At 66.1% G+C, this 55,286-nt stretch carries 53 protein-coding genes, 6 tRNA genes, 1 other RNA gene and 1 pseudogene (2 of these 61 only partly in view); 34 read left to right on the forward strand and 27 right to left on the reverse strand.

Going from position 1 to position 55,286, the window contains the following annotated elements; genetic code table 11:
* Window positions 1-554, forward strand: partial view of a Sir2 family NAD-dependent protein deacetylase gene (locus tag CUREI_RS00280; RefSeq protein ID WP_038609045.1) — the 3' portion only. Its footprint begins 379 nt before the window's first position; only the last 554 of its 933 coding nucleotides appear in the window; its start codon lies off the left edge, out of view; its stop codon occupies window positions 552-554.
* 15 nt (window positions 555-569) lie between these two features.
* On the opposite strand, the gene CUREI_RS00285 is transcribed toward CUREI_RS00280, so the two are convergent.
* On the reverse strand, window positions 570-1,280 hold the full coding sequence (locus CUREI_RS00285; protein ID WP_038609048.1) for a hypothetical protein: 711 nt from the start codon (window positions 1,278-1,280) through the stop codon (window positions 570-572).
* Complete coding sequence (locus tag CUREI_RS00290; RefSeq protein ID WP_038609051.1) at window positions 1,281-2,336, reverse strand: ROK family protein; 1,056 nt, start codon at window positions 2,334-2,336, stop codon at window positions 1,281-1,283.
* 67 nt (window positions 2,337-2,403) lie between these two features.
* On the opposite strand from CUREI_RS00290, the gene CUREI_RS00295 reads away from it, so the two are divergent.
* The gene (locus tag CUREI_RS00295) at window positions 2,404-4,047 is read left to right on the forward strand and encodes a DUF885 domain-containing protein (protein WP_038609054.1); all 1,644 of its coding nucleotides are present in this window, start codon (window positions 2,404-2,406) and stop codon (window positions 4,045-4,047) included.
* On the opposite strand, the gene CUREI_RS12395 is transcribed toward CUREI_RS00295, so the two are convergent.
* Complete coding sequence (locus CUREI_RS12395; protein ID WP_158407434.1) at window positions 4,044-4,181, reverse strand: hypothetical protein; 138 nt, start codon at window positions 4,179-4,181, stop codon at window positions 4,044-4,046. The genes CUREI_RS00295 and CUREI_RS12395 overlap by 4 nt on opposite strands.
* Before the next feature lie 18 nt (window positions 4,182-4,199).
* Here CUREI_RS12395 and CUREI_RS00300 point away from each other — a divergent pair, with 18 nt between their 5' ends.
* The gene (locus CUREI_RS00300) at window positions 4,200-4,949 is read left to right on the forward strand and encodes a TSUP family transporter (RefSeq protein WP_038609057.1); all 750 of its coding nucleotides are present in this window, start codon (window positions 4,200-4,202) and stop codon (window positions 4,947-4,949) included.
* On the opposite strand, the gene CUREI_RS00305 is transcribed toward CUREI_RS00300, so the two are convergent.
* Entirely contained in the window at window positions 4,932-6,383 is a 1,452-nt protein-coding gene (locus CUREI_RS00305; protein ID WP_038609059.1) for an amino acid permease, read from the reverse strand. The genes CUREI_RS00300 and CUREI_RS00305 overlap by 18 nt on opposite strands.
* An 11-nt stretch (window positions 6,384-6,394) precedes the next feature.
* Complete coding sequence (locus CUREI_RS00310) at window positions 6,395-8,491, reverse strand: ATP-dependent RNA helicase (protein ID WP_038613567.1); 2,097 nt, start codon at window positions 8,489-8,491, stop codon at window positions 6,395-6,397.
* A gap of 25 nt (window positions 8,492-8,516) precedes the next feature.
* Here CUREI_RS00310 and thpR point away from each other — a divergent pair, with 25 nt between their 5' ends.
* Window positions 8,517-9,059, forward strand: coding sequence for an RNA 2',3'-cyclic phosphodiesterase (gene thpR, locus CUREI_RS00315; protein ID WP_038613569.1), 543 nt, complete (start codon window positions 8,517-8,519; stop codon window positions 9,057-9,059).
* On the opposite strand, the gene CUREI_RS00320 is transcribed toward thpR, so the two are convergent.
* The gene (locus tag CUREI_RS00320; protein ID WP_158407435.1) at window positions 9,056-10,492 is read right to left on the reverse strand and encodes an HNH endonuclease; all 1,437 of its coding nucleotides are present in this window, start codon (window positions 10,490-10,492) and stop codon (window positions 9,056-9,058) included. The two genes, thpR and CUREI_RS00320, sit on opposite strands and share 4 nt — an antisense overlap.
* Before the next feature lie 172 nt (window positions 10,493-10,664).
* On the opposite strand from CUREI_RS00320, the gene CUREI_RS00325 reads away from it, so the two are divergent.
* Genes CUREI_RS00325 through CUREI_RS00350 form a run of 6 tightly spaced genes read left to right on the forward strand, consistent with a single transcriptional unit; the run spans window position 10,665 to window position 14,300 of the window.
* Window positions 10,665-11,297: an alpha-ketoglutarate-dependent dioxygenase AlkB gene (locus CUREI_RS00325; RefSeq protein ID WP_038609064.1), complete on the forward strand. Its 633-nt coding sequence runs from the start codon at window positions 10,665-10,667 to the stop codon at window positions 11,295-11,297.
* Entirely contained in the window at window positions 11,294-11,866 is a 573-nt protein-coding gene (locus CUREI_RS00330) for a LysE family translocator (RefSeq protein WP_038609067.1), read from the forward strand. Before CUREI_RS00325 ends, CUREI_RS00330 begins: the two co-directional genes overlap by 4 nt.
* The gene (locus tag CUREI_RS00335) at window positions 11,863-12,573 is read left to right on the forward strand and encodes an SDR family oxidoreductase (protein WP_038609069.1); all 711 of its coding nucleotides are present in this window, start codon (window positions 11,863-11,865) and stop codon (window positions 12,571-12,573) included. The genes CUREI_RS00330 and CUREI_RS00335 overlap by 4 nt, the downstream gene beginning before the upstream one ends.
* Before the next feature lie 10 nt (window positions 12,574-12,583).
* Window positions 12,584-12,874, forward strand: coding sequence for an RNA-binding S4 domain-containing protein (locus tag CUREI_RS00340; protein WP_038609072.1), 291 nt, complete (start codon window positions 12,584-12,586; stop codon window positions 12,872-12,874).
* Entirely contained in the window at window positions 12,874-13,554 is a 681-nt protein-coding gene (locus CUREI_RS00345) for a VOC family protein (RefSeq protein WP_038609074.1), read from the forward strand. Before CUREI_RS00340 ends, CUREI_RS00345 begins: the two co-directional genes overlap by 1 nt.
* Complete coding sequence (locus CUREI_RS00350; RefSeq protein ID WP_144242376.1) at window positions 13,551-14,300, forward strand: hypothetical protein; 750 nt, start codon at window positions 13,551-13,553, stop codon at window positions 14,298-14,300. Before CUREI_RS00345 ends, CUREI_RS00350 begins: the two co-directional genes overlap by 4 nt.
* Here the strand turns inward: CUREI_RS00350 and CUREI_RS00355 are convergent.
* The 6 genes and pseudogenes from CUREI_RS00355 to CUREI_RS00380 form a co-directional block, all read right to left on the reverse strand.
* Complete coding sequence (locus CUREI_RS00355; RefSeq protein WP_051952096.1) at window positions 14,221-14,919, reverse strand: hypothetical protein; 699 nt, start codon at window positions 14,917-14,919, stop codon at window positions 14,221-14,223. The two genes, CUREI_RS00350 and CUREI_RS00355, sit on opposite strands and share 80 nt — an antisense overlap.
* Window positions 14,883-16,778, reverse strand: a complete 1,896-nt coding sequence (locus CUREI_RS00360; RefSeq protein WP_038609077.1) for a M13 family metallopeptidase — start codon at window positions 16,776-16,778, stop codon at window positions 14,883-14,885. Before CUREI_RS00360 ends, CUREI_RS00355 begins: the two co-directional genes overlap by 37 nt.
* 24 nt (window positions 16,779-16,802) lie before the next feature.
* Window positions 16,803-19,997, reverse strand: a complete 3,195-nt coding sequence (locus CUREI_RS00365; protein WP_236627226.1) for an arabinosyltransferase domain-containing protein — start codon at window positions 19,995-19,997, stop codon at window positions 16,803-16,805.
* A 10-nt stretch (window positions 19,998-20,007) separates the two neighbouring features.
* On the reverse strand, window positions 20,008-21,837 hold the full coding sequence (locus CUREI_RS00370) for a galactan 5-O-arabinofuranosyltransferase (RefSeq protein WP_051952097.1): 1,830 nt from the start codon (window positions 21,835-21,837) through the stop codon (window positions 20,008-20,010).
* A 20-nt stretch (window positions 21,838-21,857) separates the two neighbouring features.
* Window positions 21,858-22,502, reverse strand: a pseudogene (locus CUREI_RS00375) (response regulator transcription factor).
* Window positions 22,499-23,176, reverse strand: a complete 678-nt coding sequence (locus CUREI_RS00380; protein WP_038609083.1) for a sensor histidine kinase — start codon at window positions 23,174-23,176, stop codon at window positions 22,499-22,501. The pseudogene CUREI_RS00375 and the gene CUREI_RS00380 overlap by 4 nt, the downstream one beginning before the upstream one ends.
* Window positions 23,177-23,268: 92 nt before the next feature.
* Between CUREI_RS00380 and CUREI_RS00385 the strand changes: the two genes are divergently transcribed.
* Together CUREI_RS00385 and CUREI_RS00390 are read left to right on the forward strand one after the other, a co-directional pair.
* Window positions 23,269-23,934: an ABC transporter ATP-binding protein gene (locus tag CUREI_RS00385; RefSeq protein ID WP_038609086.1), complete on the forward strand. Its 666-nt coding sequence runs from the start codon at window positions 23,269-23,271 to the stop codon at window positions 23,932-23,934.
* On the forward strand, window positions 23,931-25,307 hold the full coding sequence (locus CUREI_RS00390) for an FtsX-like permease family protein (protein WP_038609089.1): 1,377 nt from the start codon (window positions 23,931-23,933) through the stop codon (window positions 25,305-25,307). Before CUREI_RS00385 ends, CUREI_RS00390 begins: the two co-directional genes overlap by 4 nt.
* Window positions 25,308-25,318: 11 nt before the next feature.
* Here CUREI_RS00390 and CUREI_RS00395 read toward each other — a convergent pair whose 3' ends face one another.
* Genes CUREI_RS00395 through CUREI_RS00405 form a run of 3 tightly spaced genes read right to left on the reverse strand, consistent with a single transcriptional unit; the run spans window position 25,319 to window position 27,752 of the window.
* Window positions 25,319-26,083, reverse strand: a complete 765-nt coding sequence (locus tag CUREI_RS00395; RefSeq protein ID WP_038609092.1) for a decaprenylphospho-beta-D-erythro-pentofuranosid-2-ulose 2-reductase — start codon at window positions 26,081-26,083, stop codon at window positions 25,319-25,321.
* Window positions 26,084-26,096: 13 nt separating this feature from the next.
* Complete coding sequence (locus CUREI_RS00400; protein WP_038609095.1) at window positions 26,097-27,494, reverse strand: FAD-binding oxidoreductase; 1,398 nt, start codon at window positions 27,492-27,494, stop codon at window positions 26,097-26,099.
* Between the two features lie 21 nt (window positions 27,495-27,515).
* Window positions 27,516-27,752, reverse strand: coding sequence for a hypothetical protein (locus CUREI_RS00405; protein WP_038613577.1), 237 nt, complete (start codon window positions 27,750-27,752; stop codon window positions 27,516-27,518).
* Between the two features lie 25 nt (window positions 27,753-27,777).
* Between CUREI_RS00405 and CUREI_RS11495 the strand changes: the two genes are divergently transcribed.
* Window positions 27,778-28,560 carry a hypothetical protein gene (locus CUREI_RS11495; RefSeq protein WP_051952098.1) on the forward strand — a complete coding sequence of 261 codons (783 nt, stop codon included), beginning with the start codon at window positions 27,778-27,780 and terminating at the stop codon, window positions 28,558-28,560.
* Window positions 28,561-28,571: 11 nt separating this feature from the next.
* Window positions 28,572-29,015, forward strand: coding sequence for a GtrA family protein (locus tag CUREI_RS00415; protein WP_236627228.1), 444 nt, complete (start codon window positions 28,572-28,574; stop codon window positions 29,013-29,015).
* Here CUREI_RS00415 and glfT1 read toward each other — a convergent pair.
* The gene (gene glfT1 / locus CUREI_RS00420; RefSeq protein WP_169740481.1) at window positions 28,978-29,880 is read right to left on the reverse strand and encodes a galactofuranosyltransferase GlfT1; all 903 of its coding nucleotides are present in this window, start codon (window positions 29,878-29,880) and stop codon (window positions 28,978-28,980) included. The two genes, CUREI_RS00415 and glfT1, sit on opposite strands and share 38 nt — an antisense overlap.
* 54 nt (window positions 29,881-29,934) lie before the next feature.
* Here glfT1 and CUREI_RS00425 point away from each other — a divergent pair, with 54 nt between their 5' ends.
* Entirely contained in the window at window positions 29,935-30,906 is a 972-nt protein-coding gene (locus CUREI_RS00425; RefSeq protein ID WP_038609098.1) for a hypothetical protein, read from the forward strand.
* An 84-nt stretch (window positions 30,907-30,990) separates the two neighbouring features.
* On the opposite strand, the gene CUREI_RS11500 is transcribed toward CUREI_RS00425, so the two are convergent.
* The 4 genes from CUREI_RS11500 to wzm all read right to left on the reverse strand — a co-directional run bounded on the left by CUREI_RS11500 (window position 30,991) and on the right by wzm (window position 34,482).
* A complete protein-coding gene (locus CUREI_RS11500) occupies window positions 30,991-31,881 on the reverse strand; it encodes a DDE-type integrase/transposase/recombinase (RefSeq protein ID WP_051952091.1) in 891 nt (296 codons plus the stop codon).
* Window positions 31,882-31,982: 101 nt separating this feature from the next.
* A complete protein-coding gene (locus tag CUREI_RS12145; RefSeq protein WP_144242372.1) occupies window positions 31,983-32,669 on the reverse strand; it encodes a hypothetical protein in 687 nt (228 codons plus the stop codon).
* Between the two features lie 76 nt (window positions 32,670-32,745).
* Window positions 32,746-33,558, reverse strand: a complete 813-nt coding sequence (gene wzt / locus CUREI_RS00440; protein ID WP_038609105.1) for a galactan export ABC transporter ATP-binding subunit Wzt/RfbE — start codon at window positions 33,556-33,558, stop codon at window positions 32,746-32,748.
* Between the two features lie 12 nt (window positions 33,559-33,570).
* Window positions 33,571-34,482, reverse strand: coding sequence for a galactan export ABC transporter permease subunit Wzm/RfbD (gene wzm, locus CUREI_RS00445; protein WP_038613584.1), 912 nt, complete (start codon window positions 34,480-34,482; stop codon window positions 33,571-33,573).
* 83 nt (window positions 34,483-34,565) lie between these two features.
* On the opposite strand from wzm, the gene CUREI_RS00450 reads away from it, so the two are divergent.
* Window positions 34,566-35,777 carry an aminotransferase class V-fold PLP-dependent enzyme gene (locus tag CUREI_RS00450; protein WP_038609108.1) on the forward strand — a complete coding sequence of 404 codons (1,212 nt, stop codon included), beginning with the start codon at window positions 34,566-34,568 and terminating at the stop codon, window positions 35,775-35,777.
* 16 nt (window positions 35,778-35,793) lie between these two features.
* Here the strand turns inward: CUREI_RS00450 and CUREI_RS00455 are convergent, their stop codons facing one another.
* Window positions 35,794-36,732 (reverse strand): NAD(P)H-quinone oxidoreductase, encoded by a 939-nt coding sequence (locus CUREI_RS00455; protein ID WP_038609111.1) that lies wholly within the window; start codon window positions 36,730-36,732, stop codon window positions 35,794-35,796.
* A 52-nt stretch (window positions 36,733-36,784) separates the two neighbouring features.
* Between CUREI_RS00455 and CUREI_RS00460 the strand changes: the two genes are divergently transcribed.
* A tRNA-Ser gene (locus CUREI_RS00460) sits at window positions 36,785-36,869 on the forward strand.
* 6 nt (window positions 36,870-36,875) lie between these two features.
* Here CUREI_RS00460 and CUREI_RS00465 read toward each other — a convergent pair.
* The gene (locus CUREI_RS00465) at window positions 36,876-37,373 is read right to left on the reverse strand and encodes a hypothetical protein (protein ID WP_038609114.1); all 498 of its coding nucleotides are present in this window, start codon (window positions 37,371-37,373) and stop codon (window positions 36,876-36,878) included.
* Window positions 37,374-37,446: 73 nt separating this feature from the next.
* On the opposite strand from CUREI_RS00465, the gene CUREI_RS00470 reads away from it, so the two are divergent.
* From CUREI_RS00470 to CUREI_RS00485, 4 genes are all read left to right on the forward strand, one after another.
* Window positions 37,447-37,537: transfer RNA gene (locus CUREI_RS00470), tRNA-Ser, on the forward strand.
* Window positions 37,538-37,539: 2 nt separating this feature from the next.
* Window positions 37,540-37,612, forward strand: a tRNA-Arg gene (locus tag CUREI_RS00475).
* A gap of 120 nt (window positions 37,613-37,732) precedes the next feature.
* Entirely contained in the window at window positions 37,733-39,034 is a 1,302-nt protein-coding gene (mgtE, locus tag CUREI_RS00480; RefSeq protein ID WP_236627292.1) for a magnesium transporter, read from the forward strand.
* Window positions 39,035-39,120: 86 nt separating this feature from the next.
* A tRNA-Arg gene (locus tag CUREI_RS00485) sits at window positions 39,121-39,196 on the forward strand.
* Between the two features lie 42 nt (window positions 39,197-39,238).
* Here CUREI_RS00485 and CUREI_RS00490 read toward each other — a convergent pair.
* Window positions 39,239-40,243 (reverse strand): prephenate dehydrogenase, encoded by a 1,005-nt coding sequence (locus tag CUREI_RS00490; RefSeq protein ID WP_038609130.1) that lies wholly within the window; start codon window positions 40,241-40,243, stop codon window positions 39,239-39,241.
* A gap of 50 nt (window positions 40,244-40,293) precedes the next feature.
* Between CUREI_RS00490 and CUREI_RS00495 the strand changes: the two genes are divergently transcribed.
* The 6 genes from CUREI_RS00495 (at window position 40,294) to tgt (ending at window position 45,366) form a co-directional block, all read left to right on the forward strand.
* Complete coding sequence (locus CUREI_RS00495) at window positions 40,294-40,773, forward strand: tRNA adenosine deaminase-associated protein (RefSeq protein ID WP_038609133.1); 480 nt, start codon at window positions 40,294-40,296, stop codon at window positions 40,771-40,773.
* A 19-nt stretch (window positions 40,774-40,792) separates the two neighbouring features.
* A complete protein-coding gene (locus CUREI_RS00500) occupies window positions 40,793-41,227 on the forward strand; it encodes a nucleoside deaminase (protein WP_038609136.1) in 435 nt (144 codons plus the stop codon).
* Between the two features lie 75 nt (window positions 41,228-41,302).
* A complete protein-coding gene (locus CUREI_RS00505) occupies window positions 41,303-41,518 on the forward strand; it encodes a CsbD family protein (protein ID WP_038609139.1) in 216 nt (71 codons plus the stop codon).
* Between the two features lie 38 nt (window positions 41,519-41,556).
* Window positions 41,557-41,641: transfer RNA gene (locus tag CUREI_RS00510), tRNA-Ser, on the forward strand.
* A 102-nt stretch (window positions 41,642-41,743) separates the two neighbouring features.
* The gene (locus tag CUREI_RS00515; RefSeq protein ID WP_038609142.1) at window positions 41,744-44,116 is read left to right on the forward strand and encodes an MMPL family transporter; all 2,373 of its coding nucleotides are present in this window, start codon (window positions 41,744-41,746) and stop codon (window positions 44,114-44,116) included.
* Window positions 44,113-45,366 (forward strand): tRNA guanosine(34) transglycosylase Tgt, encoded by a 1,254-nt coding sequence (gene tgt / locus CUREI_RS00520; protein WP_038609145.1) that lies wholly within the window; start codon window positions 44,113-44,115, stop codon window positions 45,364-45,366. Before CUREI_RS00515 ends, tgt begins: the two co-directional genes overlap by 4 nt.
* Here tgt and CUREI_RS00525 read toward each other — a convergent pair.
* Window positions 45,345-46,001, reverse strand: coding sequence for a queuosine precursor transporter (locus CUREI_RS00525; protein WP_051952099.1), 657 nt, complete (start codon window positions 45,999-46,001; stop codon window positions 45,345-45,347). The two genes, tgt and CUREI_RS00525, sit on opposite strands and share 22 nt — an antisense overlap.
* A 19-nt stretch (window positions 46,002-46,020) precedes the next feature.
* Here CUREI_RS00525 and gluQRS point away from each other — a divergent pair, with 19 nt between their 5' ends.
* Window positions 46,021-46,932, forward strand: a complete 912-nt coding sequence (gene gluQRS, locus CUREI_RS00530) for a tRNA glutamyl-Q(34) synthetase GluQRS (RefSeq protein ID WP_038609162.1) — start codon at window positions 46,021-46,023, stop codon at window positions 46,930-46,932.
* 86 nt (window positions 46,933-47,018) lie between these two features.
* The gene (locus CUREI_RS00535; RefSeq protein ID WP_084768397.1) at window positions 47,019-48,275 is read left to right on the forward strand and encodes an acid phosphatase; all 1,257 of its coding nucleotides are present in this window, start codon (window positions 47,019-47,021) and stop codon (window positions 48,273-48,275) included.
* Here the strand turns inward: CUREI_RS00535 and CUREI_RS00540 are convergent.
* From CUREI_RS00540 to CUREI_RS00550, 3 genes are all read right to left on the reverse strand, one after another.
* Entirely contained in the window at window positions 48,262-50,001 is a 1,740-nt protein-coding gene (locus tag CUREI_RS00540) for an alkaline phosphatase D family protein (RefSeq protein WP_051952100.1), read from the reverse strand. The two genes, CUREI_RS00535 and CUREI_RS00540, sit on opposite strands and share 14 nt — an antisense overlap.
* 82 nt (window positions 50,002-50,083) lie before the next feature.
* Window positions 50,084-50,581: a ferritin gene (locus CUREI_RS00545; RefSeq protein WP_201773346.1), complete on the reverse strand. Its 498-nt coding sequence runs from the start codon at window positions 50,579-50,581 to the stop codon at window positions 50,084-50,086.
* Window positions 50,582-50,638: 57 nt separating this feature from the next.
* Window positions 50,639-50,727, reverse strand: a tRNA-Ser gene (locus CUREI_RS00550).
* A gap of 134 nt (window positions 50,728-50,861) precedes the next feature.
* Between CUREI_RS00550 and ffs the strand changes: the two genes are divergently transcribed.
* The 5 genes from ffs to recR form a co-directional block, all read left to right on the forward strand.
* Window positions 50,862-50,957: signal recognition particle sRNA small type (ffs, locus tag CUREI_RS11765), an RNA gene on the forward strand.
* A gap of 21 nt (window positions 50,958-50,978) precedes the next feature.
* Entirely contained in the window at window positions 50,979-52,259 is a 1,281-nt protein-coding gene (locus CUREI_RS00555; RefSeq protein WP_038609173.1) for an aminotransferase class I/II-fold pyridoxal phosphate-dependent enzyme, read from the forward strand.
* 33 nt (window positions 52,260-52,292) lie between these two features.
* On the forward strand, window positions 52,293-54,260 hold the full coding sequence (locus CUREI_RS00560) for a DNA polymerase III subunit gamma and tau (protein WP_038609175.1): 1,968 nt from the start codon (window positions 52,293-52,295) through the stop codon (window positions 54,258-54,260).
* Window positions 54,261-54,309: 49 nt separating this feature from the next.
* Window positions 54,310-54,663, forward strand: coding sequence for a YbaB/EbfC family nucleoid-associated protein (locus CUREI_RS00565; protein WP_038609178.1), 354 nt, complete (start codon window positions 54,310-54,312; stop codon window positions 54,661-54,663).
* Between the two features lie 63 nt (window positions 54,664-54,726).
* On the forward strand, window positions 54,727-55,286 hold the 5' portion of the coding sequence (gene recR, locus CUREI_RS00570; RefSeq protein ID WP_038609181.1) for a recombination mediator RecR. Its footprint extends 67 nt past the window's final position; only the first 560 of its 627 coding nucleotides appear in the window; the start codon lies at window positions 54,727-54,729; its stop codon lies beyond the right edge, outside the window.

Genomic DNA, 55,286 nt, shown 5'->3' on the forward strand with positions numbered 1-55,286 from the left:
GCATTGTCACCCAAAACGTCGACGGGCTGCACACCCAAGCTGGCTCCGACAACGTCATCGCGCTGCACGGGGACATGGAGCACGTCGTCTGCCTCGACTGCGGCGCGCTGCACGAGCGCCCGCTTATCGACGCCCTCCTCACGGCCGCGAACCCCACATACTTCGATTCCGTGGAGGTGGAAGGGTCCATGCTGAACCCGGACGGCGACGTGGAACTGAAGGACGCCGACGTGGCTCGCTTCCGCATGATCGCCTGCCCGACCTGCCAGGGCCAACGACTCAAGCCGCATGTGGTGTACTTCGGCGAGAATGTGCCGAAGGAGCGTCGCCAAGCTGCCGCGCAGTGGCTGGAGGAATCCACCGGCGTCATCGCGATCGGGACCTCGCTGGCCGTGATGAGCGGCTACAAGTTCATCCTTGACGCACGCAAGCAGGGCAAACCCACCGCCGTGATCAACGGAGGCCCGGGGCGCGCCGATGGCAAGGTGGACACCTTGTGGCGCACTCGCGTCGCCGACGCGCTCGACGAGATACTGGACGGCCTCGACCTGTGATCGGCGACCAATATCCTATGCTCTGGTATGCGCTACGCCCTTCGCCTTCGAGGCCCTAGCCTGCACAAGCTCGGCCACTTGGTCGAGCGCCTCCATGGTGTCGTCGTAGCTACCCTCGGCTGAGCGCGCCCCGATGGACACCCCGAAGCCGTTGAGCCAGCCGAGCTGACGGGTGTGCCAGGAGCCGTCCGTTTCATCGTCGGACCAGCCGCCCTTAAAGGGGACGCTATTGAGCTGGCCCAACCCGTAGGACTGGTCTTTCGCGATGTGGTGCATGTCCGCGATCACCGGGTTGTCCTGGTCCTGCTGGCTTAAGTAGAAGGCGTAGCGGGCCTGCCCGGCGAACGGCCACCGGGTGGTGCCGAATGCCCCGGCCACCCGCACCTGCGAGCCGGACTTGGCAATCTCTTCGCCCACCTTCGCGGACGCCTCGTCGTACTCGCAATGCTCGGCGGCGGCGCGGGCGATGGGGATTTTTATGGTGGACCAGGCGGGGAGCCATTGCAGGGACCCGGCCTGAGTCATCTCGGAGCCGTCGTAGAGCGCGACGCCGACTTCGGTGCCGGTATTCTCCTCAGTCTTTCGCACTGCCGCCTCGAGCCCCGCGAACGGGTCGGGAAGCGTAGTAGAGGTGACGGTGGTGACAGGGGTCTGCACAGGCTCGGTCTCCTCGGCGGCGCACCCGAGGAGCAGCAACGGCGCGAGCAGCCACGCGACGCGCTTCATCTATCTGCCCGCCACTTTCAGTGGTTCGCGCAGGACGCGGTCGAGTGCGACGGCGCGGGCGATGTCGCGCACCACCTCTCGGTGGGTGGGGATGAGGCGCAGCTCCGGGTCGCACTGCGCCTCGGAGCGCACGGCGCGGGCGAAGGGGGCGGAGGCCAGCCTGTCGTCGATGAACGCGCTGCCTGCGACAACAACGGTCGCGGGGGAGTGGTTGCTGCACAGCCTGGCCACCAACGAGCCGAGGCCGCGCGCACGGCGGTCGAGGGCGTAGCGGGTTTCTTCCCGGGAGTCGGTCACGGCGTCCTTCAGCGTGCGGATGCCTTGAACGCCGATGGCGTTAATAAGGCCCTGGGTGGTCAGCTCGCCTTGTTCTACCTCGATCGGCTCCACGCCGTCCGGGCGAGAGATGGCACACGCGATGGAGTCGTCCGCGAACAGCGCCATCACGGACGGGATGTCCAGCGACGCGGTGGACTGCATTTCTGAGCCGACGATCGCGCTGGAGATGGAGGACACCTCCACCGGTACGGCGAACTGCTCGCGCAGCTGATCGCCGATATCCACGCCGTCCCAACCCAGGTTGGGGGCGAAGACCCTGCCGCCGTCGCGGACTGTGCCGGAGGTGGTTACGCCCACCGTGCGCAGCGGCCGGTCCACCTTGGTGGTCATCTGGTTCAGCTCGGCCATCATGGACTGGATGAAGTCGTCCTCGCTGACTTTGGACACGGTGATGTCCATGTCGCGGGAGAGCAGTGTGCGCCCCTTGAGGTCGAACAGGGCCACGTAGGTGGATTCCGTGCCCACAGCCACGCCGGCGTGCACCCCCGGCATGTCCGCCAGTTCCAGCGGAATGGTCGGGCGGCCGCGCCCCTTCGACTGCGTCAGGTCGTTGCGCTCTGTGACGTACCCGGCGTCCACAAGCGCGGCGATGGCGCGGGTAACGGTTGGCTGTGAAAGCCCTGTGGCCTTGACAAGGTCGCTTCTCGACGTCGTCTCGTGCAACCGGATGAGGTGCAAGCACTTCGCTGCCGGCGTGGTTGGACGCGAGAAAACCATGGTGAATATATTTACTCTCCCGTCGTTGAAATTGTCCATTTGGCCAGCTCGGATAGAATCGCTCGGCATGACCAACGAAAGCCGTCGCGAGCCGTCGCTGCTGGACGCCACCTGTGAAGACTTTGTCTACGACTTGGCGGAGATCAGCCCGACCCTGGCTACGCAGATTGGCATCGACGGCCACGACGGCGAACTGCAGGACTTCTCCCCGGAGTACTGGGACCGGCTTGCGGACCGGATGCGCGACCTGGTCGCGGATGTAGACGCGCTAAACGACACCACGGACGCCTCCGACGACGAAGACGACTTCGATGACGTGGACAACCTCACCGCCGCGATCCTGCGCGACCGCATGGGCGCGGAGTTGGAGTTCCACCACCGCGGTGAGCTGTTGAGCCGGTTGAACAACATCGATTCGCCCGTCCAGACCATCCGCGATTCTTTTTCGCTCATGCCCAAGGTGACGGAGGAGGACTTCGACAACATCGCCTCCCGCATGTCGCGCATCCCTGACGCGCTGGCCGGCTACCGCGAATCCCTCTCGGAGGCCGCGGCGAGCGGCGACGTGGCGTCGCACAGGCAAATCGACGCCGTGATCAACCAGTGCGAGCTGCTCGGCGACACCGAGTCGCAGCTCGACCACCTGGGCCTGCCTCCGGAATCCCACGTGGTGGGCCACGCCAAAGAGGCGTTTTTGGAAATGGCTGACTGGTTGTCCACCGAGCTCTCCCCGAAGGCCTCCCACAACGACGGGGTTGGCCGGGAGCGCTACCAGCTCTACGCCGAGTTCTTCCACGGCCGCGAGGTGGACCTGGACGCAGGCTACGAATGGGCCCAGGAGCAGCTGGCGCACACCGTGGAGGAGCAGCGCGCGATCGCGCACGAGCTCTACGGTGACGTCTCGGTGGCAGGCGCGTACCGCAACCTCAACCAGGACGAGCGCTACATCCTCCGGGGCACGGACGCGCTCATCGAGTGGATGAACGGCATCAACGAGCAGGCCGCCAAGGTCTTCCCGGTGCCGGAGGGCCTGCACACGGTGGACTGCGGCATTGACCGCGCCGGCTCGGGCGGCATTTTCTACACCCCGCCCAGCGACGATTTGATCCGCCCCGGCATCATGTGGTGGTCCGTGCCGGAGGGACAGGAGACCTTCCACACCTGGCAGGAGCTGTCCACCGTCTTCCACGAGGGCGTGCCCGGCCACCACCTGCAGCACGGCTACGCGCTGCTCAACCGCGGCGAGCTGAACCTGTGGCGTCGTTCCGTGTGCTGGAACTCCGCCCACGGCGAGGGCTGGGCCCTCTACGCCGAGCACCTGATGGAGAACCACGGCTTCTTCGATGACCCTGGCTACCGCATGGGCTTGCTCGACTCCCGGCGCCTGCGGCTCGCCCGCGTCATGGTGGACATCGGCGTCCACCTGGGCAAAACCACCCCGGAGGGCACCGGCACGTGGGACGCCCAGTACGCGAAGGCGTTCATGCGAGACAACACCGCTATGCCGGAGGCGAACCTGTCCTTCGAGCTGGACCGCTACATGGGGTGGCCGGGGCAGGCGCCGTCGTACGCGCTGGGCTACAAGGATTGGGTGGCGCTGCGCCGCCAGGCGCTCGCCCAGGGGATGTCGGAGCACGAGTTCCACGCCAAGGCACTCAAGCTGGGTTCCATGCCCATGGACATACTCACCCACGAGGTGCTTAACCACTAAAGACGGCGTAGCACCTTCGGCAGCCACCCGGCGAACAGGATGCCGGCGAGGATCCACGCGGCCGGGACGTCCAGCCAGGACAGCAACAGCCCGAGCGCCACCGACAACGGAGCAGCCACAAGCCAGCGGTTCATGGGGGGCATAGTAGTCCCGTGATCGTTTTCCTCCTCGCCGCGTCCGCGTTCGCCGGTTGGATCGACGCCGTGATCGGCGGTGGCGGTCTCGTGCTCATCCCGGTGCTGATGTCGGCCACATCCATGTCGGCAGCGTCCGTGCTGGCTACGAACAAGGTCGCGGCGATTTCGGGCACCGCGTCCGCCGCCGCCACCCTCGTGCGCCGGGTTGGGGTCCCCAGGGTGACCTGGATCTATGCGTTTATTGCCGGGGTCGCCGCTGCGCTCGGCGCCAGGGCAGTTTCGCTTGTCGACGACTCCGTGGCCACCCCAATCATCCTCATCCTGCTTGTCGGAGTGGGCGTTTTTGTGGCGCTGAACCCGAAGTTCGGGCAGGAGGGCGCCGGCATCTTTTCTGGCAAGCGCCTCGCGCTCGCCGCGCTCGTTGTGGCAGTGATCGGCGGCTACGACGGTGTGTTCGGCCCGGGCACCGGCATGTTCCTCATCATGGCGTTTACCGCCGTGTTCAGCCAGGGGTTCGTGCGCTCGGCCGCCATGGCGAAAGTGGTCAACACCGCCACGAACCTCGGCGCGCTCCTGGTGTTCGGGCTCGGCGGCTTCATCAACTGGAAGCTTGCCCTTGCCCTTGCCGCGGCCAACGTGGTGGGCGCGCAGCTGGGTGCGCGCACGGTGCTCAAGGGCGGGTCCACGCTGGTGCGCGTGGCGCTCCTTGGGCTCGTCGTCACGCTATGTGCGAAGTTGGGCTGGGACCTACTCCAGCACCAGTGACCCGTTAACCAGGCCGACCACTGCGATCACCGCCGCGACCAGAACCACCGCCACCACGACCCACTCGAAGGCGTTGAAGAGCCGGTTGCCCTGCTTGCGGCGCGTCCAGATGTAGGGCACCAGGCCCGGCACCACCGCCAGCGCCCCGAGCAGCACGTACACCGGGTCCGCGGCGTAGATCAGCCAGAGGGAGTACACCGACGCGATTAGCCCCACGACGAGGTGTGTGCGGTTGTCGCGGGCGGAGACGACGGGCCCGGAGTTGTCGAAACGCGTGCCGGCGTGCGGGTGCGTCAAGCCCTTGCCGCGCACTGCCAGGAGCACCAGGTAGATGGAGGAGAAGATGTAGGGCAGCAGGTACATGATGGTGGCCAGCTGCACCATCGCGTTATAGGACGCGGAGGAGATGAAGAAGACCACCACGAAGAACTGGATCACCAGCGTGGACAGCAGCTGCGCCCGCACGGGGGAGCCGTTGTCGTTGTGGTGGCCCATGGAGTGGGGCAGCAGGCCGTCGTGAGCCATGAGCACGATTGGCTCGGCGCAGAGCATCTGCCAGGACACGTACGCGCCCAGGACGGAAAGACACAGCCCCACGGAGATCAGCACGCCGCCCCACGGGCCGACCACCGCTTCAAGCACCGCGCCCATCGAGTTCTCCGGCAGCGCGGCGAGTTCTTCCTGGCTGAGCACGCCGTACGACAGGGAGGACACCGCCACCAACAGCGCCAGTACGGACAGGAAGCCGATGATGGTGGCCTTGCCCACGTCGCTGCGCACCCGCGCCTGCTTGGAGTACACCGACGCGCCCTCGATGCCGATGAACACCCACACCGTGTACAGCATGATGCCCTTGAGCTGCTCGCCGAACGGCAGGTTGGAGCCCCAGAAGTCCAGGGTGAAGCGGTCCCAGGAGAAGCCCAGAAATGCCACCAGCACGATGAAGGCGACGATGGGCACGAGTTTGGCCACGGTGGTGACCGCGTTCATCACCGCCGCCTGCCGCAGGCCGCGCGTCAGCCCGAAGAAAATGAGCCAACTCAACGCGGAGACGGACACCGCCAGCACCCACCGGTTGGAAAAGGCGGGGAAGTAGTAGCCCAGGGTGTTGAAGAACAAGGTGGCGTATCCCACCTGCGCCATCACCGACCCAAGCCAGTAACCCATGCCCGAGGTAAAGCCGATGAAGTCGCCCAGCCCCGCGCGAACGTACGAGTACACGCCGGAATCCAGGTGCGGTTTACGCACGGCCAGGATTTGGAAGACGAAGGCGACGGAAAGCATGCCCACGCCAGCAATAGCCCAGCCGATGAGCATGGCGCCCGGGCTTGCCACCGAGCCGATGTTTTGAGGTAGCGCAAAAATACCGGACCCGATTGTGGATCCGATAATGAGTGAGACGAGCGTCCACACAGAGACCGTGCGCTTTGACATGGCGAGTAAGACTACCTCAGCGGGTCCTCAGGCCACGCATGCTTGGGGTAGCGTCCCCGCATCTCCTTGCGCACTTGCTGGTACGGCCCTTGCCAGAAACTCTCCAGATCGTCGGTGACCGCCAGCGGCCTCCCCGCCGGCGAGAGCAGGTGATACAGCACCTTCACGCCCGAGACCGTCTCCCCCTTCCGGCCGAACATGTGCTGCAGCTTCACGCGCTTCACCGGCCGCCCAGTGTCGTACGCGAACGCTTTCGGCGCCGCCTCGTCCAGCTGGGCCACCTGCTTCCAGTCCAGTTGCCGTAGCATCGCCTGCCGCATGTCGCAACTGCCTATCGACGCCCCTTCGGCCACCTGCCGCACCTCAACCGAATAATCGCCCTGGCTCACATCCGGCCAGCCAAGGGTCTCGTGCAGGAAGTCGAGCCTGTCTTTGAGATGCTGCTCCTCCTTGGACAGCGGGAACGCGGCAAAGTCCAGGTCCGTCAGCGCCTCCGCCGCCTCATCCGGGGTGAGTTTGACCGGGGTGGAGCTGAGCTCGATTGCCCCGATGCTGGCCACCCTGCGCCCTTTGACCTTGCCGTCGACCAAAAACGCGCGCGTCGTCTCCACCACGCGGTGCGCCGGAAACGCAATTGGCTCCGCCTCGCGGATCACCGCCCCGGACTGGGTGCGCTGCACCTCTGCGGCGGCGATCCACTCCGCGCTCGAGTTGAACTTCGCCCGCGTGCCCGAGGCCAGCAGGTAGTCCTCGCCCACCTTCTTGGCTATCCACTGCGGGAACGCGCTGGCGATTACTTCACCGGGATCCACCGGCCCCTTGTCTGGCACCAGCGTGTGCAACCGGGGAGCCCCGCCTGCGAGCCGGGCCACCGTCGGCGCAGCGCCCGCGCCCCACCCCACCAGGGCCGCTCCCAGCCGCGGATCCAGCGGCAGATTCGCCAGTTTCTTGCCGAAGTCGGTGATGGTGCCGTGACGTAATGCCCCCAGAGCCTCAAGATTGGTTTCGGCTTGGGTGAGGTCCTTCGGTTCGTCCAGAAGCGGCAGATCCGGCGAGCCCCACGCTTTCATGGTGAGCAGCGCGCCGGTGAGGTCGGCGGAGAGGATCTCGGGTGTGATGTCCGGCCGCATGTTCGCGTACTCGTCGCGCGAGAACACCCGGACCACCTCACCCGAGCCCAGTCGCCCCGCGCGGCCCGCCCGCTGGTCCGCGCTGGTTTTCGCCTCCGACACCGTGACCAGGCCAGTCATGCCGCGGCTGTCTCTCACGGGCACCCTGGCAAGCCCCGCGTCCACCACCTTGCGCACCCCGGGCACCGTGATGGAGGACTCGGCCACCGAGGTGGACACCACTACCCGCGCATCGCCGTTGAGCGCCTTGTCCTGCTCCGCGCTGGTTTGTCGGCCGTGCAGCGGCACCGCGTCGTCGAGGAAGCCGCACACCAGGTCCACCTCACGCGCGCCGGGCACGAACACGAGGGTCCGGTGGTCGCCGCCGGTGTGGGCCGCGACGTGACGATAAAACTCCCGGGTGCCCCGAATCCGCTCGGCGTGCGGCGCGTAGGTGATGTCCAGCGGGTGCGTCACCGCCTCCGTGGAAAGGATCTGCGCGCCCATGTGGTCTGCGAACTTCTGCGCGTCCAGGGTCGCGGACATGGCGGCGAGGTAGAGGTCGTCGCGCAGCAGCGCCACCTCCATGCACATCGCGAGGACGAGGTCGGTGTCTAGCTGGCGTTCGTGCACCTCATCGATCACCACCGCGTTCACGCCCTCCAAACCGGGGTCTTTGAGCAGGCGGTTCAGCAGCACTCCGGGAGTGACAAATTCCACCAACGAGCCGTCCTTGTGCTCCCCGCGGATGCTGTAGCCGACACGGTTGCCGAGCGACGTGCCGTCGAGAAGCGCGAGCCTTTGTGCCGCGGACCGCACTGCCACCCTCCGCGGGGCGGTGACCAACGTTTTCCCCACCTTGTTCGCGATGGCCGGCGGCACCAGCGTGGTTTTGCCCGTGCCGGGCGGCGCCTCGACCACGAGGGGCCCGTGATCCGGAAGCTGGTCGATCACCCGTGAGACAGGGAGGCCGCTGCCGATATTCGCGAGGTCAAACATGGCCATCCAGGGTAGCGTGTGGGCCATGAGACGCCTCTTCGCAGCGATCGTCCCACCGGTCGATGTTCGCGAACACCTCATCACCGCCCTACGCCCCATCCGCAGTTTCTCCGGCACGGAGGTGCGGTGGTCGGATCCCGACAACTGGCACATCACGGTGGCGTTCTACGGGGCGCAGCCCAACGACGCCGCGGTCGTCACCGATCACCTCGCCCAGGCCACCGCGTTCACCCGGCCCCTTCGCCTGCACCTGCGGGGGGCCGGGTGTTTTGATCGGCGCACCCTCTGGATCGGCGTCGGCGGGGATAAGGCGCCGCTGAAGGACCTGATGGCAGATTGCCAGCTGGATCCGGACGTGCGCCGGCGCCAAAGGGCGCACCTGTCCGTGGCGCGCACAGGGACGCGGACGAGGGACCCTTGGCTTCTCGACGACCATGCCCACGCCCTGGCTGTCTACACCGGACCGGAGTTTGCGGCCGACGAGGTGAAGCTCTTCGAGTCCCACCTGGGCAGAGGCCGAAGCGGTGGGCCGAAGTATGAAGTGGTGGACACGTTCTACCTGCGCTAGGCGCTTACTTCCTCTGGGTCGGGGAACGGGGCCTCCACCGGTTCCTCGGGGAGCGGTTCCACGTACGGCATCTCGGGGGCGAACCCGAATTTCATGCCGTATTCACGCTCGAGCTCCTCGATGGCGGCTGTGGCGTGTGCGAGATCCAGATCCTTCTCGAAGGCATCCAGGATCGCGTGGCCCTTGGCGTAAAACTCCGCCGCCCGCGCGCGGTTCTTGCGAACGCTAGACATGTTGGACTGCCATCGCGGGTTGTAGGGAGTGATTTGGTCGTGGAGGAGGCTGTCCTGCGCGGCGACGGCGTAGGAACCGTCGGCGAACAACCAGATCACGTCGCCGGTGTGGGGATCCGGGATGTAAAACGCGCGGCGATCCGTCTTCATGTTGTGGTGGTGCTGGCACAGGGGGAAGAGGTTGTCCGCCTGCGTGGGGCCGCCGTCCTCGAAGGGGATGCGGTGGTCTAACTGGCACTGCTCGGCGGGCCGGTTGCATTCCGGGTAGATGCACGTCCGGTGGCGGGCGTGGACGGCGCGGCGCATGGGGTCGTTGGGGGCGTAGCCCCGAAGCATCGTTTCTGCGGCAGCGTCGAGGTCACGCAGGACGGGGAACGTATCGTCCAGCCATTCCTCGAAGGCGGTGGTGGCCACAACGTCCGTCCAGCCGCTGCCGGGGAGGTATACCGGGCCGCCAACCACGCGGTTTCTCGGGGTGTAGACGTTGAGGACCGGGACGACCTCGACGCCAGCGGCCTCTCCGCACAGTAGTTTGATCGCGGCTTCTGAGTGGCTCACACCGAGCTCGCGTGCGAAGGCGGCGACATTCGCCTGTATCTTCCGCGCGTGCAGCGGGTTGGTCATGAGCTCCACCAAAGCACGGTCTTTGCCGCCGGTGTGGAACTCGTGCACGCCGAACCGGTCCGCGGTGTCCTTCTCACGCTGTTCGCGTTTGCGCTTGTTGTAGGCCCGGTCGGGGTCCATGCGTTTGATTGCGGCGCGGATACGGTCTGTGACTGTCTTGCGCTGAGGCACGGCCTGATCGTGGCGCCGGGGTGTGAAGGTGTCGACCAGAATGTCGTCGATACGCTCGAGCTCTTCTGCGGTGGCATCCGGGCCCAGCTCCTCGATGGAGGTGTAGATCGCGGTCAAGTGCCCAATATCAAGCACGCGGGTGTGCTGTTGAAGGTCGCGTAAACGTGGCAAGTCCTGCAGCGCTGCGTGTCCGAGGATCGCGTTCTTGACAAACCCCTTGTGCCAGCCGGTGGCCAGCTGCAGGTTCGTCACCGTGACGTCGAAGTCCTCCACGTCAAACCCTGGAAACGCGTAATGGCCGAACATGGTCCAATACGTGTCTCGGATCGCCTGGGCGCACTCGCTGTCTGGATCGTGTTGCCGCTGGTTGCGGAAGAGCTTCGGTTTTGCTGTCGCGGTAGTCACCATTCCCCCTCGTGATTCGTTAGCGCCTACTCTATCGAACGTGATAGCGAATGGCAAGGGGTTGCGCAGAAAAAAATACAAATAAATCGAAAAGACGTTCCCTCCAATCGCTCTCTCCAAACGAACTCACTGCACACCATACAAACCGGGCCCGACGCGCTACATTGATCACGTGCTGTTCACCGCCGTTCCCCGCCCGCCTGCCCGCATCATTCCTGGGGCCGTGCACTTGCCGGGTTTCCTCAGCGAGGAAAAACAGCAGAAGCTTGTGCAGCAGGCTAGGCAGCTCGCGCGGGAGGCGGCGGGGACGCCGGTAGCGATGCGACGCCCGAAGGTTGGCAGGGGGCAGATGGACGCCTGGCTGCTTTCCCTCGGCTGGTTCTGGGCGACCAACCCGTACCGCATGCTCCAAGAAGTGGATGGGTACCCCGTGCCGCCTATCCCGGAGAACTTCCAAGGCATCGCCGACGCGGTCATGGAGCAGGCGCGGGCAATTGACCCCTTGGTCGGGCCCACCCCACGCATCGAGACCGCGCTGGTGAACTTCTACCCGCCGGGAGCGGGGATGGGGCTGCACGTGGACGCGGAGGAGACGTCCGAAAACGCCGTGGTCAGCCTCTCTTTCGGGCAGGACACCGTCTTTCGTATCGAGGGGCACGACGTGCTGCTGATGTCCGGCGACGCTGTGGTCTTCGGCGGCCCCGCGAGACGGGCCAAGCACGGCGTGCTGGGGGCGAGGGAGGGCACGTCCGACCTGCTCGACGGTAGGCTCAACATCACGATGCGGCAGATGGACGCGCGATGATTGCGCTGCTCGGAGTGTGGCTGGCGGCGATCGCAAGCCCCGGCCCGGATTTGCTCCAGATCATCCGCGTCGGGTCGAAGGACCGCCGGTCCGGCGTGCTGTGCGCGTTGGGGATCATGCTGGGCAACACCATCTGGATTCTCGCCTCGCTGGCGGGCCTAAGCGCACTGATCCAAGCGTTCCCCCAAATCCTCTCCGCGCTGCAGATTGTCGGCGGGGCCTACCTGCTGTGGATGGGTGTCGGCGCGATCTACAACTCCGGCGCCGAGATCCCCGCCGCCCAGCAGGTGAAGCGCCCCTTCCTCACCGGCCTGGCCACCAACCTCTCGAACCCAAAGGCCATCCTCTTCTTCGGCGCGGTCTTCGCCCAGTTTGCGCACCTCGGCTGGATTGCGGCTCCCGTGCTCGTCCTCACGGGCATCGCCTGGTTTGTTGGGTTCGCGTTCGCGGTCCGGGCAATGGCTAGGGCTATCAGTAAGTACGGCGCGCTTATCGACGTCACCTCCGGCACCATTTTCATCGCGTTAGCAGCCTGGATGCTGTGGGAGGGCCTACACTTCGGTGCATGAGCGAGCGTAAGGTAGCGGTAGTCACGGGCGGATCGGCAGGCATCGGAGAGGCGACCTGCAGGGCGCTGGCCAAAGACGGCTGGGAGGTCGTCGTGGCCGCGCGGCGTTACGAGCGGTGCCAGCAGATCGCGGAGGAAATCGGGGGCGTGGCGGTGGCGCTCGATGTGGTCGACCAGGAAAGCGTCGATAAGCTTGCGCAGCTCGAGCGCGTGGACCTGCTGGTCAACAACGCGGGCGGGGCGAAAGAGCTGGATTACCTGCGTGATGCGGACGATGCAGACTGGCAGTGGATGTTCGAGACCAACGTGATGGGCACGATGCGTCTCACCCGCGCGCTCTACCCGCAGCTCAAGGCCGCACAAGGCCTGGTGGTGAACATCGGCTCGGTGGCCGGGACGGACGCGTACAAGGGCGGCTCCGGCTACAACGCGGCCAAGTTCGGCCTGCGCGGTATGACCAGGGCACTGCGGCGTGAGGAGGCCGAGAACGGCATCCGGGTCTGCGAGATCGACCCGGGCAGGGTGAAGACTGATTTTTCCCTGAACAGGTTCAACGGCGACGAGGAGCGTGCAAACAAGGTCTACGAGGGCAAACGCAACCTGACCGCGGAAGACATCGCGGAGGCGGTGCGCTGGGTGGCCAGCCTGCCCGCGCACGTGAACGTGGACACGATGAGCATCATGCCGGTGGACCAGGCGGAACGATAGACTAACCGGCATGCATATCGACGTGCCCATTTCGGGCGAGACGATCAAACTCGGCCAATTTCTCAAACTGGCCAACCTCGTCGAATCCGGCGGCCACGCCAAGGAAGCCATCCTCGCCGGCGAGGTCACCGTGAATAACCAGGTGGTTACCTCTCGCGGGCATTCGCTTATCGACGGCGATACCGTCGGCCTCGACGCCGATTCCGCTACCGTGATCGCGGGCGGCGATAACGACGATGACTACTTCGACGAGCGCACCGCCGACGACGACTTCGACCCGGAGAAGTGGAGGAACATGTAATGCCGGCTTTCGAGGGCAAGGAAGGCATGCCGTTCTGGCAGGACCTGGTCACCCAGAACCTGCTGAAGTCCACCCACTTCTACTCCGAGCTGCTCGGCTGGGAGATCGTGGACGGCACGGCCAGAAAAGACGGTCTGCCGGTGGCGGGGCTCATCCCGGCGCAGATGGACATGTGGGTCACCTCCTTCATCGGCAACCCTGACGACGTGGAGAAGCTCGGCGGCAAGGTGCTCAGCTCCGACGAGACGGTGACCCTGTGCCAGGACCCCGCAGGCGGCCTGTTCGGGTTGAAGGACCCGGAGGAGCGCTTCGTCGCCGCGGGTGAGCCGGGGGTGCCGGTGTGGTACGAGTACGCCGCGCCGAGCGTGGAGGCCATCGACTTCTACGGCGAGCTCTTCGACTGGGAGATCCGCGAGGAGGACGGTTACTACATCGCGTTCGAGGACGGCGCGCCGTTTTTAGGCCTGTTCGTGGGTGAGCACGCCCAGTGGTTCAGCTACTTCGGCGTGCGCGACGTCGCCGCAGCCTGCAGCCAGGTGGAGAACCTCGGCGGCGGCGTGGAGTTTGGCCCCGAGAACGGCACCGCGGGCGTGCACGACCCGAACGGCGCACAGTTCTTCCTGTCCGAGGTGGATGAACCCGTCTTCGACGACATCGACGAAGCGGAATCGGTGCTGTGATGAAGCGTGTGGCGGCGCTGGCGACGTCGCTAAGCGTGCTGCTCGCCCCCCAAGCCCACGCGTACCACGTGGACCCCGGTTACGCGCGGGAGCGTACCGCGCTCGCGGTGGTGCACCCGGACGGGCGCGTCAGCATCTCACCGGAGGGGGAGGAGCCGCGCCCGGCGCTCTCCCTTGCCAAGCTCTACCTGGGCTACTGGGTGCTGTACAACGGCACCGCCGAAGAGCAGGCCAAGGTGCAGGAAATGGTGGAGACCTCCGACGACGCGATCGCCACCTCGCTTGATCGGGCGCACCCCAAGGCAATCGACGAGATAGCCAAGGACTTCGAGTTGGAGCAAACGCGCCGGGGCAGCTCCTGGGGCAAGACGGAAACCTCCGCGCGCGACCTAGCCACGTTCGTGAACGCGATCCTCTGGGACCCGGTTGCAAAACCCCTGCTCGCCGGCATGGAGCACCAGGCCGAGGTGGCCAAGGACGGCTTCATCCAGGGCTTCGGCACTGCCCGCCTCCAACGGGTCACAGGCTCCAAGATGGGGTGGTCCGACAACAGGAAGAGCGCCACCGGCAGCGTCTCCTACGGCGAGATCGGCGAAGAGACCTGGACGGCTGCGTCGCTGACGTACGGCACCGCCTACGAGAACACGGTGGACACCCACATGGGCATCAACCAGGTGGAAGAGTCCCGGCAAGCGCGTTCGCTGCATCCCGCACTCGGCGACGGATTTCTGCCGGGGTGGAAATAAACCCGTCCGCGTAATACTCGGTGCCTGCAAGGCCCGAGCCGGCGCGGACCTGCACGACACCGTCAACCTCCGGCTGGGTGCTGGGGAAGGTGACGATGTAGCGGGCGGCGTCGGGCAGCTTCACGTCGCCGAGGGCCCACACCGTCTGCGCGCCGGTCACGTCGACGGCTGCCTGCGCGTCACCGGGATTGTCCACGTCCACAATTGTGGTGCCGGAAAGCTCCGCCGCCGCTGCCACGTCGGGGCGCCACAGCATGTCTTTCGCGTTGGCGGGGCCGTCCCAGACGGAGACCGCCCATGCGCCGGTGGGCGCGGACGGCCGGAAGACCACGCCGAGCTCGTGCGGCTCGGTGTCTACGCCGCCAGCCCACTTCGTCGCCGGAAGCGCGTGATCCACGGCGGTGCCTAGCATGAGCATCGCGGCGTGGGTGATGCGGTCCGGCAACAGCGCGAGGTAGGCCGGCCCGTCCTCGTACGTGGCGTGGATGTACGACGCCAGCTGCTCCAACTGCAGCTCCGGCGGCATCTCCCGCTTGACCCCGCCGACATTGAAGTTCGGGTCGCCCTGCTCGTTGATGTGCTCTACCAAATTGTCACCCGGTCCTCGGGCGCGATCCACATGTTGGAGCCTTCCTCCACCTCGAACGCCTCGTAGAACTCGTCGACGTTGGCGGCGATGACGTTGCAGCGGAACTCGTTGGGGGAGTGCGGGTCGATGGCCAAAAGTTGCGCCGCCATCTCCGGGCGCGCCTTGGAGCGCCACACCCGCGCCCACGCGAGGAACAGGCGCTGGAAGCCGGTGTACTCCCCGTCGAGGTCGCCGAACTGCCGGGGCTGCTCGTCCACTAGCTCGTGGTCCGCCAGGTACTTCGTGTACGCCACCACGGCGATACCCAGCCCGCCGAGGTCGCCAATGTTCTCCCCGAGGGTAAACTCGCCGTTGACGCCCTTGGTCTTCGTGCCTTCGAGCACGCTCGGCACCAGGCCGTCGAACTGCCCCACCAGCTTGGCGGTCAGGCCCTCGAAGTTGCTCCGGTCCTCGTCGGTCCACCAGGAGTGCAGGTTGCCCAGGCCGTCGTAGCGCGAGCCTTGGTCGTCGAAGCCGTGGCCGATCTCGTGGCCAATGACCGCGCCGATCGCACCGAAGTTCTCGGCAGCGTCGGCCGACGGGTCGAAGAACGGTGGTTGCAGGATCGCGGCCGGGAACGTGATGTCGTTGACCACTGGGTTGTAAAACGCGTTGACGGTCTGCGGGGAAGACACCCACTCGCCGCGGTCCGAGGGCTGCCCGATCTTGGACAGCTGGTAGTCGTGCTCGAACGCCGAGCCGACCCGCACGTTGTCCACCAGATCAGGGCCGAACTTCAGTCCGTCGTAGCTGCGCCAGGTCTCCGGGTAGCCAATCTTCGCGTTGAACTGGGCGAGCTTCTCCAGCGCGCGCTGTTTGGTTGGCTCGCTCATCCACGCCAGCTGCTGGATCCTGCTGCGGTAGGCGGCGATGAGGTAGTCCACTAGCTCCAGCATCTTCTCCTTCGAGGACGGCGGGAAGTGCTTCTCCACGTAGCTTCGCCCGATGTCTTCGCCCACCAGGGATTCAGCGAGCCCCACGCCGCGCTTCCAGCGGTCCCGCTGCTCGGTGGCTCCGCTCAGCTTCTTCCCGTAGAACTCGAAGTTCGCCTTGCCGATCTCCTCGGGCAGCACACCGGCGCGCGAGCGCAGAATGTTCCACGCGGCCCACAGCTGCCAGTCCGCCAGCGTTTCCCGGCGCAGCATCGCGTCCAAGTCGGCCGTGTAGGAGGGCATCATGTCGATGACGCGGCCGTCGGGGATGCCGGAGGCGCGCAAAAGTACGCGAACCAACGGCGGCATCTCTGCGAGCGTGGTCGGGTTGTAGGTGGCTACCGCGTCGCGGGCCTTGACCACGTCCCAGTGGCTTGCGGCCAAATGCGTCTCCAGGTTGACGATGCGCTCCGCGGCGATTGCCGGCGTCAAACCGAGCAGGTACTTCGGCTCGAGGAAACCGAGCATGGTGGCAACGTGCTCTTTATACGCGGCGAGGGTGTCCGCGTGGTCCTCGTCGCGGTAGTAGGCCTCGTCCGGCAAGCCCAGACCGGACTGGATGACGTAGGGCACCGAGTCCTCGCCCTGCGAGTCCTTCTCCACCCAGTACGTGACCGGGCCGCCGATGCCCACGCGCTCGAGCTCGCCAAGGCCGCGGACAAAGCCCTCGACATCGGCGACCTCGATCTTGGCCAGGTCGTCATTGATCGCGTCGATGCCCGCGGCGTTGACCCGGTCTACATCCATGAAGGATTGGAAGAGGGCGCCGCCCAGGCCCGCCCCGTCTTCGAGGATCGCCCGCACGTCGGCTTCGGACTTGTCGCGCAGGGCGTAAAACGCGCCGTCGATGCCGCGGTCAGCGGGGATCTCGTGGGCGGCCGCCCACTCGCCGTTTACCAGTTCAAAGAGGTCATGCATGCCCCAATGCTACATCTGGCCCCGTCACTCGTTCGGGTCACGGATCTTCATCGGACCCGGGGTGTACAGGCCCCACCGTGTGGTCTCGGTGAGATCCACCTGCGCCAGCGCCGGGGTGTTGCCGGCGGAGTTGGTGCGCGGGGTGTACTTGGCAATGGAACCCCAGTCCCGCTGCCAGTCGTCCCTGAGGTAACCGGGGATCTCGTAGGACGTGTTCACCGCCTCCGCCGGGGCGAGTGCGCCGCCGCCGAGGAAGTCCATGAAGCCAGACAGCTGCGCCTTGCCCGGAGCGTCCGGCATGATGCGGAACTCCGGGATCTCGCTCACGCCCGCGTAGTGGAAGAAGGGGCGCTGGCACGGGTACTGGAAGGCCACGGTCCAGTCCAACAGGCCCGGTGTGTCTTCGTCGAACACGTCGCCGAGCTCAACCAGCTTCGGGTTGCGCAGCGGGGTGAGAGCCATCCAGTCGTTCTCCGCCAGCGAGGTATCTTCGGCCACCAAGCGCACGACGTCAGCCTCGTCCGGGATCTGGTCGAGCGGGTAACGCAGGTTGCGCCACTCCGGCGACGGGCCCTGGTCCAGCATCTCCACGGCGCCGAGCTCCTCCACGCCGCCGGAGGTGGTGCGTCCGTACTGCAGCTCGAGTGTGGTGCCCTCCTGCTCAATGCCGTTGATGTCGTGGTGGGCGATGCGCCCGGCCACGGACGCGACGAGCAGCGGGCGGTCTTCAGATTCCTTCGGCAGCTCGAACCAGGCGGTCTCGAGGTTGGCGGATTGCGTGGGCTCGTCCTCGAAGGTGCCCAGCACCGGCACGCGGTTGTAGTCCAGCCCGAACGGCAGGCGCACGGTCGAGCCGTTCACGCCGCGGAGGGACTTCGAACGGTTGCCCTGCGTGTTCACGCGGGAGGTGGACTGCGCCTCGTCCGAACCCGGGTCCACGTCAGAAGTGTCGTCGTCCTGCACCTGCTGGCTTGCCGCGTCAGAGGTGTCGGCGTTGTCGGAGGCAATGAAGGCCGGCACGCCGTCCGGGGTGAACCCGGAGTTCTCCCCGGAATCTAAGGACTTGCCCAGAGGGATCCCGTCGATGGGCGTGAGGAAGGAATCGTTCGTGTCGTCCTCTAGCAGCACGTCGCCGCCTTGGGCGCACGTGTCTCCGGCAAACGTCTTCACGTTGCCCATGCCCACCGAGTAGGCGGGGGCCTGGGAGACGAAGGACTTCACAAACGTCAGGCACGACAAGGCCACGATGAGGGTGGCCGCCACGGCGATCGGCGCGGACATGACGCCGGCCCACCGTGAGGCGTCGACAGGCTTTGGCCCTCTCATGGACTGCGCCACGCCCACCAGGAATACCGCCAGCGCCAGCACCAGCACCACCGTATTGGCCTCGACAGCCTTGAACTGCGGCGTGCGGTCCCACCAGGGGACCGCGTAGGAGGCGACGTACCACCAGCCGTTCCAGCCCGCCAGGGTGAGCGCAAGCAGGAAGAGCACTGCCGCCGTGGCAAAGGAGCGGTTGCGGTTGGACTGCAGCGCGACGCGGGAGAGCACCACCGAGCCGTATGCCGCGATCGCCGCGCCCAGGCCCGCGTAGATGCCGAAGTGGTGCGTCCATTTCGTCGGCGTGAACATGAGGAAGAACGTGGACAGGCCGATGATCAGCATCATTCGCTTCACCGTCGAGGTCTTCTCCCCGCCGCGCGCGAACCACCACAGGATCAAGCCGACGCTCAAGGCGAGCATGAGCATGGGGAAGCGGCGCGTCAGGGAGCCGTCCACGGTCTGCTCGAACAAGACCGAGTAACGGCTCCACTCCTCGAACCAGTGCATGGCCGGGCCTACCTCGGAGCGGACAGCGGTGGCCTCCAGCACCGTGGCCAGGGTCTGGTCCTTGAACACCGGCACCATTACGGCCATGCCCGCGCCCAAAAACGGGGCAATGTGGGCGAGCTTCGCCTGGCGGCGTCCGATGGTCCGCAGCACCCAAGGCAGGGCAATCAGGAACACACCCACCGCCGCCAGGCCGGTCGGGCCGCAGGCGAGGGTGAGGGCGGCTGCAATGGTGCCCCACGCTGCTGGGGCGAGGCGGTCGGTCTCCATGGCGCGCTCGAACAGCGCCCAGGTGAGCATGAGGCCGAAGGCGATGATCGGCTCCGGGCGCGTGCCGTTGTTGTACGGCAACCAGAACGCCAGGAACACCAGCGCCGCGGTCCAGTGCGCCATCCGGCGGTCCGCGACCGCGGTGCCCAGCCGGGGCAGGATCTCGCGAGAGAGCAGCCACCACGTGCCGAGTGCGGCGAACAAGGCGGGCAGACGCATCCACGTGGACGCGCTGCTCACCTGTGACAACACCGCCAGAAGGTCGTAGAACGGGGAGCCGAACGGCGCCTCCGGCACGCCGTACCAGCGGTAGTAGTTGGCCATGTAGTCCGTGTTCGCCGCCACGCGCGCCATGGTGAGCAGGAAGCCGTCGTCGGAGGTGTTGGCGCCGAAGACGTGCCAGAAGCCGAGGACGGCGACCACCACGGCGTCGAGAGGCTTGAACCCCTGGCGACGGCGACGCGGGGCAGGGCCGTCGAGCTTGCGCAACGCCCACAACGCAACGAGGGCGAAGATGAGGCCGAAGACCATGGCCAACGTCTTCAGCAGGGTCGGCTGCGAGGTGAAGCGGGAGTTGATCTCCACGTGGGCGGACAGGCCAGCGTCCATAAGCTGCGGCGAGTCCTTGAGCTCGGTGTAGATGCCGGTGAGCTGCGGGCGGTAGTCCTCGTCGCGCTCCTCGGCGTAGTCCGTGCCTGGGATCTCCACGGTCGTGCCCTCGTGAGTGAGGGTCGCCACGAGCTGCGCGTCGCCGGGAAGTTTCGAGACCTCATCCGCAGTGAGCTGAAGCAGCACGTTGTTGAGCGAGCTGACCACCAGCCCGCCCTCGGGGGAGGTGACGAAGAAGCCGCGGTCGCTGGCCTTGGGCGAGCCCTCCGGCAGGGTGCCCAGGACCATGGTTTGGCCGTCGCGGAGCTCGTCGAGAGCCTGGATCGGCACTGTGACGTCGAGCTCCTGCGGCGCGAGCGAGATCAACGGCGCGTTGATGGAACCCACGGTGCCGTTCTGCGGCCACGACACGCTCGATTCTGTCTGCTTCACCGGCAAGAACGGGGTGAGCAGCAACAGGACAAACGCGATCAGGCCTGCAACGGCCGCGGTGGTCTGGACTTTTTTCACAGCGGACACCTTACTTCCTCACCGCGACGGCAAACGGGCCGATCTGTTTGACGTCCCAGTCCTGTTCAAAGGCCTCTGGGTTGTAGTACAGGCCCTCGTAGCGCACGTTCGGCTGGCTGGGGTAGATGTCGTGCGCGATGTGGGTCTTGTAGCCGTTTTCGCCGTTGTCGCGGAAGATAAAGGCGGCCGGCGGCTCCCACGGCGAGTTGTCCACCGCCTCGGTGAAGTGCGCCGGGTCCTCGTAGGAGATCTCCGCCCAGCGCTTCAACTCGTCGTTGCGTTGCTCGAATTCGCCCAGCGGGTTGGCGTAGTGGCTGGTAAATGCGTTGAAGCCGAAGAAGGGGTGGTACGCCATGAAGTTGATCTCGTCGGTGTAGACCACCGCCTCGTTTACCTTGTAGCCGTGGTCTTCGATGTAGGCGGCAATCTCGTTGTAGTAGCGCCCCGCGTCGGCCGGGAAGCGGTCGGCCCGCTCGCCGTTGCCGTCGGTGTCCGCGTACGCCTGGTCGATGTAGTCCTCGTTCTCCACCGGGATGTGCTGGACCATTTGCAGCGCGCCCACCGCCACAACGGCAGCCACGGCCGCGGTGTACTTGGGCACCCCGAACCTCGCGATAGCGAGCACGCCGAGGGTGACAAAGAGCTCCACAATCAGCACCTCCAGGCGGAAGCCCAGCAGCGAGGTGCCCACCAGAGTGATCGCCATCGAGGCAAGCGCCCACAGGTAGCACACGCCTATCGACACCCCAAGGGCCCCCACCACCGGGTCCTTGAACCGGTACACCAGGTACACCAGGCCGATCATGGACAACAGCCCCACAAGGGAGAAGGAGAGGAACGGCAGGGGGAAGTACGTGCCTTCGATGGGCAAGAAGTGGTTCGCGGTGGACTCGCGCTGCTCGTCGCCCGTGAGCACGCGCCAGATGTACGGGCCCCAGGAAATCGCGGCGATGGCGAGCGACGCCACGCCGGCCACCACTAGGTGGAGCAGGGGCTTCAGGCTGCGGGAGGCAAACGCGAGCACGACTGCGATCACCACAGTGGTCAGCGCCGCAATCGCCGTGAACAAGGTGTAGAAGCTGGCGGAGATGCCCAGGTAGACGGCCAGCGCGATTGTCGATGCCCACGAGCTGCGCGCCGCGCGGTACGCCATGATTGCCGCCGCGGGCACAAACATGGCCACCACCGCCGCGTACGGCTCCTCCGGCACCTCCGTGAGCACGACCGCGGTGGTGACCGCGGCGATGGCCAAGGCCGTGGGCAGCGAACCGGTGAGCCTGCGCCACACCGGGGTCAGCATGGCCGCCGCCGCAGCGAGCGAGGCGATAGCGAACGGCTGGTACACCTCCCAGCCCTGCATGCCCAGCACGTTTGCTAGCCGCCCGCCCAGCCAGAACCACCCCATGGGGTAGAAAGTGGGCAAGTCCTTGTAGGCCATGTCGGCGTGGCCGAGGTTTTCGGCCATCCGGGAGAGAAACTGTGTGCGGAAGCCCTGGTCCACCTGGATGCCGTCCAAGTACAGCTTGGTTGCCGCGAGCGGGATGCCGACGGACGACACCACCAAACCCGCTGGCACCAGCGCCATCACGGCTGCGGAGACCCAGTGGCGCTTCCCCCGAGCCCACAGAAAGGCCAGCACGGCACCGATGCCGATGAGCACGAAGGACGCCGCGGTGGCGAGCGACCGTGTCACCATCGACGTGTTAAACGCCGGAAGCGCGACCCGGTGCAGCACGAACCAGGTCGCAAGCGCCAGCACGCCCCCGGCAAGCCCGGCCGCGACGGTCCGAGCAGCGGTGTGTCCAGCCGACAGCTCGTCGGAGTGGTAAGCGGTAGTCATGCGTGACAGTTTCGCATACGCTACCCAACTCCACGTTCTGCCAGGTACATGAGGATCGCGCGTACGCGACGGTTGTCCTCGTCCGGGGTGAGCCCCAGCTTGGAGAAGATGCTGGAGACGTGCTTTGCCACCGCCGCGCCAGAGAGGTAGAGCTTTTCGGCGATCTGTGCGTTGGACAGGCCCTCCGCCATGTGCTCGAGTACCTCCATCTCCCGCGGCGTGAGTGTGGTCAGCCAGCGCGAGCTCGCGGCCATGAGTGCGCTGGCCACGTCCGGGTCGATGACAACGCCTCCGGATGCCACGGTTTCACACGCGTGGATGAAATCTTTCACCTCGGCGACACGGTCCTTGAGCAGGTAGCCGGTGCCGCCGTCGCCGCCGGAGAACAACTCCCGCGCTTAGGCGGGCGCGACGTACTGCGACAGCACCAGCACGTTGACCGGGCCCTGCTTGCGTAGCGCGAGCGCGGCTTGGAGTCCGTCGTCGCGCATGTTCGGCGGCATGCGCACGTCCGTGATCACCAGGTCTGGCGCATGCGTATCCACGACGCCCTGCACCCGTGCCGCGCTGTCCACCTGCGCCACAACCTCGTGGCCGCGCCGGGTGAGCAGGCCAGCAACACCTTCCCGCAGCAGTGCGGAGTCGTCCGCGATGACAATCCTCATGGCGCAATCCCACTTTCTCCCCGGAACAGCAGCAGCGGAATACGGGCGGTGACGGTGGTGGGGCCGCCGTCGGGCGAGGTCATCTCCATCGACCCGCCAAACGCCGCGATCCGTTCCTGTATCCCGTCGAGCCCGCCGCCAGGGGTGATGCGGGCGTTTCCGCCGCCTTGGTCGGTTACCGAGATGCTCAGGGTGTGGTCGCAGGTCACCAGCACGCTCACCGGTTGCTGTGGTGCATGCTTCGCGGCGTTGGTGAGTGCCTCGGCGGTGAAGAAGTAGGCGGCGGCGGTGACGGAGTCGTCGATACGCGGCAGCTCGTGCGGCGCGCGAACCGTGACGTGCGGGCCGTACTGCGCGGCGGCCGTTTCGATCGCGGCGATAAGCCCGTGGTCCGACAGCTCGCGGGGGTGGATGCCGTGCACGGTTCTCCTGAGTGCGTCGAGGCCGTTGTGGAGGTCGCGCGCGGCGTCGTCGAGAAGCGGCGAATCAACATCGAGCCTGGCCTCGCCGAGTTTCATCGCCGCGGCCACGAAGTACTGCTGCGCGCCGTCGTGCAGGTCGCGCTCGATGCGCAGGCGCTCCACCTCGTACGCCTCCGCAATCTTGCGCCGCGACGCGGTGAGCTGATGGATCTTCGCCGCCGCCCGCTCCTCACGGTTCCTTCTCTGCCGCATGCCCGCGAGCGTAGCGGGGTAGAGCTAGCACTACCCATATTCGGGAGTCAGGGCCATAGTGCTTCACGACGACCACCTGTGAAATAGAAACCATGCTTGAACTCAGAGACATCACAAAGTCATTCCCCCAGCAGCGGGTCCTCGAAGGCATCAGCCTGACGGTGGGCGATGGCGAATCCGTGGCCATCATGGGGCCTTCCGGCTCCGGCAAATCGACCCTGCTGCACTGCATGTCCGGCGTGCTCGTGCCCGACCAGGGCGAGGTGCTTTTCGACGACCGCGATGTGGCCGTAATGAGCGACGCCGAACGCTCGCGTTTGCGCCTCGAGCACTTCGGCTTCATCTTCCAGGACGGTCAACTGTTGCCCGAGCTGACCGCCACCGAAAACGTTGCCCTGCCGCAGATCATGCGCGGGGTGTCGCGGTCGCAGGCGCACAATGATGCTGTGGACATGCTCACCCGGCTGGGCCTGGGCGCCTATGTGGACCGGTATCCGGGGCAGCTCTCCGGTGGACAGGGGCAGCGCGTGGCCATCGCGCGCGCCTTGGCCGGGCCGCCGTCCGTCGTGTTTGCCGACGAGCCAACCGCGGCGTTGGACCAGGCCACCGGCCATGAAGTTATGCAGCAGATCGTAGCCGTGTGCCAGAAATTCGGTGTAACACTCGTGGTGGTCACACACGACCCGAAGATCGCCGACTGGTGCAGCCGCCGCGTAGAAATCCGCGACGGCCTGATCCACTCGGAGGTGGCGCGATGAGCGCGGTGACGTTGATGCGGTCGGCGGTGTCGCAGACAAGCGAAGGGCGCTCGCAGCGGCAGATCGGCGAACGCTGGGTACGTGCGCTGTCGCTGGTTGCGGTGACAGTGGCGACCTGGATGCTGTGCACCCTTATGGGTGGCACCTGGATGTTCGTCGCGCGCAACATGCACCCGCACGAGGCGCTCGTGGAGGTCGAGCCGCTTTCGCTGGCGTACGTGTTCCTCGCCTTGTTTGCCAGTTTGCTGCTGGTGCCCAGCCTGTTGGGACTGCTCACCCAGGCCGCCAGGGCAAATCTCGGCGGGCGCGAGGAGCACCTGGCGGTGCTGCGTCTCATCGGTGCGACGGCCGGCGAGGTGCGCGGGATGATGATTCTGGAGTCGCTGCGCCAGGCACTTGTCGGGCTGGTGCTGGGCTCGGTGCTGTACGTGGTGACTTCACCTGTCTGGAGTCTGTTGTCGTTCCAGGACAAGGGTGTCGGTACTTGGGAGATATTCACCTGGTGGGTTATCCCCGCCACGTGGATCGTTGTGCTGATTTTGGCCGCCTGCTCCGTGTGGCTCGCGTTGCGACGGGTCGCAGTTACTCCACTCGGTGTGACCAAGAAAATCCCGCCGAAGGGCCAAAGCGTGATCACGCTGGTGCTGTCTGTAGTCGGAGCGGTGCTGCTGTATCGCTACCTGAGTTCGCTGACCATCGCGCCGGAGGCAGACGCGTTGGAATTCGTGGTGATGCTGGTTGTAGCCGGCGGCATCCTCACCGTCAACGCACTGATCGCCGTCGGCGTGATCCAACTGCTCGCGCGGCTGAGCTACCGGGTGCCCGGGGCTGCCAACTACGTAGCCACGCGCCGGGTAGGCCGGGGCGCCAAGACCACGTGGAAACGCGTGACCGCGCTCTACTTCGTGGCGTTCATCGGCGGTACTGGTGGCTGGTACTCAGCGGTACCTGAAATTGACGAAGCCCCCGCCCTGAAGATGATCGCGGGTGATATCCCCACCGGTGTGGTCATCACCGTGGTCTTCGCGACGGTGCTTATGGTGTCGTCCACGCTGCTTACCCAGGCGCTGGGTGTGGTGGAGCAGAAGCAGCTGACCAAGTCGCTCTACTTCATCGGTGCGCCCGCGGCCTTCCATACCAAGGTGGCTGCCCGCGAGGTTGGGGTGCCCATGCTGGTGGTGTCCCTGCTCGGGTTCGGGATGGGCAGCCTGATGGGCACCGCCATGGTCTTCGTCTACGTCGATGTGATGGACAAGGTTCTCCTGTTTGGAGTGCTCGTTTCGGTGGCGCTGATCGGTTGCGTCCTAGCGGTGCTGGGGACCGGTCGGTTGCGCGAGAAGGTGCTGCTCGGGATGGGCCGGGCGAAGGACTAAGAAGAGTTCGCTTAGAAGTTCAGCTTGCTCATGATCGGCGCCGGGATGGCCTTCAGCACCATCGAGATCGGGCCGAAGAGCTTGTGCACGAAGACGGAAGGCTTGCCGGCCAGTGCCGCGTCGACAGCAGCTTCGGCCACGTCCTCCTTGTTCACGGTGAGCGGGGCCTCGTCCAAGCCATCCGTCATCTTGGTGCGCACCTGGCCGGGGCGGACCACGGTGACGGTCACGCCGTCGTCCTTCAGAGCCTCGCCGAGCTGCAGGTAGAACCCGTCGATGCCGGCCTTCGAGGCGCCGTAGACGAAGTTGGAGCGGCGCACGCGTTGGCCTGCCACGGAGGACAGGGCGATGATCGTGCCGTGGCCCTGCCGCTTCATGTGCTGGCCCAGCAGCACGCCCACGGACATGGGCGCGGTGAAGTTGGTCTGCGCGGATGCCACGGCTGCGGCCTGGTCCTGCCAGAGCTGCTCCTGGTCCCCCAGGGTGCCGAAGGCCACCACGGCAACGTCCACGTCGCCTGTGTCAAACGCGGCGTCGAGCACGGCCGGGTGGGAGGCGAAGTCCACAGCGTCGAAGTTGACGAGGCGGACGTGGCCTGCGCCGGCGCGCTGGACTTCGGCGATAGCGCCGTCGATACGCGGGCTGTCCTGGCGCGCGCACAGGGTGACGGTGGGGTTGCCGCCGCGGGAAGCGAGCTCGGCGACGATGGCGAGGCCGATCTCGCTGGTGCCGCCGAGGAGCAGGATGTGCTGGGCTTGGCCTACTGCATTCAACATTTCGTTTTCCTCTCTAGTTCAGCTCCAACCGGCGGGACATGTCGGACGCGAATACGCCGGTCGGGTCGATGGAGCGGCGGGTCTCCAGCCAGTTAGGTAGCTCCGGGTACATGGCGTGGAACTTCTCTGCGGAGGTGCGCGACTCCTTGGCCAGGTAGAGGCGGCCGCCAAACTGCATCACCTGGTCGTCCAGACGGTCCAGGAACTCGTTCAGGCCCGGTCGAATGGGGAAGTCCACGCACACGTTCCAGCCCTTCATGGGGTAGGACAGCGGCGCCCGGTTGCCTTCGCCGAACAGCTTGAACACGTTCAGCGCGGTGTAGTGACCGGAAGCTTGGATGTCGTAGATGATGTCCTTAAACGGCTCGACGGCGTCGGTTGGCACCACGAACTGGTACTGCAGGAAGCCGGCCTTGCCGTAGCCGCGGTTCCACTCGCCGATAAGGTCCAGCGGTTGGTAGAACTGCGTCAGGTTTTTCACGTCGTTCCTGGACGGCTTGCCCATCAGGTAATACGCCTCGCCGATGGCCATGAGCGAGAGCTTGTTCATGGTCCAGGACGGGAAGATGTCCGGCACCGTCATTAGCTGCGGGGCGTTGAACTTCAGTGGGTCCTTGGCCAGCTTCGGCGCGAACTCCTTGAGTTGGTCCAAGGTGGCCAGCGAACCGCGGGAGATGGTGGAGCGGCCGGTCTTCGGCGGAGCGGAAATGGCATCGAACCAGGCGGAAGAATAGGTGTAGTTCACCTCCGAGCCGTCGGAGTGCAGGGCGATCGTCTCGTCGAGCGTGTCCGTGCGGTCGGTGTCCGCGATGAAGTAGGCGGTTTCCGTGAACGTCATCTGGATGCGCGCCCGCAGGATGATGCCGGTCAGGCCCATGCCGCCGACGGTGGCCCAGAACAGCTCGGCGTTCTCGCCGTTCGGCTCCAGGTGCAGCACTCGCCCGTCCGCCACCAACAGCTCCATGGACAGCACGTGGTCGCCGAACGAGCCGGCGGAGTGGTGGTTCTTCCCGTGGATGTCCGGGCCAATGGCGCCGCCGATGGTCACCTGCCGGGTACCCGGCAGAACCGGAACCCACAGACCGAAGGGCAGCGCCGCCTTCATCAGCTGATCCAGCGTCACGCCGGCGTCCACGTCCACGATGCCGGTGTCCGGGTCGATAGAGTGGATGCGGTTGAGTGGCGTCATGTCGACGACCAAACCGCCGCCGTTTTGGGCGGGGTCGCCATAGGAGCGTCCCATGCCGCGCGCGATCACGCCGCGACGCTTGTGCTCTGGAAGCTCGGAGTTCTCGTCCGCCACCTGCTTGACCGCCTGGGCGATGGTGTCCACGTCGGCGGTGGACAGGACCTGCGCAGTTGAGGGGGCTGTGCGGCCCCAGCCGTAGAGGGATCGGGTTGTCAGTTCCATGGCCCTAACCCTACGCGGGAATTACAGGTCCATGATGCTACGAATCTCCGCGGGAAGCTCTTCTTGGCTGGAAATCACAGGTTTGCCGGCTTCCTTGTGCTCGCGCAGGATCTCGTAGATCCTCGTCCTGCCTTTGGAGTCCACGAAGGGCATCTCCTCCGCCATCAGGCGGACCATGAAGTCGGACAACGGAGCGTCGGTACGCTGCGCGGCCTCGTGGACCGCGTCCGGGTCGTCGCCTTTGTAATGCTTCCTCATGGCGGATAAGCCTATATTGGGCGCCATGTCCAGCACCCTCTACCGCTCAAGCCACCTGGCGCCGGTGATCCGTCTCGCGCGCCGCCGCGTGGGTGCGACGCTGCTCGTGCGCGTCGGGCTTGTGTCGGACGAGGCGGTCTACCGCTGGGTGGGCATCGAAGAAACCACCTCCATCGCCGAGTGCTGCAATGTTGTCGGCGAGGTCTTCGGCACCACGGGTATTGGCGCGGACGCGCCGCAGGAGCTCAAGCTTCACGACGTCCTCCGGTTCCCCGGCCAATCCATCCATTTCTCCCGCGGCCTCTGGTCCTTCGAAATGCAGCTGGCGGATATCTACCCGCGCGACGAATCCACCCCGCCGTCCGTGTGCGTGGCCGGTTCCGGCGCCTTCGGCGGCGTCCCCTTCGACATCGCGGAGGTCAACGCCCGGCTGATCGGCGAGGTCGCCGGGTTGGGGTGTCTGCGAGCAGAGGTGCGCGAGTTCATGGCGCGGGCGAAGGGCCACGACTTTGCGCCGCTGTTGCAGGCGTTGGACGTGGGTGCGGGGCCGAGGCTGGCCTCGCTGCCAGTCGAAGACGACCCGGTGGCCCGGGACGCGTTTTGGGCCATCGTGTTCGCGCTGACCTGCTGCGCGGGTGAAGAAACGGCGCAGATTGCCCAGAGCATCTTCGCTTCGCTGGGGCATGAGGAATCGTACGGCGAGATGCGCTCGCGTTGCGCCGAGTCCCTCGCCCGACTCGATGCCGCCGCCGGCGAGAGGAGCCAAGCCGCGATGTTGGAAATCTACCGTCAGCTCATGCGCGGGTAGGGTAATCGCCCGTGGCTTCGACTTCTACCCTGAAACGGCAGCTTGTGCCCTTCCTGCTCATCGGTGTGGGTTGCGCCGTGATCGACTTTGGCATCACCTACACCCTCAACGAGCCGTTGGGTTGGCAGCGCGACTTTGCCAAGGCCGTGGGCTGGGTATTCGGCACCGCCGCCGCGTACGTGCTCAACTCCAAGTTCTCCTTCAACGCCAAGATCAACGCGAAGAAGGCCAGCGCCGTGTTCGTGCTTTACGCGGTGACCTTCGCGGTCCAGTTGGTGCTGTGGCGGGTGACGGATGCACCTTTGGCGTCGCTAGGCCTGGTGAACCCGTGGAAAGACGCCGTCTCCTTCGTCATCGCCCAGGGCGTGGCCACCGTGACCAACTTTGAGCTGCAGCGGCACCTTATTTTCAAGGAGGCTAAGGCCGCCGAAAATCCTCTCGCGCCCCCCGCCTGAGGAGCTTCAGCCACTGGTAGAAGCCCTTCGGGTCCTTCCTTTCCACGAGGAAGAACCAGCCGAAGCGGACCACTTCCTGCAGCTGCATTGTCTTCATGCCGCGCTGGTTGATGATGTAGCCGCGGTTGCGGTAGGTGAAGTAGCGCTTGGTCGGGTTGTCCGGCCACTGCGCATGGGCGCGGCCGCCCATGATGGGGTGGAACTCGCTGGAGCCGTCCGGGTGCAGGTAGAAGGTGGTCAGCGCCGTGCCGTACCTGAGCTTGGACTGTGCCAGGCGGCGGTGGTACTCCACCTCGTCGCCCCGGATGAACAGCCGGTAGTCCGGCACGCCGATGCGCTCCATGGCCTTCGCGCTGATCAGGGCCCCGTTGAACAAGCTGGCGTATTGGGGGAGGAAGTCGCCCTGCAGCTCGTCGACCCTTCTGTGCCACGTGGTGCCCTGCCGCAGTGGAAAGGCCAGCTTCTCGGGGTCGTCGATGTTGGCCACCACGGGGGACACCTCCGCCAGTTGGTGCTTTTGGGCGGTTCGGTACAGCTCCGCCAAGACGTGTTCATCTTTCGGGCGGCCGTCATCGTCCGCGCACCAGATGGCGTCGGCGCCCAAGGCGAGGGCGTGGAGGAACCCGTACGCGAACCCGCCCGCGCCGCCGAGGTTGGTTTTCGAGGGCAGATAGACCGCGCGCTCGACCGCAAGGTCGTCGAGAAGCTGCCGCACCTCGTCCTGTGCCCCGTTGTCTACCACGATCACCCAGTCCACCGGGTGCGTCTGGTTCACCACCTGCTCCAGCGAGTGTTTGAGCAGCTCAACACGGCGGTGGGTGACAATCACGGCGGCGGTCGTGCCGCGGGGATCAAGCGCAGTCATGGCCTTTATTGTGCCCGAGGGATCCAAACGCGCTTGGCTTGCGTCTAAGTGGGCATGGATGTGGAGTTTGAGGCGGTGCTCACGCACGCGAGCCAGCGCGTTGCGGAGACGGAGTACAAGAGGATCAGCGGGAAGCGCTACCTGGCGGTGAACCATTGTCGGGAGCAGTGGCAGGTGGAGCTGGGGGCCAAACACCACCCGCGCGGGGTGGCCTACTGGGCCCCAGCAGCGGCGCGCGCGGTTGCCCACGCGGTGGAGCGGCCCGGCGCCGTGGTCGGCGGGTTTTCGGCGCTGGCGTTGTACGGGCTGCCGTTTTTGGTGGAGGGGGCGGACACGCTGTTGTTCTGCGCTACGTCGAAAAACCAGCCGGGCGGGGCATGCTCCCCGGCACTGCGGCGCCCGAGTGCGAGGCCGGGTGAGGTGTGGAAAGTCAGGCACCGGGGCGTCACGATTCGGGCCGCGGCCCCCGCCGACGCGGTGGTGCAGGCGCTGAAGGAGATCACGCGTGGCGGGCACAGGTGGGCGACGGTAGGGGTTGCCGGCTTGACCAAGGAGGAGGTCATGGCGATCCAGCTCGTTGACTGCGCGCGCAGGTTCCTCGGCGTGCAGCCCTCCCAGATCCGGGCGGCGGCCGCGCAGAAGATCAACGCCGAGTGGCTGGAAGGGGTGCTGGCCCCCAGCAGCTGTCTCGCGGACTCGCCCAAGGAAACTGAGATGCGCCTGCTGGTTCGGGCGCTGGCGGCCGAGTACGGGTGCACTGTGCAGGAACAGGTGCCGTTTATCGTCGACGGGGTGATTGTCACCGTCTTCGACCTGGCAATTCCGGAGATCAAAGTCGCAGTGATGTATGACGGCGCCCATCACGGGGAGCGGAAGCAAAGGAACAAGGACTCCTCCATCACGTTGAAAATGATCCGCGGCGATTGGACGCCTGCACGGTGCGCCTCGGAGACCATGTTTGAGTGCCTGGAGCTCATTGAGGACCTGCTCCGGAAAAGAATTCACTCCGGCAAACCGGTTCGGTGAACACATTTGGGTGAACAAATTCCCGACCTGGGGGTGGGTCTGCGGACTTCCTGTGAACCACACTGGTGGCCGTTGTGTTGTTGGCTAGGTGGTTTTGGCTATGTTTCGTTGTTTAGCCAGGGTTGTGTATTGCCCGTCTGGTCCGGTGGTGAGTCTGTCAAAGACGAACCAGTCCAGATAATCGTCAAGATACTTCATAAACTCCTCGGTTGTGTGCTTTTCGGGGCGAATTCCACTGGCGTGAAGTTCGCGCTTGATGGTGCCGAAGAACCCTTCTACTCGGGCGTTGTCGCCGCTGTTGCCGAGCCGGGATAGGGACGGCACCATCAACCAGGCGTTATCGCACGGGTTCTCGTCTGTGCAATGTGTGCATTGTTGCTTGTCGTGACTGATATCAGTCAGTCGGTCAACCCAATCGATGTGGCGGTAGTGCCAGCCACGGTCGGTGTGCAGTTCGGGGCGTTGGCCTGGTTGTATTTGCTCGAGCCCAGCTTCAAGCATCGTGTTGGTCAGCAACGCCGCTGGTCGCGTTGCGCAGGTATACGCGATGGGCATGTTGTCGTGGAAGTCGATCAGCGGGCTAAAAAAGACTTTGCCGTCAGCGCATTGAAACTCGGTGATGTCGGTGCCGAGTCTTTGGTTTGGCGCATCGGCATAGAAATCGTGTACCAGATCCTTCCTGCCCGCCTGCCTGCGACGATCCGCCTGCGAACGATATCTTTGCGAAACGTGGGTGCCATTTTTGGTGACAGTGTCGATGTCTCCAACCAGACATCGATTTGCTGGGCGATGCGCAGTTTCGCCCTTGTACGAGCTGTAGCGCTTCGTGCGTTTCATCTTCGGCTGCAGGTGTTCTTCGCGCATGATCGTACGAATCGATTTTTCCCCCAGCGACAGACCGTTCGCTTTGCACACTTCACTCACGCGGCGGTAGCCGTAGACCATGCGGTTGCCCTCACAGGCGGCGGTAACCATTGCCTTGGCCTGGCCTTTTCGGTCGACTAGAGGGTGTTTTAACCGCCTGCATGCCGACTTGTAGGTGTTGTATTTCAATCCGTAGTAGGCGCAGCAACGCGTTACTTGGTATCCGACGTCCCGGAGTCGTCTGACAGCCGTAGCGACGACCACGCTATCGAGCGTCTCCGGGTTTGCGCTTTTCCCTCAGATTCCATCACCGCCTCAAACAGCGCTTTATCCGCCAGACGCATAAACCGCTCTTGACGCAACAGGTCTTTGAGGGTCTCAACGTCATCCGGCAACGCTGCCTCATCAAACGGAGCTGTTGGCTGCTCATGGTTGCGTGAATGTGCACTCTCACCGCGCGGGGCGCGTTGTGATTGACGTTGTGTTTCGGCCTTCTTGCGCTTGCGTTTTTGGGCTTCGTGGTGTTCTTTCACACGCGCCAGTGTCGCCTGTTCTATCTTCTGCGGTGTCATCCCACGCCGCGAACCCGCATCCGGAGCGAACTTGTGCGTCCACGCCGCCACGGAACTCGCAGCGACCCGAAAACGCCATCCAATCTCGCGGGTGGATGCCGACGTTGTCACATTCGCCCGGACGACCTCAGCAATCAACTCGGCAGAACGCCAACCTTTATCGACCCCGCTGCCATGACGGGCGTTGCGTGCCCATCCCGAAATTGAAGCGGTAGAAGGAACAGACCTACATTCCTCCCGAATCAACTGCGCACGAACCTGCGAAGCAGCAAGCCCCTGCCCCGAAAGCTCAACGGCACGCTGCCGTACCTCCGGCGGATAACTCATCCTCGAACTCCGATCCCGACGACCGATGGTTCACAGGAAGTCCGCACAGCCAGCCGGTGAACAAATTTGGAGGGGCCTACTGCTTGCCGACGCCAGCTTCGCCCTCCCCGTGGAAGCGCTCCACCAGCTCCGCGACGTACTCGCCGGTCTCCGGCCCCTCGTACGCGCCCACCACATCGGCGACGAGGCCGGCCTCCCTGATCTCGCCCTTGTCCACCCAGAGGGCGGTGGTGCACAGCTGGGCCAGGAAATCGTTGGAGTGGGAGGCGAACACCAGGATGCCGGACTTCTCCACCATCTCGGCCAGCTTCACCCGGGCCTTCGCCATGAAGGCGGCGTCGACGGCGCCGATGCCCTCGTCCAATAAGAGAATCTCCGGCTCGATGGAGGTGACCACGCCAAGGGCCAATCTGACCCGCATGCCCGTGGAATAGGTGCGAAGCGGCATGGCGAGGTAGTCGCCCAGCTCTGAGAACTCGGCGATCTCATCCATCTTCGCCTTCATCTGCTTGCGCGTCTGGCCCAGGAACAGGCCGCGGATGATGATGTTCTCATAGCCGGAGATCTCCGGGTCCATGCCCACGCCCAGGTCGAAGACGGGCGCCACGCGGCCGCGCACGTCAGCCACGCCGCGGGTGGGCTCGTAGATCCCGGACAAGAGCCGCAGCAGCGTGGACTTGCCGGCACCATTATGCCCGACAAGGCCGACGCGGTCGCCTTCGCGCAGGTGCAGGTTGATGTCGCGCAGCGCCTCCACCACCACGGTGTTCGAGTCGTTTTTGCCAATCGTGCCGCCGGCCGACGACATCACGGCCTTCTTCAGGGAGCGGGATTTCGCGTCGAAGATGGGGAAGTCCACGCAGGCGTTGTAGGTGTCGATAGAAACCAAATCCGAACCCTCCTAAACCCAGTACGGCACGCGGAAGCGCCAGCGCTTCATGGCGAGCAAAGTAATCAGGACACCGGCCACCGTGCACGCGATGACGATGCCCCAGTGGTAGGTGGCCAGAGGTTCGTCGATAAGCGGGGCGCGCACGATTTCGAGGTAGTGGAACAGCGGGTTGATTTCCGCGAGCATCGCCCGCTTTTCGACGACTCCGCCCTGCTCCTTCAGCGTGCGGGTCGTCCACACGATCGGTGTGACGTAGAAGAGGAGTTGCACGAGCGCCTCGAGCAGCGGCGCGACGTCGCGGAAACGCGTGGCCACCATGCCGAAGAACATGGCGACCCACACGCCGTTGACCACCAGCAGCGCCAGGCCCGGAATGAACAGCAGGGTGTGCAGGGTCAGCGGGATGCGGAAGATGAGCGCCAGCAGCAGCCAGATCACCATGTTGTGGGCCAAGAACAACACCTGGCGCCACACTAGGCGGTACACGTGGACGGAAAGCGCCGATGGGAGCTGCTTGATCAGGCCCTCGTTGTCGATGAAGACATTGGCGCCGTCCTTGATGCAGCCGGAGATGAAGCCCCAGACGATGAAGCCGACGGTGACGTGGGGGAGGAATTCTGCCACGTCGATTTGAAACAGCATGGAGTACAGCAAGCCAAGCGCCAGCGACATCACGCCGGTGGCGATGGTGATCCACAACGGGCCCAGGGTAGAGCGCTTGTACCGCTGCTTGATGTCCTGCCAGCCCAGCTGCAGCCACAGCTCGTGCTGGTTCCATCCGCGCACCAGATCCTCGAACGCGCGGCCGAATGTCTTGGACTTCGACGGTGGCGTGTTCTCGCCCGGAGGGCTGGTCATGCGGGCGACGTCGGCGCGCAGCTGTTCTACGTTGTGCACGCAGTTCACCCTAGTGCACCGCATTTTGGTGCCCGAGCTGGGCGGTGTGCGCCGTGTCGGACGGGCGTGCATAATGAGGTGCATTCTTGCGTGAAGGGAGGTTGGCCGTGGCGTATGACGTGTGGGGGGTGCGCGGCTTGTACACCTCGCTGGGCGACGGCTGGACGTACCTTAATGCCCACCACCAGCCCCAGGTGCCGGAAAAGGTCGCCTCGGCAGTGTGGCGCAGCGTCCGCAGCGCGGCGTCCGTGCCGCCGCCGGAGCCGGTGCTGGGCTCGCACTCCAAGCAGTTGCTGGGCCAGCCCGAGGGCGAGCTCTACCCGGAGATGGCGCGCGGGGCTATCGCGGACCTGGCCGGGGTCAGCGCGGACCAGGTGATCCTCGGCCCCAACGTGCCGGCGCTGTACTCGGCGCTGGTGGCTGCGATGCGCCCGATGCTGCGCCGCAGCTCCACCATCGTGCTCAACCCGCTGGACCGAGCGGCGCTAACCGCGCGGCTGCAGCGCGCCGGGATGGATGAGAAGTGGGCGCAGGCGGACCTGGCCACCGGCGACCTGCCGGCGTGGCAGTACGCCGAGATCGCGGACGGCTCGACCCGCCTGGTGTCCGTGCCGGCGGCCCACGCCGAGCTGGGCAACGTGGTCGGCGTGTCCGGCATCGTGGACGCGGTGCGGGAAAAGTCCCGCGCGTGGGTGCTTGTCGACGCCACGGCGTACGCCCCCTACCGCCCCCTCGACCTGGACGCCTGGGGCGCTGACGTGGCGGCGGTGGATGTCGCCCAGTTGGGCGGGCTGGACATCGCCGCGCTGATCTTCCGCGATGCCGCCATGTTCAACCGTCTCGACATGCGCGCGTTGGAGCTGCAGGTTTCCCAGGGGCTGGCTGGCGGGGTGCCCGCCGTAGTGGACCACTACGCCTCGCTGGTGGAGGCGCCGGCCGGGCGCGCGTCGCGCCGCAACCGCCTCAAGCACTCGATGGGGGAGACCACCGCGTACCTGAACGGGCTGCGCGACGACCTGCACACGTTTTTAGGCACGCTACCCGCTGTGCACATCGTCGGCGTGAGCGGCGAGGCGGCCGCGGACACGAGCGTGGAGCGCATTCCGCGCCTCGCGTTCGGCGTCACCGGCGTGCCCTCGGAGACCGTGCTGCGCCGCCTGCTGGCCAACGGCATTGTGGCCACCCAGACCTGCGCGAGCCAGCTTCTCGACGACATGGGCGTCGCCGACATGGGCGGTGCCGTCACCATCTCCATGTCGCCGTTTAATACCCAGAACGACATCGAGCAGCTGGTGCGGACGGTGGCGTCGCTGGCGTAGCCTCGCTTCCGCTCGGCTACGAAACCGTGAGGAGGATTTTTCCGGTGTTCTTGCCGGAATCCAGGTGCTCGTGCGCCTTCTTCGCGTCCGCCAGCGGGAAGCGCTGCGAAATGTTCGGTGTGATCGCGCCGGACTCGAGGAGCGGCCAGACGTGCTCCACGGTGGACGCGACAATCGCGGCCTTCATCGGCCGCGGACGCGCGCGCAGGGTGGTGGCCGTGACCGACAGCCGGCGCGGCATCATCCGCCCCAGCGACAGGGTGCCCTTCGGCCCGCCCTGCACCGCGATGACGATCAGGTGCCCGTCGGTGTTCAGGGCCTTGATGTTCTGCTCCAGGTACGGCCCACCGACGACGTCCAGGATTGCGTCCGCCCACCCGGGCAGCTCTTCCGCGAAATCCTGTTCCTTGTAATTAATGAGGACATCGGCGCCGAGCTGGCGGCAGTACTCCAGCTTTTCCGCAGACCCTGCGGTCACCGCCACCTCGCACCCCATGGCCTTGCACAGCTGGATGGCAAAGGAGCCAATGCCGCCCGCGCCGCCGTGGATGAGCACCCGGTCACCCTCCTGGATGCCTGCGACCATGCCGAGGTTCGACCACACCGTGCACGCCACCTCGACTACACCGGCGGTCTCCTCCAGGGTCAGCCCCTGCGGGATGGGCGTGAGCTGGCCTTCCGGCACCGCGACGTACTCCGCGTATCCACCGCCGGCGAGCAGACAACCGACCTGCTCGCCCTCTTTGCGGTCCGTGGTGCCCGGGTCCGCGATCACGCCCGCGCACTCCAGCCCCATAATCTCGGGCTCGCCTTCCGGTGGCGGGTACTTGCCGGCGGCCTGCATCAGGTCGGCGCGGTTCACACCGGCCGCGGCCACCTTGACTAGGACTTCGCCGTCGCGGAGGGAGGGCGTAGCTGCGTCGTCAAGCTGAAGGTCCTTGTTGATCGCTTTCATGGGCTCTTCTTTCGCATGGTGTACAGTAATTTCGTCGCTTTTTTGGCGACGTGGAGACGTGGCAGAGCGGCCGAATGCACCGGTCTTGAAAACCGGCGAGGTTTATCCCTCCGCGGGTTCAAATCCCGCCGTCTCCGCCGCTTTTAGGCGAGCTCGTCCGGGAACAGCTCCGGCATGGTGTGGAACTGGCGCTCGCCGGGGAAGTCCGAGGGGACGCCGGCGAGCAGATCCTTCGCCCGCTTCGTGTCCGGACGGTTCTGGCCTGCCACAACTTGGACCTGCTCGACGGGGAACTCGCCGCGCAGCTGGACCACCGCGGCGCCGTCGTTGCGGTAGGCGAAGTTGCTGCCCAGGAGATCGTTGAGCTCCTGGATGCTCTCGGTGGATGTGCCGAGGTTGTCGGCGCGCCAGTTGCCCTGGAGGTCGCCGAGCGGGACGCCGAGGAGGACGATGCCTTCGGAGGTTGTGGTCAGCGCGGAGGTCTTCGGGGTGAGGTAAAAGGGCACTGATGCGCTCTCGCCGACCAAGGGGCCGGTGGTGAGAGAATCCAGCTTGGCGGGGAACCAAACGAGGTAGTCGGAGGGGTCGTTGGAGGTGTCGCGGGCGGCGAGGCCGGACGTGAGCCAGGTGTGGATTTTCATGCTGGCGAGTATACGGACTTTCTGCAGGCTATTTGGTAGCTCGGACCGTTCCGGGTAGGGTGGATCGAGGCTTGGAGATGTGCCAGAGTGGCCGAATGGGGCTCCCTGCTAAGGAGTTGCCCCCTTGACGGGGGCCGCAGGTTCAAATCCTGTCATCTCCGCCACCGCGCCCGTAGCTCAACGGATAGAGCATCTGACTACGGATCAGAAGGTTGGGGGTTCGAATCCCTCCGGGCGCACAATGCTTTTCGGGGGTGGCTGTGCGGGCGTAGCACAGTCAGGGCGGGTACCCTCACCGTGTGAATACGGCCAATGGGGCGACGCTCGCCCAGCTTGAAAAACAACTTCGCCGGCGCCGGATCGCCTCCGGGGACCTTGACGGCATCCAAGACGAACTCGCAAATATTCCGCTGCACGATGTTATTCGCGTGGTGGAGCGGCAGCCGTCGAAACGCGGGGCGGTGCTCATCCGCCTACTCCCGCCTGAGCGTGCCTCAGCAGTGTTCGAGGTACTCGATCCCGTGCATCAGGCGGAGATCGTGGAGGAGCTGGCCAGCGACGACGTCGCCGGACTCTTCAGCTCGCTTGGCGCGGAGGACCGCGTGCGCATGCTGGACAACCTGCCGCCCAAGATCGCCGAGCGGTTTCTCGGGGACCTCGACGAGGACGCCAGGGCGGACACCAACCTGATTCTGGGGTACGAGAAGGGCTCGGTCGGCCGCGAGATGAGCCCGCAGGTCGCCGTGGTTGAGCCGGGGGAGTTGGTGCGGGACGTCGTCGAGAAGCTACGCGCCGACGCGGACGACCTCGAGACCATCTACACCATCCCTGTGGTGGCCGACGAGCGCACGCTGTGCGGCGCGGTGAGCCTGCGCGACCTCTTCATTGCGCAGCCGGACGCCCAGGTGGGCGACATCATGCGCGAGATTCCGTCCCTGCGCGACACCGATGGGGCGGAGGATGCCGCGCGGCGCCTGCTGTCGTCGGGCCTGCTCGCGTTTCCGGTGGTGGACCACGGCAACCGCGTCGTGGGCATCTTCACGCACGACGAGGCCGCCGACATCGTCGAGCACGCCGACAGCGAGGATTCCGCGCGCCAGGGCGGTTCCGAGTCCCTGAAGCAACCGTACCTGTCCACGCCGGTGTTGAAGCTGGTGCGCTCGCGCATTGTCTGGCTGCTGGTGCTGGCGCTCTCCGCAATCCTGACGGTGCAGGTCTTGGACATTTTCGAGGGCACCCTCGCTGAGGTCACCGTCCTGTCCCTGTTCATCCCGCTGCTCACGGGCACCGGCGGCAACACCGGTAACCAGGCGGCGACGACGGTGACAAGGGCGCTTGCACTCAACGATGTGTCCAAGGGTGACATCCTCAAAGTGATGTGGCGCGAGCTTCGCGTGGGCGCCACGCTCGGGGCGGTGCTCGGCGTGCTCGGCCTGGGCATCGCGTGGGCTGTGTTCGGCCAGGACATCGGCGTAGTCATCGGCGCCACCCTGTTTTGCGTCTGCACGATTTCGGCGATGGTCGGCGGCATGATGCCGATTGTGGCCAAGACCGTCGGCGCCGACCCGGCGGTATTTTCCAACCCCTTCATCTCCACCTTCTGCGACGCGACTGGTCTGGTCATCTACTTCCTCATCGCGAAGTCGGTTCTCGGGCTGTAATTTACCCGTCTGGCCTGCAGTTTTGGCCGGAAGTTCACCTGGGTGTAATGTTCTTCTTCGTTGTCGCGAGACAGCAAGAAGGAAATGCGCCCGTAGCTCAACGGATAGAGCATCTGACTACGGATCAGAAGGTTGGGGGTTCGAATCCCTCCGGGCGCACCACACCTCACGCCCCAGGCATTGCGCCTGGGGCGTTTTGTGTGCCTAAAACACCTCGACACGCCCACCGAGGGACTCGATTTGCGTCAGCTGCGTCACCCACCCCACCGCACCCGGGTGCACGCGCATCACCGGGCGAGACGAAATCTTCACGGGGGAGACCGACTCGCGCCGGGCACCCTTGCGCGCCGCCATGCGCAGGTGGGCGCGGTGACCCGACTCTGCGAGCTCGTGCATCGACGGGGGAGTGGCGGCCAGCGCGTCGCGCGCGCTCTGCAGCCGCGCGATGTACTCGTCCAGCACCGGCACGAGGGACTCGGCGTTGGTCTCGCACATGTTTTGCACCAGCTCCGGGGCGGTGCTGGCCACACGGGTTGCGCCGCGGAAGGAGCCAGCGGACAGGGACTGGGCGAGGGTGCCGCCGCGGTCGCCGACCAGCGCCAGCGCCTCGGCGATCACGTGGGGGAGGTGGGAGACGCGGGCGACGGCCTCGTCATGGCGGTCCACCGACACGGGCACGGCCTCCGCGCCCACCACAGAGGCCAGCCGGCACACGGTGGTGAACAGCTCGGCCCAGGAGGCGTCGTCCGGGTGCCCGCGCGCGTAGTCGTAGGTCACCGCCCAGGCTGCACCGGCGAAAAGGCCCTCCTGCGAGGCGGTCCAGCCCGAAAACTCCGTGCCCGCCATGGGGTGTCCACCCACGTAACGGGCCTCCATGCCGCGCTCCACGATGAGGTCGTAGACGGGCTGTTTCACGCTCACCACGTCCGTGACCCAGCAGCTGGGCGCGTATTCGGCCACCTGGTCGAGCACGCCCGCGGCGGCGCGCATGGGCACCGCGACCACGACCAGTGCGCGCTCATCTTCGGCGCGGCGCAGCACTTCCTCCACGGAATTGGAGACGTCGAACCCTTCCCGTCTCGCCCCGCGAGCGCCGTGCAGGGTGAATCCGTAGACTCGCTCGCCGCGCGTGTGGAGGTCGCGCATGAGGGACCCGCCGATGAGTCCGAGGCCGAGAATGCACACTGGGGGCAGCTGATGGGTAGTCACCGGCCTAAGTCTAGTGACACCCCCACGCCCGCGGACTACGCTTCACACCCATGAGCCAGGATTTCGGTTACGCCGTCACCGTCGAGCGCGCGGACGGCACGTGGCGCGTGCGCGAGTTCGAGGACGACTTCACGCACCTGTCCACGTCCGTCACCGCTGTGCGCAACCTGCGCTCGGAAGGCGCCGCGTTCGCACTGCTGAACGTTGAAGACGACTACCTGGTCATCGTGCGTCCCGGGCCCTCGCGGGTCCGCGTGCTCATCTCAGACGCCACGATGGCCGTCGACGACGACTTCGCCGCAGATGTCCTGGACGAAGCCGACGTCGAGGTCCCGGACATCGACCCGGATGAGCTGGACAACGTCGACGCCTGGGCGGACGGGGAGTTCGCCATCCTCGCCGACCTGGGGCTGGCGGAGGAGCAGATGAGCATTTTGCTTGACGACGACGCCGATCCCGCCGACCTTGCCCAGGCGATCGCCGACGAACTCGGTTTCGGCGACGAGTTGGACGACGTTGTCGGCGGGTGAACGCCGCGCGCGTAAGCGTATGCGGGTGGCGCTCGCCACCGCGGCACAGACGCCCGCCGGCGACGTGCCGGTGGGCGCCGTCGTGTTCGATGCGGCGGGTGCGGTGGTGGGCCGGGGGGTGAATCGTCGAGAAGCAAACTGCGACCCCACTGCCCACGCTGAGGTGGAGGCGATCCGCGATGCCGCACGCACCTTGGGTACGTGGCGGCTGGACGGCTGCGAGCTCGTGGTCACGCTCGAGCCCTGCACGATGTGCGCTGGGGCAATCCTCGGCGCGCGGGTGTCCTCCCTGGTCTTCGGCGCGTGGGAGCCGAAGACGGGCGCGGTGGGCAGCGTGCTGGACGCGATCCGGGACCCGCACCACCTGCACGTGCCGGAAGTGCGGGGCGGCGTGATGGACGCAGAAGCTGCCCGTTTGCTGGCTAAGTTCTTCGAAGGTGTCAGGAGTAACTGAATTGTTACCCCACGCACCGGCGTTCGTCCCTATAGTGGTAGCAAACACACGATTACACGACAAAGGAGATGTGTTATGGCTTTCGAAGGCAAGGCAGACCAGCTGAAGGGCGACGCAAAGGAAGCGCTGGGCAACGTCGCGGACAACGAGCAGCTGCAGAACGAGGGCAAGGCTGACCAGCTCCTCGGCGGCGCCAAGGAGAAGCTGGCCGAGGCTGGCGACGCTATCAAGGACAAGGCTAACGAGGTAGCCGCAAAGGTCGAGGACAAGGCTGACGAGGCTGACCGCTAATTTGGTCAACCGGCCACGCTGCCGTTAATCTGTTCGGCGGTAGCGTGTCCGAGCGGCCGAAGGTACTCGCCTCGAAAGCGAGTGTGGGTAAAACCACCGCGGGTTCAAATCCCGCCGCTACCGCCGCAGTGTGAAGCCCCCGGCAACGGGGGCTTTTCGCATGTCGGGGCGCCCGTTAGGATAGGCCGGGTTATGCCCGCGCGGGCTGGAAGGAAACGTGCTTACGTGGCGAGACTGCTGTACACACTGGGGCGCTGGTCGTACCTGCACAAGTGGCGGGTGATCGTCGCCTGGCTCCTGCTGCTCGGCGCGACAGCGGCCGGGCCCCTGTCCCTGATGAAGCCCTTCACGAGCGAGTTCGCCATCGAAGGCACCCCGGCCATCAACGCCCTGGACACTGTTGCGGAGAATTTTCCCGACGCGGGAAACGTGGCCACCGCCCCCAGCGTGAACGTGGTCTTCGCCGCCCCCGAGGGCCAACGGTTGGACTCGCCCGCCAACATGGCGGCGATGGACCGGACCGTCGGCTACATCCGCGACCACCTGGGTGTGGAGGGGCAGCGCTTTGGCAACCCGGTGCAGGTGAACGAAGAGCTCCAGCGCACCGTCGTCGACCAAATGGCCGAGATGGGCATGCCCGAGGAGCGCGCGCGGGCAGACGCGTACAACCTGCGCATGGTGAGCGACGACGGGCGGATCGGCTACACCACCTTCGACTTCGACGCCGCCTCGTCCATGTCCGTGGAGCAGGCGGACCGCGATGTGGTGAACGAGGCCATGCAGATAGGGCGCGACGCGGGCCTGCGGGTGGAGGCCGGAGGCGCCGGCTTCGGCGAACCCATCGCCGTGAAGACCACCTCCGAGCTAGTCGGCCTCGCTGTGGCGTTTGTGGTGCTGGTGGTCACATTCGGCTCGCTGGCCGCGTCGGTGATCCCGCTGATCTCCGCCGTGGTGGGCGTGGGCATCGGCGCGCTGCTGGTGCTGTTGACCACACACTGGGTGGAGCTGAACAACGTCACGCCCGTGCTGGCGGTGATGATCGGCCTGGCCGTGGGCATCGATTACGCCCTGTTCATCCTCTCCCGCTTCCGGCAGGAGGCCCGCAACCTGCCACCGGACGAGGCCGCTGGCATGGCGGTGGGCACCGCCGGATCTTCAGTGGTGTTCGCCGGCACGACCGTGTTCACGGCGCTGGTGGCGCTCGCACTCGCCGACATCGAGTTCCTCACCTGGATGGGCCTGGCCGCGGCCGCTACGGTGGCGGTCTCCGTGCTTGTGGCGCTGACGCTGGTGCCAGCGCTGCTCGGCGTGTGGGGGTCGAAGGCGTTTGCGGGCAAGGTCCCAGGCGTTGCCGGCAACCCCGGCCCGGGCAGCCGCCCCGCGAAGGACTTGGACCGCAACTCCATGGGCAGGCGTTGGGTGCGGTTTGTGGAAAAGGCGCCCGGCTTAGTCATGGCGGTTGTGGTGCTGGGCCTGGGCGCCCTGACGGTGCCGGTGCTGGACCTCGAGATGGCGCTGCCGTCGGACACCACGTCCAACCGCGACACCACGCAGCGCAAGTCCGCGGACCTCATGGCGGAAGGCTTCGGCCCTGGCGTCAACGCCCCGCTGCTGCTGGTAGTGGACGCGCACAGCGTGAACCCGGACGCGGAGATTCTGCAGCCGTACATGGACGCGATCCCGGACGAGGCCGGAGGCGACGCGGAAAAGGCCGCGCTGGCCAGCTTCCTCTACGCCGTGGGAGAGGTGGGCTCCGCCGGGGGCATCCAGCACGCCCAGCTCATCGCCGCCAACGATGACCTCACCGCAGCCCAGATCCTGGCCACCCCGGACGGCGGCCCCGAGGAGCAGCGCACCCTGGCGGTGGCCCATGGCGTGCGCGACGTGACCGCCCAGGTGGAGGACGCCACCGGGGTGGATGTGGGCCTGACGGGGCTGACCGCCGTGCAGATGGACATCACCGAGGAGCTGGCGGAGGCCATGCCGCTGTACCTGGCCATCGTGGTGGGCCTGGCCATCGTGCTGCTCATGGTGGTCTTCCGCTCCATCGTGGTGCCCCTGGTGGCGGGCCTGGGATTCCTGCTGTCTGTGGGTGCGGCGTTCGGCGTGACCGTCCTGGTGTTCCAGGAGGGCGTGGCCGGCCTGGTCAACACCCCAGGCCCGATCCTGTCCTTCCTGCCCATCTTCATGATCGGCGTGACGTTCGGCCTGGCCATGGACTACCAAGTCTTCCTAGTCACCCGCATCAGGGAGGCGTACGTGAAGGCGCGGGACCGTGGGGGCGTCGATACGCTGCGCGCAGTGCACGAGTCCACCGTGGAAGGGTTCGCGCAAGGCGCACGCGTGGTCACGGCTGCCGCGATCATCATGATCGCCGTCTTCATCGCGTTTTTGGACCAGCCGCTGCCGTTCATCCAAATCTTCGGCTTCGCGCTCGGCGTGGCCGTGCTCTTCGACGCGTTCTTCATCCGCATGGCGCTCGTTCCTGCGACCATGTACATCCTCGGCCGCTCCACGTGGTGGATGCCGGCCTGGCTGGACAGGATCCTGCCGGAGGTCGACGTTGAGGGAACCGAACTAGAGAAGGGACACGCATGACCGACGTGACGTTTGAGGCGCACACCCAGCTCGAGCCCGCGCCGGGCAGGCACGGCCGCACCGGTGTCATCCACACCCCGCACGGCCCGATCCAGACCCCGGCGTTCATCCCCGTGGCAACGAAGGCCACGGTGAAGACGCTCACGCCCGAACAGATCCGCCAAACTGGCGCGCAGGCGATCCTCTCCAACGCGTACCACCTGTACCTCCAACCCGGGCCCGACATTGTGGACGAGGCCGGGGGCGTGGCCGCCTTTGAGAATTGGCATGGGCCCACCTACACCGATTCCGGAGGCTTCCAGGTGATGAGCCTGGGCGTGGGGTTTAAGAAGGTTCTCGCCATGGACACCGCGGGGCTGACCGAGGCCGACATCCGCGCCGCCAACAAGGACCGCATGGCGCGGGTGGACGACGACGGCGTGGACTTCAAGTCGGTCATCGACGGCTCCTCGCACCGCTTCACGCCCGAGGTGTCCATGCAGATCCAGCACCAGCTGGGCGCGGACATCATGTTCGCATTCGACGAGCTCACCACGCTCGTGGACACCCGCGCCTACCAGGAGCACTCCGTGGAGCGCACGCGCCGCTGGGCCCGCCGGTGCTTGCTGGAGCATGACCGCTTAACGACGCTACGTTCCGACAAACCCCTGCAGAGCCTCTGGGGCGTGGTGCAGGGGGCCCAGTACGAGGACCTGCGCCGGCAGGCGGTGCGGGGGCTTTTGGACCTGGACCGTGAGGCCCGCGCGGAGGGCCGACGCGGCTTCGGCGGTGTCGGCATCGGCGGCGCGTTGGAGAAGGAGAACCTGGGCACCATCGTCGGCTGGGTCACCGACGAGCTGCCGGTGGAGATGCCGCGGCACCTGCTGGGCATCTCTGAACCGGACGACATCTTCACCGCGGTCGAGGCCGGCGCCGACACTTTCGACTGCGTGGCGCCCACCCGACTTGGCCGCCGCGGCGGCGTGTACACCCTGGACGGGCGGTTGAACCTCGCTGGCGCCCGATTCAAGCGGGACTTCCGCGGGGTGGACGAGGAGTTCGGCGGCTACGTCTCCGAGAATTACTCGCGCGCCTACATCCACCACCTGCTCAAGGCCAAGGAGTTCCTTGCGGGCACGCTGTGCACGATGCACAACCTGGAGTTCATGATCCGGCTGGTGGACAACATCCGCGCCGCCATCGACGCCGGGGATTACGAGGCGTACCGCGACGAGTTCCTCGGCCGCTACTACGCCGGGTCGGACACGTAGCGCTCCTCAGCCCGGCGCACCGCCGCGATGGTGGGGTAGGTGATGGGGAGCAGGATGACTTCCATGACGGTCTTCCACACAAAGCCCACCGCCACGTAGTTGACGAAGGCGCCGGCGGAGTCGATGCCGATCACGCCGGCGGCGATGGAGCAGAACAGCAGCGTATCGGCGAACTCGCCGACCACCGTGGAGCCGATTAGGCGCGCCCATAAGTTGCCGGTGCCGAAGCGGTCCTTCATCTTCTGCAGCACCCACGCGTTGAGGAGCTGGCCCACCACGTAGCCGGCCAAGGACGCCACCACAATGCGCGGCAGCAGACCCAGCACGGCGGCGAAGGTCTCGTCCATGTCGTAGAAGTCCGCGGCCGGCAGCCAGATCGCGATGTAGAAGGACAGCACGGCGACGACCGCGATGCCGAAGCCGGTGAACACGGCGCGGCGTGCGGCCTTGAACCCGTACACCTCGGCGATGACGTCGCCGATGACGTAGGAGATGGGGAAGAGGAAGAAGGCGCCGTCGGTGATCAGCGGGCCCAGTTGCACGCCCTTTTGCGCCGTGATGTTGGAGATGAGAAAGACCGCGCAGAACAGCGCGAGCAGGTACGGGAACGGGGAGCGGGAAACGCGTGGTGACATGCGCTTTATCATGGCACACATGGCTGAATTCCAAGGACCTGCAGGCCGCTACGCCCCGTCCCCGAGCGGGGATTTGCACTTTGGCAACCTCCGCACCGCCGTGCTCGCGTGGCTGTTCGCCCGGCGCACCGGCCGGGCGTTCTACATGCGGGTGGAAGACATCGACTCGGAGCGCTCCAGCGCGGAGTCTGCGGCGCGCCAGCTCGAAGACCTTGCGGCGATCGGCCTGGAATGGGACCAGCCGGTGATGTGCCAGCACGACCGGGGCGCCGCGTACGCGGATGCACTGGCACGCCTGGACACGTACGAGTGCTACTGCAGCCGCCGCGACATCCGCGAGGCCGCCTCGGCGCCCCACGCGCAGCCCGGCATATACCCCGGAACCTGCCGCGATCTCACGGACGAGCAGCGTGCCCAGCGGCGCTCCGAGCTTGAGGCCGAGGGGCGCCTGCCCGCGATTCGCCTCAGGTCCGGGGTGCGGGAGTGGACGGTGCGCGATTACTACGCGGGGGAGTACACGGGGCCTGTCGACGACGTGATCCTCAAACGCGGCGGGCGCGTCGACCAGGCGCAGGCGGGGGACTGGGCCTACAACCTGGCGGTGGTGGTCGATGACGGCTACCAGGGGGTGGACCAGGTTGTGCGCGGGGACGACCTGTTGTTTTCCGCGCCCGCGCAGGCGTACGTGGCGCACGAGCTCGGCCTTGCAGAGCCGGAGTACGTTCATGTGCCGTTGGTGGTGGGGCCGGAGGGGCGTCGATTGGCAAAGCGCGACGGCGCCGTCACCTTGCGCGACATGGGTGACCCGGGGGAAGTGTTCAGGCGGATTGCGGTGTCCGTCGGGTGCCCGGACGCCGCGGACACGGGGCAGTTGCTGGAGGCATTTGATCCTGGCTCGCTCCCGCGAAAGCCGTGGACGTGGGGCGGGTAATTTTTCGTAACCTGCCGTTCATGTTGGGGGCATATGTTTGCAGCGCACAACCCGTGCCCAATCCCACTCGAAGGAGAACCCCCATGATGAAACGTCGCACGGCGGCGCTCGTCGCAACGCTGCTGCTCGCGCCCGCGACCGCCCCCGTCGCGCTCGCCGCGCCGATGTCCTCGCAAAACATCCAGCTCCCGGACCGCGTGCCGCTGAGCCTGCCCAACGTGCAGAGTAACGTCACAGGTTCCAGCACCGGCAGCGTCATCGTGCAGCACCCCGGCGCGCCGGTGCCGCAGCCGTTTACCACCGACTGGCTCGGCGGCTACATCTCTGACATCTCTGCGTACAAGTACGGCGTGTACCTGGAGATCAACCGCTTGTTCCCGGAGCTCAAAGCCAATCACCCGGAGGTGATGAAGGCGAATACGGACATCGCGGTCGAGGTGAACAACAACGCGCAGTCTGACCCCGAACTCGTCGCGCAAGCGCAGCGTGACGCGGTGGCGTCGAGCAACGACTTGCTCGCGGAGCTTTCGCCGGCTCTGGGCGAGGAGTTCGGCCGCGCCTTCCGCGACGCTCTCAAAGAACACCGCCTGCCCAAGACCGAGTACCTCCTGGGCAACGGCTACCTGGCGCGCGCCGGCGGGCTGGCCAGCTCCACCGGCGTGGAGAAGCTTGTCTTCGACTACCCGCGCCCCTTCGTCGCCGCACCGGATCGCATCGTGCGCTACGACGTCGCGGGTGAGGACATCTACCCCAGGTCCAAGGCGTTCCCGTCCGGGCACACCAACCAGGCCGCGTGGGTGACGTCGCTGCTGGCCTACATGGTGCCGGAGGTTGCGCCCCAGCTGCACTACCGCGGCGCGGAGGCCGGGTACCACCGCATGGTGCTCGGTGTGCACTACCCGCTGGACGTGGTCGGCGGGCGCATGTCCGGTCAGGCCGCGGCCGCGGACCGGCTCAACGACCCGAAGATGAAGGACGCGTTGAACCAGGCGAAGGACGAGCTGCGCAAGGAAATTGAGTGGCGCACCGGAAAGTCTGTCGCTGAGCTCGTGCAGGGTGACACGCCTTACGTGTCCACGGACTTCGCCGTGAAGCGCTACACCGAGTTCATGGAGCACTCGCTGCCGCGCATCTACGACGAGAACGCGGAAATGATTGTGCCCCAGGCGGCACCGGTGCTGCTGGAGGGCAGCTACCCCGACCTCACCTGGGAGCAGCGCTCCGAGATCCTGCACGACACGGCAGGCGAGGCGGGCAACCCGCTGGACTGGCAGGGGCCCGAAGGCTCCTGGCAGCGGTTGAACCTCGCGGCCGCGTCGGTAGGCGGAGCTATCCGCCGCTAGCGAAGCCCACGCCCTTGCGCCACGTCAGCGCAGTGGCGGGGCGGACGGGCGAGAGTGGCTGCATGATGCTGTCCACCCGCATCCACTGCATGCCCACCTCTTCCGGGGTGATGTCCACAACCGCGTAGCCGTGCGTGTCCAACGCGACGTGCTTCAGGTTGGGGTTCGCCGCGTGGAGGTAGTTTGTCGCCACCCCCAAGACGGGGCTGCCCGCCGGGATCTTTGTCGAATCCGCCACGTTGGGCGCCGTGATGGAGGAGCAGACCACCTCGCAGCCGATCTGGTCGCCGGCGTGCGTGATGGTGTGCGCCCACTCGGTGTGGATGTCGCCGGTGAGAAAGATCGGGTTCTTGCCCAAGCGGCCGAGGGTGTTGATGAGGCGGCGGCGCTCGAAGTCGTAGCCGTCCCACTGGTCGCCGTTTAGTGGGAGCTCGTTGAGCTGGGGGACTGGCACCTGGGAGGAGAGGATGTTGGAGCTGAGCGCCTCGGCGACCGGGCGGGTGGCGGGGTTGTTGAAGACGGCGCCGGCGTGCAGTGGGGAGAACATCACGGAGTTGCCCAGCGCGTTCCACGCGGCGGTCGAGTTCTCGAGGGTCTCGGTGAGCCAGTCGTACTGCTCGGAGCCGAGCATCGCGCGGGCGTCGCCAGGTTGGCGGGCGCCACCCTTCCAAAACTCAACGTCGCGGTAGGTGCGCAGGTCCATGATGGTCAGCTCCACCAGGTTGCCGAACTTCAGAGAGCGGTAGATGTGGCCCTGCTCCGAAGTCTCCGACAGGCGCACCGGCATCCACTCGTAGTAGGCGCGCAACGCTGCGTCGCGCCGGGCGAAGAAATCACCCTCGTTCGGGTCGTGGTTCTCCGCGCCCTCGCGCCAGTTGTTGTTGGCAACCTCGTGGTCGTCCCACACCACCACCCACGGCATAGCCGCGTGGGCGCCCTGCAGCGCAGGGTCTGTGCGGTACCGGCCGTAGCGGATGCGGTAATCGGCCAGGCTGACAATCTCATGCGCCGGCTGGTGCAGGCGCACAGGCCCGTATCCCGCATACTCGTACTGGGCGTATTCGTAGATGTAGTCGCCCAGGAAGACGGTCAGGTCGAGCTCGCCAGCCCAGCCGCGCTGGGCCATGTCCGCGTACGCGGAGAAGAAGCCGGCCTCCCAGTTCGCGCAGGATGCGATGGCCCAGCGCTGCCGGTCCACCTGTCCCGCCGGGGCGGTCTTCGTGCGGCCCAGCGGGGAGGTGGCTTCCGCGTGTGGCCCGTCTACCACGGTGAAGGTGTAGTAGTACACCGTGTCCGGCTGCAAGCCGGTGACGTCTACGTGGATGGTGTGGTCCTGCTCCGGCTTGCTCGTTGCCTCGCCCTGCTGCACCACCTGGCGCATCTTGGGGTCGAGCGCCACGCGCCAGCGCACCGAGGTGGGGGCGCCGCCGCCAGAGCCGGGCATCGCGTTTTCTTCGGGCGTGATGCGGGTCCAGATGACCACCGCCTCAGGCAGCGGGTCGCCCGACGCGACGCCGTGCACGAACGGCAGCGGCGGTAGCTCCGCCTCCACGGGAACTGGCTTCGAGGGCAGGGAACTCTGCGATTGTGCGCTTGGCACGACCGCCACCGCGCCAGCCGCGGAGGTGGCGACAGCCGCCGTCCGCAAAAACCCCCGCCGAGAGACGCGCCGGTTTCCGCCCGCGCGCGTTGATGATGTTGTCTGCTCGTATCCGCTCACGCCCATATATTGGGCGCGGACAACGGATATGGCTACCTGGGACGCTGGGTCCGCCAAGGAATTCGCCCGATGTTCACGCGTGGTTTACTTACGGCGCGGGGGTGGGGCGGCCGGCCAGGCGCGCGTCGATGCGCAGCAGTCCCGAACCGTCCGCGCCGACCAGCTCGAGTTGGTCCACGATCTCGCTCACCGTGGCCTCTTCCTCAACCTGCTCGTTGAGGAACCAGTTCAGCAGCGGACGGGATTCCAAATCTCCGACCTCGTCCGCCAGGCGGGTGATCGCGCGGATCTGCTCCGAGACCTTCCTCTCGTGCGCCAGCGCCGCCTTGAACGCGTCGAGCGGGCCGGTGATGGCGGGCGCGTCAATCGTGATGGTGTGCGGCGTGACCCGCTCGCCACGGTCAATTAGGTGCTGCGCGAACTTCTGCGCGTGCTCGCACTCCTCGGATGCCTGGGCGGCGAACCATTCGCAGAGACCGGGGAAGGACATGGCATCCATCTCGTTGGCCAGGTGGCGGTAGATGTAGGCTGCGGCGTATTCGTCCGTGACCTGCTGGTTGATAGCGTCAAAAAGCCGTTCGTTGATCATGCCCTGCGAGTATAAACACTGCAGCCGACACCCGTAGGATGCCGGCTGCGTATGTGGCGGAGGATGTGGGATTTGAACCCACGAGGGTCGTGAAACCCGCACGCGTTCCAGGCGTGTGACATAGGCCGCTAGTCGAATCCTCCAGCGACACTCGAAAGCGTCTTGGGACATGGTAGACCACCCCGGCCAAACAGCCAAAACCGCAGCGTAGGCGCGCACGCGACAGCTCGTGCGCACCCGAGCTTGTATGAAGGCGAGGGGCATGGCTACAGTAACGGGCAGGATCCCACGCGGTGTTATCTTGTGAACTCCCCCAGGGCGGGAACGCAGCAAGGGTCAGCGAGCTCTGGCAGGTGCGTGGGGTCCCTTTTCTTTGCCTTGTACGATGGGACGCATGTCACTCAAGGATCTCCCCCACGACCAGTTCACCGAGCTGGCGGAGCGCACCCGTCAGCAGTACCAGGAGCTGAAGGCCCGCAACCTCAACCTGGACCTGACGCGCGGTAAACCCTCGAGCGAGCAGCTGGACTTCTCTAACGCGCTGCTGTCGCTGCCGGGCGAGGGAGATTACAAGGACAAAACCGGCGCCGACGTGCGCAACTACGGCAATCTGCAGGGCATCGCGGATATCCGCGAGCTGTGGGCAGAGGCACTGGGCATCGATCCGGCCAACCTCATCGCCGGCGACTCCTCCAGCCTGAACATCATGTTCGACCTCATCTCCTTCGCCTACATCTGGGGCACCAACGATTCGCCGCGCCCCTGGAAGGACGAGGAGACCGTCAAGTGGCTCTGCCCGGTACCGGGCTACGACCGCCACTTCGCCATCACCGAGCGCTTCGGCTTTGAGATGATCCGGGTGCCGATGACGCCGGACGGCCCGGACATGGACGTCGTCGAGGAGCTGGTGAAGGACCCGCAGGTCAAGGGCATGTGGACGGTGCCGGTGTTCGGTAACCCTACGGGGATCACGTTCGCACCGGAGGTCGCGGAGAAGCTGGCTGCCATGGAGGTTGCCGCGCCGGACTTCCGCATCGTTTGGGACAACGCGTACGCCATGCACACGCTCACCGACGACCAGGTGGAGAACCTAAATGTCCTCGCGCTGGCGGACAAGCACGGTAACCCGAACCGTTTTTGGTACATGTCCTCGACCTCCAAGATCACGCACGCGGGCTCCGGTGTCGCGTTCTTCGCCTCCTCGAAGGCGAACCTGGAGTGGTACATGTCGTACGCGTCCATCCGTGGCATCGGCCCGAACAAAGAAAACCAGCTGGCACACGCGCGTTTGCTTGGCAGCGTCCAAGGACTGCACGCACTCATGCAGCGGCACGCGAAATCACTGGCGCCGAAGTTCGAGGCCGTCATCGGCATCCTGCACGACCGCCTGGGCGAGTACGGCGTGGCCGAGTGGACCGAGCCGAAAGGCGGCTACTTCATCTCCATGGACGTCACGGACGGCTCCGCCACCCGCGTCTGGGAGCTGGCGAAGGAAGCAGGAATCACCCTGACCAAGGCGGGCGCGTCGTTCCCGCACGGGGTGGACGAGACGGACACGAACATCCGCCTCGCGCCGTCGCTGCCGCCGCTCGACGAGGTCCGCACCGCCATGGACGGCGTGGCCACTTGCGTGCTGCTCGCCTGCGTTGAGGCGGCGGAGGCGAACGAGGGCTAAAAGCGTGTCGGGCGGCTGGGTAGACTTGCCCGCGTGGCTCTGTACAGGAAATACCGCCCCGCGACGTTTGGCGAGGTCATCGGCCAAGAGCAGGTGACCCGGCCGCTGTCTACCGCCTTAGACAACGGGCGGATCTCGCACGCGTACCTCTTCTCCGGCCCTCGCGGCTGCGGCAAGACGTCGTCGGCGCGCATTCTGGCGCGCTCGCTGAACTGCGTGCACGGGCCGACGTCGACGCCGTGCGGAGTGTGCGAATCCTGCGTGTCGCTGGCGCCGGGCGGCCCCGGCAACCTGGACGTGATGGAGCTGGACGCCGCCTCCCACGGCGGCGTGGAGGACATGCGCGAACTGCGCGAGCGCGCGCTGTTCGCGCCGGCGGAGTCGCGCTACCGCGTCTTCATCATCGACGAGGCCCACATGATCACGAAAGAGGGCAACAACGCCCTGCTGAAGATCGTGGAGGAGCCGCCCGCGCACCTCATCTTCATCTTCGCCACCACCGAGCCGGAGAAGATGCTGAACACGATCCGCTCGCGCACCCACAACTACCCGTTCCGCCTGCTCGCGCCGCAGGCGATGCGTGAGCTGGTGGAGCATGTGGTGGCGGAAGAAGGCGTCCACGTGGACGAGAACGTCTACCCGCTGGTCATCCGCGCCGGCGGCGGGTCCCCGCGCGACACGCTGTCGATTCTGGACCAGATGCTCGCCGGCGCCGGGCCTGACGGGCTGACCTACGACCTTGCCCTGCCGTTGCTCGGCGTGACGGATCTGACGCTCCTGGACGCCGCCGTGGATGCCCTAGCCGACCGCGACGCGGCCGCGATGTACCGCACCATCGACGAGGTCATCGAGTCCGGCCACGAGCCGCGGCGTTTTGCGCTGGACCTGCTCGACCGAATGCGCGATCTGCTGCTCATCCGCACCGTCCCCGACGCCTTCGGGCAGGGGCTTGTCGACGCACCGGCGGACCGCGCCGACATCCTCACCCAGGAGGCGCACCGGTTCTCCCCGCGGCACCTGGCCACGCTGGCCTCTGAGGTCAACGAGCGCATCACCTCCCTGCGCGGCGCGACCTCCCCGCGCCTGTTGCTGGAGATCATGGCCGCGCACTTGCTCACGCTGCAATCCGACGGCGGTGCGCTGCCCGCGCCGGAGCCGCAGAGCCAGTCCGAGCCCGCCCCCGCTCCGTCGACGACTCGCGAGGGCGGCGGCGCGGCCGCTGCGGCCGCTGCTGCAGCAGCCGCGGCGAGCGGGTCCCGCGCCCGCCAGCAGGAGCAGCCCCCTGCGCCCCCGCAGCAACCCGAGCCGAAACAGGATGCGGCCCCGGACACCGACGAGCTGTTCGAGCGCATCGACCGCGACTGGACGCGCCTGCGGCAGTCCGTGGGCGAGCGCAACAAGGTCGCCGAGATCATGCTCACCGAGGCCAAGCCCCTCGGCTTCGACGGCGACGTGCTCGTGGTCGGCCACCACACCGGCGCGCTGGCCGAGCGCATCAACGCGGAGAAGAACAACGCCGACATCGCGGCCGTGCTCTCCGAAAAGCTTGGCGCGAAGGTGCAGGTCCGGTGCGTCATCGGCACCGATCCGGCGTCAGCCAACCTGCGCAGGCCCGCCAAGCGGGAGGTGTGGAACCCGGGCGGCGCAAGCGACGCTGACGGGGCCGCGGAGTCCGAGGACCCTGCCCCTGCCCCTGCCCCCTCGCAGCCCCGGCCGAAGGAGCCTGCCGATTGGCGCTCCGCAGCCCTCGCCGCCAGCCAAAAGGCGGCGGAAAAGGCCAAGCAGGAGCGCGACGAGATCCCGCCGCCGCCTGAGCCCTACGACTATGAGGACGATGAGCCGGAGGCGCCAACGGTCCAGGTTCCCGCCTACACCCGCGAGGACGAAGAGCGCGACATGGCCGACCAGGCACGCGAGGAGGAGGGCAGCGCCGACCGTCGCGACGCCACCGAGGTAGCGATGGAGCTGTTAGCCGCCGAACTCGGGGCGAAGCCCTTGTAGCGCGCGGGTACACTGGCCCACGGATTACTAGCAAACGAAAGGGAACACCATGACTCAGCCGAACGACATGCAGGAACTTATCCGCCAGGCCGCCGAGGTCCAGGCAGCGCTGCAGAAGGCCCAGACGGAGCTGCTGGAGACCAAGGTCACCGGCACCGCCGGCGGCGAGCTGGTCACCGTCACCATGACCGGCGGCGCTGAGATTACGGACATCACCATCAAGCCCGAAGCTGTGGACACCGACGACATCGAGTCGCTGCAGGACCTCATCCTCGCCGCGTACCGCGACGCCCACACCCAGGCCGGCAAGCTCGCCGAGGAGAAGATCGCCCCGCTCACCGGCGGTGCGACGGGCGGCCAGCAGGCGGGCCCGGGCGAGATTCCGTTCGGCGGCATCATCTAACTTCCACCCCACGCGTCCGGCTGCCGCGGCCGGGCGCGTTTTGCTTGCCTGGAAGGGGGCACCGTGTTCGAAGGACCGTTGCAAGACCTTATCGACGAGCTGTCGCGCCTGCCCGGCGTCGGCCCGAAGTCCGCGCAGCGGATCGCGTTTCACCTGCTGCAGGTGGAACCGGAGGACGTCGATAGGCTGCGCGCCGCGTTGGCCGCCGTGCGCGACGGGGTGACGTTCTGCCGCATCTGCAACAACGTTTCACGCGAAGACGTGTGCCGCATCTGCGCCGACTCGGGCCGCGACAAAGCGCTGGTGTGCGTGGTGGAGGACGCAAAAGACATCCAGGTCATCGAGCGCACCGGCGAATACTCCGGCCGCTACCACGTGCTTGGCGGGGCGCTGGATCCGCTGGCGAACGTGGGCCCGAAAGACCTGGCCATCGCGCCGCTGCTACAGCGCATCGGCGGGGTGCTGCCGGACCTCGACGGGGCGGAGGCCCCCGCTGTCACTGAGGTCATCCTGGCCACCGACCCGGACACTGAGGGCGAGGCGACCGCGTCGTATCTGGTGCGGCTGCTGAAAGACTTCCCGGACCTGACTGTTTCCAGGCTCGCTTCCGGCATGCCGCTGGG

It is taken from the genome of Corynebacterium ureicelerivorans (assembly GCF_000747315.1).
In the GTDB taxonomy this organism is placed as follows: Bacteria; Actinomycetota; Actinomycetes; order Mycobacteriales; family Mycobacteriaceae; genus Corynebacterium; species Corynebacterium mucifaciens.

What these genes read in the sequence shown, in the direction of transcription:
- wzm (WP_038613584.1), bottom strand. Translation starts at nt 34,482, where the DNA reads ATGCGGTGCACTAGGGTGAACTGCGTGCACAACGTAGAACAGCTGCGC.
- CUREI_RS00385 (WP_038609086.1), top strand. Translation starts at nt 23,269, where the DNA reads ATGCTTGAACTCAGAGACATCACAAAGTCATTCCCCCAGCAGCGGGTC.
- CUREI_RS00310 (WP_038613567.1), bottom strand. Translation starts at nt 8,491, where the DNA reads ATGTTTGACCTCGCGAATATCGGCAGCGGCCTCCCTGTCTCACGGGTG.
- CUREI_RS00465 (WP_038609114.1), bottom strand. Translation starts at nt 37,373, where the DNA reads ATGAAAATCCACACCTGGCTCACGTCCGGCCTCGCCGCCCGCGACACC.
- CUREI_RS00345 (WP_038609074.1), top strand. Translation starts at nt 12,874, where the DNA reads ATGCCGGCTTTCGAGGGCAAGGAAGGCATGCCGTTCTGGCAGGACCTG.
- CUREI_RS00330 (WP_038609067.1), top strand. Translation starts at nt 11,294, where the DNA reads ATGATTGCGCTGCTCGGAGTGTGGCTGGCGGCGATCGCAAGCCCCGGC.
- tgt (WP_038609145.1), top strand. Translation starts at nt 44,113, where the DNA reads ATGACCGACGTGACGTTTGAGGCGCACACCCAGCTCGAGCCCGCGCCG.
- thpR (WP_038613569.1), top strand. Translation starts at nt 8,517, where the DNA reads ATGAGACGCCTCTTCGCAGCGATCGTCCCACCGGTCGATGTTCGCGAA.
- CUREI_RS00455 (WP_038609111.1), bottom strand. Translation starts at nt 36,732, where the DNA reads ATGAAAGCGATCAACAAGGACCTTCAGCTTGACGACGCAGCTACGCCC.
- glfT1 (WP_169740481.1), bottom strand. Translation starts at nt 29,880, where the DNA reads ATGACTGCGCTTGATCCCCGCGGCACGACCGCCGCCGTGATTGTCACC.
- CUREI_RS00540 (WP_051952100.1), bottom strand. Translation starts at nt 50,001, where the DNA reads ATGGGCGTGAGCGGATACGAGCAGACAACATCATCAACGCGCGCGGGC.
- CUREI_RS00495 (WP_038609133.1), top strand. Translation starts at nt 40,294, where the DNA reads ATGAGCCAGGATTTCGGTTACGCCGTCACCGTCGAGCGCGCGGACGGC.
- CUREI_RS00335 (WP_038609069.1), top strand. Translation starts at nt 11,863, where the DNA reads ATGAGCGAGCGTAAGGTAGCGGTAGTCACGGGCGGATCGGCAGGCATC.
- CUREI_RS00305 (WP_038609059.1), bottom strand. Translation starts at nt 6,383, where the DNA reads ATGTCAAAGCGCACGGTCTCTGTGTGGACGCTCGTCTCACTCATTATC.
- CUREI_RS00290 (WP_038609051.1), bottom strand. Translation starts at nt 2,336, where the DNA reads ATGGTTTTCTCGCGTCCAACCACGCCGGCAGCGAAGTGCTTGCACCTC.
- CUREI_RS00390 (WP_038609089.1), top strand. Translation starts at nt 23,931, where the DNA reads ATGAGCGCGGTGACGTTGATGCGGTCGGCGGTGTCGCAGACAAGCGAA.
- gluQRS (WP_038609162.1), top strand. Translation starts at nt 46,021, where the DNA reads ATGGCTGAATTCCAAGGACCTGCAGGCCGCTACGCCCCGTCCCCGAGC.
- CUREI_RS00555 (WP_038609173.1), top strand. Translation starts at nt 50,979, where the DNA reads ATGTCACTCAAGGATCTCCCCCACGACCAGTTCACCGAGCTGGCGGAG.
- CUREI_RS00425 (WP_038609098.1), top strand. Translation starts at nt 29,935, where the DNA reads ATGGATGTGGAGTTTGAGGCGGTGCTCACGCACGCGAGCCAGCGCGTT.
- CUREI_RS00500 (WP_038609136.1), top strand. Translation starts at nt 40,793, where the DNA reads ATGCGGGTGGCGCTCGCCACCGCGGCACAGACGCCCGCCGGCGACGTG.
- CUREI_RS00295 (WP_038609054.1), top strand. Translation starts at nt 2,404, where the DNA reads ATGACCAACGAAAGCCGTCGCGAGCCGTCGCTGCTGGACGCCACCTGT.
- CUREI_RS00395 (WP_038609092.1), bottom strand. Translation starts at nt 26,083, where the DNA reads ATGTTGAATGCAGTAGGCCAAGCCCAGCACATCCTGCTCCTCGGCGGC.
- CUREI_RS00340 (WP_038609072.1), top strand. Translation starts at nt 12,584, where the DNA reads ATGCATATCGACGTGCCCATTTCGGGCGAGACGATCAAACTCGGCCAA.
- CUREI_RS00525 (WP_051952099.1), bottom strand. Translation starts at nt 46,001, where the DNA reads ATGTCACCACGCGTTTCCCGCTCCCCGTTCCCGTACCTGCTCGCGCTG.
- CUREI_RS00535 (WP_084768397.1), top strand. Translation starts at nt 47,019, where the DNA reads ATGAAACGTCGCACGGCGGCGCTCGTCGCAACGCTGCTGCTCGCGCCC.
- CUREI_RS11495 (WP_051952098.1), top strand. Translation starts at nt 27,778, where the DNA reads ATGTCCAGCACCCTCTACCGCTCAAGCCACCTGGCGCCGGTGATCCGT.
- CUREI_RS00405 (WP_038613577.1), bottom strand. Translation starts at nt 27,752, where the DNA reads ATGAGGAAGCATTACAAAGGCGACGACCCGGACGCGGTCCACGAGGCC.
- CUREI_RS00370 (WP_051952097.1), bottom strand. Translation starts at nt 21,837, where the DNA reads ATGACTACCGCTTACCACTCCGACGAGCTGTCGGCTGGACACACCGCT.
- CUREI_RS00505 (WP_038609139.1), top strand. Translation starts at nt 41,303, where the DNA reads ATGGCTTTCGAAGGCAAGGCAGACCAGCTGAAGGGCGACGCAAAGGAA.
- CUREI_RS00400 (WP_038609095.1), bottom strand. Translation starts at nt 27,494, where the DNA reads ATGGAACTGACAACCCGATCCCTCTACGGCTGGGGCCGCACAGCCCCC.
- CUREI_RS12395 (WP_158407434.1), bottom strand. Translation starts at nt 4,181, where the DNA reads ATGAACCGCTGGCTTGTGGCTGCTCCGTTGTCGGTGGCGCTCGGGCTG.
- CUREI_RS00360 (WP_038609077.1), bottom strand. Translation starts at nt 16,778, where the DNA reads ATGCATGACCTCTTTGAACTGGTAAACGGCGAGTGGGCGGCCGCCCAC.
- CUREI_RS11500 (WP_051952091.1), bottom strand. Translation starts at nt 31,881, where the DNA reads ATGGTTACCGCCGCCTGTGAGGGCAACCGCATGGTCTACGGCTACCGC.
- CUREI_RS00380 (WP_038609083.1), bottom strand. Translation starts at nt 23,176, where the DNA reads ATGCGGCAGAGAAGGAACCGTGAGGAGCGGGCGGCGGCGAAGATCCAT.
- CUREI_RS00565 (WP_038609178.1), top strand. Translation starts at nt 54,310, where the DNA reads ATGACTCAGCCGAACGACATGCAGGAACTTATCCGCCAGGCCGCCGAG.
- CUREI_RS12145 (WP_144242372.1), bottom strand. Translation starts at nt 32,669, where the DNA reads ATGAGTTATCCGCCGGAGGTACGGCAGCGTGCCGTTGAGCTTTCGGGG.
- CUREI_RS00285 (WP_038609048.1), bottom strand. Translation starts at nt 1,280, where the DNA reads ATGAAGCGCGTCGCGTGGCTGCTCGCGCCGTTGCTGCTCCTCGGGTGC.